We start from the raw sequence: 56,192 nt of genomic DNA, 5'->3' as shown, positions 1-56,192 counted from the left end.
AAGCGCCAATGGAGCCAGCCCCTGGGCTACGCGCACTCGCTGTTCGAAGTCGCCATCGACGTGCTGAAGCGCGCCAAGGACATCGATTCGCCCGAAGCCATACGCGACGCCATTCCCCAGACCAAGCTCGACACCATCATCGGCCATGTGCAATGGGGCAACGGACCTGTCAAGAACGTCGCCAAGACGCCGCTGGTGGGCGGCCAATGGGTCAAGGGCAAGAACCACCCCTATGACCTGCTCGTCGTCAACAACGAGACCGCGCCGGAGATTCCCGTGCAGGCCAAGATCAAGCCGCTGGCCTAAGGCCTGGCCGAAGACAGCACGGACGAACCCGCCAAACCGCACGGCAAAAGCATCCGCCCCGCATAGTGTGCAAAGAACCGGACAGCACACTATGCGGGGCGGATGCAAGGACACAACCATGACCACTCTTCTTTGCGTCGAGAACGTATCGAAATCGTTCGGCTCGTTCAAGGTTACGGACGACCTGAGCTTCCAGCTCGAACAGGGCGAAGCGCTGGGCGTCCTGGGGCCCAACGGCGCCGGCAAGACCACCATGTTCAACCTCGTCAGCGGCGATCTCAGGGCCGACACCGGCCGCATCACCCTGGAAGGCAGCGACATCACCCGGCTGCCGGCCCACCGCAGGTGCCGGCTGGGAATCGGGCGCTCGTACCAGATCGCCCAGCCCTTCGGCGGCATGACGGTGTTCGAGAACCTGCTCGTGGCCGCCACCTTCGGCGCGGGCGGCGCGGGGCATAAGGCCAACGACCTGTGCATGGACATCCTGGCCAGCACGGGCCTGCTCGATAAAGTGAACCGCCTTGCCGGCGCCTTGACGCTGCTCGACCGCAAAAGGCTGGAGCTGGCGCGCGCCCTGGCCACGCAGCCGAAAATCCTGCTGCTGGACGAGATCGCCGGCGGCCTGACCGAGCAGGAGGCCCTGCAACTGATCGACATGGTCAACGACATCCGCAAGCAAGGGGTTTCCATCATCTGGATCGAACACGTCGTGCATGCGCTCATGGCCGTCGCCACGCGCCTGCTGGTCATCAATTTCGGGCAAAAACTGGCCGAAGGCGATCCGCAAACCGTCATGAACAGTCCCGAGGTCAAGCGCGTCTACATGGGCATGGAGGTGCAGGCATGATCACCGTCCAGAATCTCGAAGCCTTCTACGGCGACTTCCAGGCCCTGTTCGGCATCGACTTTTCCATGCGCGAGGGCGAATCGGTCGCCATCATCGGCGCCAACGGCGCGGGCAAGTCCACATTCCTGAAATCGATCTGCGGCCAGATCAAGGTGGGACCCCAGGCCATTTCGTTCGCCGGCCGGCCCATCGGCGGCGTCCACCCCAGCGACATCGTCGCCATGGGCATCGCCATGGTTCCCGAAGGCCGCCGCCTGTTCCCCAGCCTGTCCGTCGAGGAAAACCTGCTGGTGGGCAGGATGTCGAAGCGCTCGGGGGCATGGAATCTGCAGCGTGTGTACGAGCTCTTTCCCGCCCTTGTGGAAAAGCGCAAGAACCCGGCGCTGACGCTTTCAGGCGGCCAGCAGCAGATGGTGGCCATCGGCCGCGCCCTCATGTCCAATCCCAAGCTGTTGATCTGCGACGAAATATCGCTGGGCCTGGCGCCGGTGGTCGTCAAGGACATCTACGCAGCCCTGCCCAAGATCACCGGCGACGGCACGGCGGCGTTGATCGTCGAGCAGGATATCGACATGGCCAAGCGCATGACCGACCGCCTGTATTGCTTCATGCACGGCAAGGTGGCCCTTGCCGGCAAGTCGGCCGAGCTCAGCAAGAAACAAATTTCGGATGCCTATTTCGGCATCTAGCCAGCGCAGCGAAACGAGGAGACACATATGTTCGAATGGGTAAACGCCATAGTGCAGGGCGCCCTGACCGGAGGCGTCTACGCGCTGTTCGCCATCGGCCTGTCCCTGGCCTACGGCGTCATGAAACTGGTCAACATCGCGCACGGCGACTTCATCGCCCTGGCCGCCTACATCGCCCTGGTCGTCATGTCGGCCAGCGGCCTGAACCCGTTCGCGGCGCTGCCCATCGTCGTCGTGATCATGTTCGGGCTGGGCTACGTGCTGCAGCGCGCGGTCCTGAACAAGGTGCTCGGCCAGGACATCCTGCCGCCCCTGCTCATCACCTTCGGCATGTCCATCATCATCCAGAACGGCCTGCTGGAAATCTTCTCGGCCGATGCGAAAGTACTGCCGATAGGCAGCCTGTCGACCGCCAGCTTCACGGTGTTCGGCCCGATAAGCCTCGGCGTGTTCCCCGTCATCACGCTGGCGGCCGCCCTGATCATCACCGCCGGCCTGTCGCGGCTGTTCAAGGGCACGTCCCTGGGCGTCACCCTGCGCGCCACCTCGGACGACCGGGACACCGCCCAGCTCATGGGCATCAAGGACCTGCACGTCTACGGCCTGGCCATGGGCATCGCCTTCGCCGTCATGGCCGTGGGCGGGGTGTTCATGGGCATGAAAAATTCCGTCACCCCCGGCGCCGGCCCCACCTTCCTCATCTACGCCTTCGAGGCGGTCGTCATCGGCGGCCTGGGATCGCTGTGGGGAACGTTCGCGGGCGCCCTGCTGCTTGGCGTGGCGCAAGGCCTGGGCTTCATGATAGGCCCGGCCTGGGGAATCATGACCGGCCACCTCGTCTTCCTGGCCGTCTTGCTGTTCAAGCCCAGCGGTTTGTTTTCAAGGACATAACACACTATGCACCCACCCATTCGCTATACGGTTCAGCGCAAGACCCGGGCCAGCCAGGCCGGTATAGCCGCCGCCGTGGTCTGCATCGCCTTGCTGGTGTCCCTGCCTTTCTGGGCCCAGCCCAGCCTCATGCGGCTGCTGGTCGAAGCCATGTGCTACCTGGTGCTGGCGCAAATGTGGAATCTGCTGGCCGGCTATGGCGGCCTGATCTCCATCGGCCAGCAGGCCTTCGTGGGCCTGGGCGCCTACGGACTGTTCCTTGCCGCCAACCACATGGGCATCAACCCCTTCGTGTCCATCCTGCTTGGCGGCGTCATCGCCGCCGTCATCGCCATTCCCACCGCCGCCGTCGTGTTTCGCCTGAAGGGCGGCTACTTCGCGGTGGGAACCTGGGTGGTCGCCGAGATCTACCGCCTGGCCATCTCGAACGCCCCGCTGCTAGGCGGCGGATCGGGACAAAGCCTGACCGCCATGCGCGGCATCCCCAAGGTATTCCGCGAATCCGCCACCTTCTGGATCGCGGTGGCCATCACCGTCGGCTTCATCGCCCTGATGTACTGGCTGCTGCGCTCGCGGTTCGGCATCGCGCTGACCGCCATCCGCGACAGCGAAGCGGCCTCCGAGAGCCAGGGCATCAACGTCAAGCGCGTCAAGTTCTGCGTATTCGTCCTGGCGGCATTCGGCACCGGCCTGGTCGGCGCCCTGTACTACCTGAACGCCCTGCGCATATCGCCCACCGCGGCGTTCGACCTGAACTGGGTGGTGTTTCCCATCTTCATCGTCGTAATCGGCGGCATCGGCACCATCGAGGGGCCCATCATCGGCACGCTGGTCTTCTTCGGCATGCGCAGCCTGCTGGCCGACTACGGCACCTGGTACTTGATGGTTCTGGGCCTGGTGGCCATTGTCGTCATGATGAAATGGCCCAAGGGAATCTGGGGCTCCATACAGCAGCGCTACGACCTGCGCTTCTTCCCGGTGCAGCGGCGTGTGCAGCTGCTGGGGAAAAGTCCAAAGTAGAGCCCCCGGCCGCCATTACATTACGGCTTGGCCTGGCCGCCGGATGCGGCCAGCACCCAATGCCCGTCGTGGATCCGCACGATGACGCGCGCGCGGTCGTCCAGGCCGACATGGTCGGTGGGCGTCATGTTGTAGACCCCTTGCGTGCCGCTGAAATCGCGGGTCGCCTCGAGGCTGTCCCGCAACGCCGCGCGAAACTCGGCCGTGCCCGGCTTGGCTTTCTTCAAGGCCGCGGGAAAGGCGTTCTTCAACAGCAGGAAGCTGTCGTAGGCATTCGAAATGAAGGTGGAGCGCGACCCGACCCCATATGCTTTTTCGTAGCGCGAGACCACATCCAGGGAGACCGGCTTGGAAGTCATGCTGTCGGGCAACTGTTCGGCAACCAGCAAGGGGCCTATGGGAAGGTAGGTGCCTTCGCAGTCCTTGCCGCACACGCGCAGGAAGTCGTTATTGGCCACGCCGTGCGTCTGGTAGATCCTGCCCGGGTAGCCGCGCTCTTTCAGCGCCTTTTGGGGCAGCGCGGCGGGCGTGCCCGAAGCGGCGATCAGGATGGCGTCCGGCTTGGCCGCGATGAGCTTCAACGCCTGCCCCGTGACGCTGGTGTCGGTGCGCTGGTAGCGCTCGTTCGCGACGATCTGCAGGCCGGCCTTGGCAGCCAGGGGAACCAGCGCATTCCAGTAGCCCTCGCCCGTGGCGTCCGAAAAGCCGATGTAGCCGATCTTCTTGGCGCCCGAGGCGGCCATGTGCTGGACGATGGCGGCCACCATCATGGCGTCGTTCTGCACGGCCTTGAACACCCATTTCTTCTTGTTGTCCATAGGCGCGATAATGGCGGCGCCCCCGCCCATGGCCAGCAGCGGCGTGCCGCTTTCGGCGGCCACCTCCGTCATGGCAAGGCAGTTCGGGGTGGTGGTGGAGCCGATGATCGCGTCCACATGGTCTTCGCTGACCAGCTTCCTGGCATTCCTGACGGCGGCCGTCGTGTCCGAAGCGTCGTCCAGAATGATGTATTTCACATCGACGCCATCCACCTTGGCCGGCAGCATCTGCAGGACGTTCTTCTCGACCTTGCCCAGCGAGGCGGCAGGCCCAGTTTCGGACACGCTGATCCCTATCTTTATCTGCGCACCGGCGCTTTGACTGATTGCCATGACGCCGAACGCCAGGGCCGTCGCTACGAGTCGTTTCATGTTTTGTCTCCGTTGTCGTTGTATTGCCAGTGTTGCGGCTTTTTCACCCGATTCCATGCTTCGGGGGCAAGGCTTGCGCCTTCGTCCCCGCTCAAGAAAGGGCTTCCTGCTGAATCAATCTTTCGAGAATCCGCTTGTAGCGCACCGGCCCCACGTCGATGGGCAGAAGAACCGGCTCCAGGGGCTCGGCGGCGCCATCGATCACGGCTTGCTGGGCCCGGATCATGGGCTCGTCCTGCTCGGCGAAGGCATAGCGGCGCAACTCGGTCAGGCGCCGGGCAATGCCCTGGGCCTCGTCGGGAGGGAAGGCGATGGGGTTCTGCCTGACCGCCGCAAAGTGATACAGGGTGGAACGCTCGGTTTGCGGCGTCAGAATATGAACGCCGAAAATGCCCGTGCCATTGCGCCGTTCGTCGCCCACCGCCTTGACGCCCGCATCGTTGAGCAGGCAGGCCGGAGCATTCCAGCGCATCGACGCCCACAAATCGACGCGCCGGCCGTCGCGGCGAAACAGCATGTCGAACAGCTCGGGAGGCGGCACGTCGGGCATGTAGCGGCTGACCGTTAACGTATCGCCGCGCTCGTCGGCCTGAATGTCGGCGCGTATGGTTTCCTTGTTGCCGAGAATGCCGTCGTGCAAGAAGGAAACATGGCTCAGGTCCAGGAGGTTATCGACGATGAGACGATAGTCGACGTCCATCTGCAGGCAATCGCGCGCGCTCGTGGTGCTTTGGTCCGCGGCATCCAGAAGCGAGTAATCGGGGATGGCGGCTTCGTCGGGCGCGCGATCGCCCATCCATACCCAGACCAGGCTGTGTTTTTCGACCGCCGCATAGCTTTTCACGGCCAGCGCCGGCGGGATGCGGCCTTCGCCGTGAGGATTCTCGACGCATTTGCCGTCGGGGCCGAACTCCAGGCCATGGTAGCCGCAACGCAAAGTACAGCCATCGGCGCCAAGCTTGCCCATGTGCAGCGGCGCGAATCGATGCGGACATCGGTTCTGCAGGGCGGCTATGGAACCATCCGCGCAGCGATACAGCACGATGTTCTCGCCAATGATCGTGCGCGGCTCCAGGGCCCCGGCCTTGAGATCCTGGGCCCACATGGCGACATACCAGCAATTGCGCAGCCAAGCCATCGTCGTTCTCCTTTGGCATTTTCTTTTTATCAATATAGTTAAGCTACTTCAATACTGTCAAGTAAAAATTTAGGTGATAATCATGGCTTCATCCAGGCAGACACCCATACCGCCATGACACCAGCCAAGCCCAAAACCACCGCGCCTCCCAAGCAAGCGGGCATCCAGTCCGTGGAGCTGGGGTTCAAGCTCATCTTCGCCCTGATGGACGCCGGCTCGGCGCTTTCGCTGACCGAGCTCTCGCGCCTGACCGGCATGTCGACCAGCAAGGCCCGCGGCTACCTGATCAGCTTCGTCCGGCTTGGGCTAATACAGCAAAAGGGGGACGGCGGCCACTACGATCTGGGGGCCACCTCGGTGCGCCTGGGGCTTTCTGCCATGAATCGCGTCTGCGCGCTCGAAATCGCCCGCGCCCACCTGGAATCGCTGCAGCTGGCTCTGCACGAAACGACCTGCCTGTGCGTCTGGGGAGACTTCGGCCCCGTGGTGGTGGACAAGCTGGACGGGGCCCGCAGCAGCCCCTTCGAATTGCGGCTGGGCATGACCGTGCCCTTGATCGGTACGGCCACGGGACGCACATTCATGGCGTACATGCCCCGCGAACGCTATGCGGAAATCCTGGCCCGCGAACTGGCCGAATACAAGCGCATGGGGGCCGCCAAGCCCGACGTGGAAAAAATATTGAAGGAAGTCCGCAGCAACGGCTGCGCATCGGTTCGCGAAAGCAAGCTGCCCGGATTCGGCTCGGTGGCCGTGCCGCTGCTCGACCATCGCGGGTCGCTGATCGCCTCGATCAACGTCATAGGCCCAAGCAACCAGCTCGACGTATCCGCCCAGGGCCAACCCGCCACCGAACTGCGCAAGTTTGCGCTACACGTCTCGCGGCAATGCGGGGCGGCCTGAACGGCAGCCATCACGGAGCAAATCAAGCAAGCGGCACACTTGCCGCCAGGGCCTTCAGCCTGGCCTCGCGCAGGGCTGCCTTGATTTGTTCGGGCCCGCCCTTGCAGGCCTTGGCAATCGCGCCGGCATCGATACCGCGCACAGCCTGCAAGCGCCGGCCCCAGGCTTGAACGTCCACGCCTTCCAGCACGCACAGCGCGGCATCGATCAGGCCAAGAAAGCGATCGGGCTTGCGCAAGCCATCGCAGCGCTCGATCAGATCCAGCCACCCCTGCGCCGGCGGCAAAGGCTTCGCGGCGTCCGCATCCGTCTCCGCCCGCAATGCCGCCACAACCTGCGGCAGCAGCCTTGCATAGTCGACGCAGCCGCTGGGCGCGCGCACATGCCGGCCTATCGGCTCCGGCTCGGCCGAAGCCATGCACAACAGCGCAAAGCGCGCCGCCAGGCTCAGGCCGCGCTGCACGGCGCATGCCAGGTATCGCGCGACCTCGTCGTTGAATACCAGGCCCGGCATGACGCGCGGCAAGGCGCCTGAATCCCGCAGCACCTCGAACATGCGGCCGGGCCGCGCAGCGTCCAGCCCCTTGGCCACTTCGCGCCAGACGCGCTCGGGCACCAGTGCGTCCACTTCCCCTTCTTCGACCAAACGGCGCGCCAGAGCCATGGTTTCGGGAGCGATGGAAAAGTCGTGAAAACGCGCCGCGAAACGGGCCAGGCGCAACAGGCGCACGGGATCTTCGACGAAGGCGTCGCCAACATGCCGCAATACCCTGGCGCGTACATCGGCCTGTCCGTCCAGAGGGTCGATCAGTCGTCCGTCGGGCGCGCGCGCAATGGCGTTGACGGTAAGGTCGCGCCGCGTCAGGTCTTGCTCCAGCGTGACGTCGGCGCCGGTGTAGAACGTGAACCCCTTGTAGCCGCGCCCGGACTTGCGTTCGGTACGGGCCAGGGCGTATTCCTCTTTGGTTTGCGGATGCAGGAAAACCGGGAAATCGCCGCCCACGGGAATGAAGCCGCGCGCGGCCATGGCCTCGGGCGTGGCGCCCACCACGACCCAATCGCGATCCCCCGCCGGCAGGCCCAGCAAGTCGTCGCGCACTGCCCCTCCTACCACATAGACGTCGAGACCAGCGGTGGCGGCGTCGGCAGCCGCTGCGGAGTTGTTCATGCAGCCTCCTTCGGCATGGGCGCCTTGCGTTCAGCCAGCTCCAGCGTCAACGCGATCTCCTTGACAGGTGCCGCAGGCCCTAAGGCAATGCAACGCGCGTCGCCGGCTCGGGAGAAATGGTGCCCAGCCGCGCCTTCAGCGACTGCGGCTTGCCGCTGAACAACATGGCGTAGTACACCGTGTTGGACAGCACGTGCTTGACGTAAAGCCGCGTTTCGGTAAACGGAATGGTCTCGGCGAAGATGGCGCCCTCGACGGGGCCGCCAAGCGTGGAGCGCCATTGAACGGGCCGCTTGGGTCCGGCGTTGTACCCCGCCGTGGCCAGCACCTGCGAGCCGTCCAGCTTGTTGAGCACCATGCTCAGGTAATTGGTGCCCAGTATGGTGTTGGTGTCGAAATCGTTGACCGACGAGGCGGAGAAATCTTTCATGCCTATTTTGCGCGCCACCCAGCGCGCGGTGGCGGGCATGAGCTGCATGAGGCCCGACGCGCCCACGTGGGACCGCGCATCGGTAATGAAACGCGACTCTTGCCGGATGAGGCCGTAGACCCAGGCGGGATCCAGGTCGATCTGGCGGGCCTTTGCGGCCACACGCCCCTCGAACGGCGCAATGAAGCGCTGGCTGAAATCGATTTCCGACGTGGTCTTCAGGGAAGTGTTGACGACCCGATCGTAGATTTGCTCTTGCCTGGCCATTTCGGCGGCCGCCAGCAGCTGGCGGTCGTTCATGCCACGCAGGCTGAAGTTCCATTCGGGCACGGCTTCGGGGCGCCATCCCAGGTCGAACAAGCGCACGGCGCGCTGCAAGCCCGGGTTGCTGCGGGCCTGGGCAAGCTCGGCCTTGGTGACCGGCTGTGGCGCGGGCGGAAGCGGAATATTGCGGCCCAGCTCTTCGTTGGCCAGTTGCCCGTAAAAACCGAATTCGCCGGCAATGGACTCGAAATGCTTTTTCGCGGCTTCGTGCAAGCCCCGGGCGGCCAGGGCCCGGCCGCGCCAATACACCCACACCGGCTCGGCCTGCTGCTCGACGGACATTTTTTCGATGGCCTTGGCAACCTGGCCCCAGTCTATCCTGGCCTGCCGCAACTCGGAGCGCACCTGCCAGGCGTGGTTATAGTCGGTCATGGGCACGGTGCCCGAGCGGCGATACCATTTGACGGCATCCGAATCGACATTCAAGGCAGCAACCAGCCCGAACTGCCCCCATACCCATTGCATATTGGACTTGGGCAAAACGCCCGCCCAGTTCTTTTCGATATAAGCGGCGGCCTCGTCGCGATCGTCGGAACGCGCCATCCGGGACAAGGCCAGCGTGACCAGCTCGGTCTGCGCGCGGGTTTTGGGTTCGCCCTGCCTGGCCAGCCACGACTTGGCGGACTTCATGAGCGACGCATAGGAAGTCATTTCGCCGGCGCTGAACATGAGCGCCGCAATGCGCTGGGCATTGCCCGTTTTGGAGGTTTCCAGCGTGGCCCGCAAAAGCGGTTCCAGGTTCTTCCAGCCCACCACGTTGCGATCGACCAGTTCGTTGAGCAGGCTCCAGCAGGCGCTGACCGGCTGGAAGGCCTCCATGGCCTGGTCGGCGCTGACCTTGCCGCCCGTCATGTGCCGGGCCATGAGGCGTGAACAGTCCACCTGGGCGTTGCTGTTGAGAACCGGGCCAAGCTGATTGACGGTGGCGTAGTCGCCCGCGCGCGCGGCGGCCACGATCCAGTCGGCCTTCATGCGGTCGGCCAGGTAGTCGTCGCGATTGTCCTGCATGAATTTCTGCAACTGGGCGGTAGGCACCGGCATGGTCGGGTCTTGAACCTGCTTGCGCAACAACCAGTATTCGGCATAAGAGCCCAGCAGAGGATCGGTCTTGGCCTGCGGCGCCAGGGCGGCCAGGCGATCCCATTGCTTTTTCTGCATGGCTTCGCGAGCGTCGGCCAGCGCTTGCAGCACTTGCGGCGAAGAGGGCGGATAAATGGCGGGAGGCAGCAGCGGAGCCGGCGCGACCACGGGGGCCGGCGCGGCAATGGGCACATTGGGCGCCGGGACTTTGGCCGGATCGGTGGCTACCAGCATGCTGGGCTCGGCGGCCTGGCTTGCATTGGCGCCAACCGGCGCTTCAGCGCCGGCGCAGCCAACCAGGCCCGCGGACAAGGTCAGCCACAGGCTGGCGTGGCGCACTACAGCCTTGCCAGAAAGATTCCGGGTTTTCTGATACCGTTGGCTCTGCTTTGATAACATCCCTGGATTCCGCAAAATATCGACCATGACCAACAGTATAGAGAATAACGCGGCGTCTTTACGCCTGCGTTTGAAAGAACTTCGTAACGCCCAGGCCCCTTCCGACACTCGCCGGGGCGCGCTGTTGATCCGGGGTCGCCTGTACACCTGGCTGGCCACGGCACGCTCCGAACTGCAAAATGCCGGCCGGCCGGCCCCGCGTCGTGTCGCCGCCTTTTGGTCTCTGCCTCGGGAACCCGAGCTGCAGCCTTTGCTGGCCCAGTGGGTGGAGGATGGCATCGAGGTCTCGCTGCCGGTTACAAGCGGCGACGACGCCCCCTTGCTGTTTCGCGCCTGGACTCCGGAAACGCCCATGCAGACAGGGGCCTACGGCATTGCCGAGCCCCAGGGGCCCGAGGCTCCCTTGCCCGACATCGTGCTGGTGCCCACGCTGGGCTACACCCGCCAGGGCGACCGCATCGGCTACGGGAAAGGCCACTACGACCGCACGCTGGCCGCGTTCAAAGAACGCGGGCATGCCTTTACCAGCATAGGCATCGCCTGGGCCTGCGGCGACCTGTCGGGGCAAGACTACACCCCGGCCCCGCACGATGAGCGACTGGACTCGATACTGACCGACAAGGGGTGGGCGGTAAAGGCCCCCACGCTGCACCGCTGACGCGGCTTGCTGCCCCCCGAGGGGGCGTCTTTCGCCTTGGGGCGGCCCGACGGCGAAAGGGCCCCCACACTGCGCCGCTGACGCGGCTTGCTCAATGAATCAGCGTGTCAGGGCGTTGACGATGGCGGTGGTGGTGTCGGCGTTGTTCAGGGTGTAGAAATGCAGGCCGGGGGCGCCCTGGTCCAGGAGGTTCTGGCACAGGCGCGTTACGACGTCGAGACCGAAGGCCTTGATGGAGGCCTTGTCGTCGCCGAATTCGGCCAGGCGCTGGCGGATCCAGCGCGGGATCTCCGCCCCGCACATGTCCGAAAAGCGCACCAGCTGCGAATGATTGGTAATGGGCATGATGCCTGGCACAATGGGCACCGTCACGCCCTTGGCGCGCGCCCGGCTCACGAAGTCGAAATAAGCATCCGCATTGAAGAAATACTGCGTGATCGCGCTATTGGCCCCCGCATTGACCTTACCCACGAAGTGCGTCAGGTCGGCGCGCGAACTTTGCGCCTGCGGATGCATCTCGGGGTAGGCCGCCACTTCTATGTGGAACCAGTCGCCGCTGTGCTCGCGGATGAAGCGCACCAGATCGCCGGCGTAATGCAGATCGCCGCGGTCGCCGCCCATGCCCGAGGGAATATCGCCGCGCAGCGCCACGATGCGGCGTATCTCCTGCTGGCGGTAGGTGTCCAGGATTTCGGACAGGTCGGCGCGCGAAGCCCCGATGCAGGACAGATGCGGCGCGGCATCGAAGCCCAGGTTCTGCATCATGCGCACGGTATCGACCGTGCCCGAACGCGTCGAGCCGCCCGCGCCGAACGTGACGCTGACATACTCGGGCCGCAGGGCCAGCAACTGCTTGGCCGTGCGAACCAGCTTCTCCTGCGCGGCAATGTCGCGCGGGGGAAAGAACTCGAGGCTGATGGGCTTTTTTGTAGTTATGGATGTCGAAGTCATTTAACGCTTGTTAACACATGCCAGGAAGCTGGCGTTGCAAACGGAACAGGCTGAACGCAAGCCGCCTACGCTATCAACCGGGACAGCAGGCCCGAAACAATACTGTAGATGATGGCGCCCAGCACCGCCCACCAAAAGCCGTTTACGTGGAAGCCCTTGAGGATGGAGCCAGCGAACCAGAACACCAGCGCATTGAGCACCAGCAGGAACAGGCCCAGGGTGACAATGGTGATGGGCAGCGTAAGCAGCACCAGAAGAGGCTTGACCAGCGTATTGAGCAGGCCCAGAACCAGGGCGGCGATAAGCGCCGACCAGAACGAGGCCACCGAAATTCCCGGCAGAATATACGCCACGATCAACAGGGCAACGGCGTTCAGAATCCAGATCAACAATAATTCCATGGTCTTGCTCTCCTTGTGGTTGCACAATCGCAAGGGCCGGTGGAAATGCCCGCCGGCCCTTGCCTTGCCCGGCTATCCGCGAACGGATGGATTAATCAATAACGGTAGTGGTCGGGCTTGTAGGGGCCAGCCACCGGCACATTGATGTACTCGGCTTGATCGGGGCGCAGCTCGCTGAGGCTGACGCCCAGTTTCTTCAGGTGCAGGCGGGCCACTTTTTCGTCCAGGTGCTTGGGCAGCACGTAGACCTTGCCCTTTTCGTAGGCTTCGCCGCGCGTGAACAGCTCGATCTGTGCAATGGTCTGGTTGGTGAACGACGCCGACATCACGAAAGAAGGATGGCCGGTGGCGCAGCCCAGGTTGACCAGGCGGCCCTTGGCCAGCAGGATGATGCGCTTGCCGTCGGGGAAGATGATGTGATCGACTTGCGGCTTGATCTCTTCCCATTGCAGGTCTTCGACCGAGGCGACGTCGATCTCGTTGTCGAAGTGGCCGATGTTGCAGACAATGGCCTGGTCCTTCATGGCGTACAGATGGTCGCGGGTGATCACATGGTAGTTGCCGGTGGCCGTCACGAAAATATCGGCCTTGTCGGCGGCTTCTTCCATGGTGACGACGCGGTAGCCTTCCATGGAGGCCTGCAGCGCGCAGATGGGGTCGACTTCGGTCACCCATACCTGGGCGCGCAATGCAACCAGCGCCTGGGCGCAGCCCTTGCCCACGTCGCCGAAGCCGCACACCACGGCGATCTTGCCGGCGACCATGACGTCGGTGGCGCGCTTGATGCCGTCGACCAGCGACTCGCGGCAGCCGTAAAGATTGTCGAACTTGGACTTGGTGACCGAGTCATTCACATTGATGCCGGGGAAGGCCAGCTCGCCCTTCTTGGACATTTGATACAGGCGGTGCACGCCCGTGGTGGTTTCTTCGGTAACGCCCTTGACCTGCGCCAGACGCACGGAATACCAGTTGGGATCACGCGCCAGCGTGGCCTTGATGGAAGCGAACAGCACGCGCTCTTCTTCGCTGCCGGGCTTGGCCAGCACCGAGATGTCTTTCTCGGCCTTGGCGCCCAGGTGCAGCAGCGTCGTGGCGTCGCCGCCATCGTCGAGAATCATGTTGGCATGGCGGTTGTCGGGCCATTCGAAGATTTTATGGGTGTAGTTCCAGTAGTCTTCCAGCGTTTCGCCCTTGATGGCGAACACCGGAGTGCCCGAAGCAGCGATCGCGGCGGCGGCGTGATCCTGGGTAGAGAAGATATTGCACGAAGCCCAGCGCACTTCGGCGCCCAGCGCAACCAGGGTTTCGATGAGCACCGCGGTCTGGATGGTCATGTGCAGGCTGCCAGCAATGCGGGCGCCCTTCAGGGGCTGGGTGGCGGCGTACTCTTCGCGCGTGGCCATGAGGCCCGGCATTTCGGTTTCGGCAATGGCGATTTCGCGGCGGCCCCAGCCAGCCAGGGCGATATCGGCGATTTTGTAGTCGGAGAAATTCGTGTCGGCAACAGTGTTCATGGTGATATCCCAATAAACCTGCGCGAGCGGAAGCGGCAACGATCTTGCCCACCCTCGCCTGCACGCAGGAGAATGATGAGCGCCGTTCAAACAAGTAACCGTCCTGAGCCTGGCGGGCGGCGGCGCCGGGAAACCTGCGGCAAGGTCGAGTACGACTTTGCCCGAAAGCTTCCCCAAGCCAGCCTGCATCCCGGTGCAGCGCTCCTCAGGAAGGGTAAATTGTAGCGTAGTTTGGTGGCGGGAGAGGGCTAGCGCCGCGGGTACCCCTGCGCCTTGATGCGGGCCCAGACGGCCAGCCTTTCTTCTTCGGAAAGAAACACCCAGTTGGCCACTTCCATGGCCGTGCGGCCGCAGCCCCGGCAGATTTCGTCGTACAGCGTCGAGCAAATGGCCACGCACGGCGAGTCGCTGGGCGCAAGGCTGCGGCTTTGATCGGCGGAAGACGAGTTCGAAGAAGATTCGGGCGTGTCGCTCATGGCTTTGAAAAATTTCTCGACAACAGACTTTAACACCCCCGCCACGGCATGGCGGGCATAACCATGCCGGCTTCATTCATTGCACGAACAAGAAAGAAGGGGCTGCCCGAACGGGCAGCCCCTTCTGAACCGTTGCAGAACAGGATCCGAACCGAAAAAACCGGTGTCCCGTCTTGCCTATGCCGGCTTACGCCGCTTTTTTCAGCACGGCGGCCTTGTCGGTGGCCTCCCAGCTGAATTCGGGCTCTGGACGCCCGAAGTGCCCGTAGGCCGCCGTCTTCGAGTAGATGGGGCGCAGCAGGTTCAGCATATTGATGATGCCTTTGGGACGCAGGTCGAAATGCTCGCGCACCAGCATGGCGATCTTGTCGTCGCCGATGACGCCCGTGCCGTCGGTGTTGACGGTGATGTTGATGGGCTCGGCCACGCCGATGGCATAGCTGATCTGCACCTGGCACTTGCTGGCCAGGCCCGCCGCAACGATGTTCTTGGCCACGTAGCGGGCGGCATAGGCCGCCGAGCGGTCGACCTTGGAGGGATCCTTGCCCGAGAATGCGCCGCCGCCGTGGGGGCATGCACCGCCGTACGTATCGACGATGATCTTGCGGCCGGTCAGACCGCAATCACCCTGCGGGCCGCCGATGACGAAGATGCCCGTGGGGTTGACCAGGAACTTGGTCTTGGGCGTGATCAGGCCGTCGGCGAAGCTGGGCTTGATGATGTGTTCGATGACGGCTTCGCGGATGTCGGCCTGGGAGATGTCGGGCGAATGCTGGGTGGACAGCACCACGGTGTCGACCTCGACCGGCTTGCCGTCGACATAGCGGAACGTGACCTGCGATTTGGCGTCGGGACGCAGCCAGGGCAGGCGGCCGTCTTTGCGCAGCTCGCTTTGGCGCTGCACCAGGCGGTGCGAATACCAGATGGGCGCGGGCATGAGGTCGGGGGTTTCGTCGCAGGCATAGCCGAACATCAGGCCCTGGTCGCCGGCGCCCTGGTCCATGTTCTGCTCGGGGTTGCGATCGACGCCCTGGGCGATGTCGGGCGACTGCTTGTCGTAGGCGACCAGCACCGCGCAGCCCTTGTAGTCGATACCGTAGTCGGTGTTGTCGTAGCCGATGCGCTTGATGGTGTCGCGCGCCACCTGGATGTAGTCCACGTTGGCCGTCGTGGTGATTTCGCCGGCCAGCACGACCAGGCCGGTGTTGCACAGGGTTTCGGCCGCGACGCGGGCATGCGGATCTTGCGTGAAGATGGCGTCGAGGATGGAATCGGAGATCTGGTCGGCGACCTTGTCGGGATGGCCTTCGGAGACAGATTCGGAAGTGAAGAGAAAATCGTTATTTACCACAGCGATACGTCCTTACAGCTGGATTTCCAGCTAACGAGGTTGAACGGAACGCGTTGCACCTCGGGACAGCAAATGGCATGAATGCGGGGCGCGACGCTTTAGCAGTTTTAGGCAACGCCGCGCGTTCGCGCAGGCATTGTCATCGCTCCGCAAGTTGTCGGTTAACTCAGCGATACTTTTCATTTTAAGCGAAAATGACCCTCATTGCTTTTCATTGCATAGACAGATAGATAATTAACAGATAATGCACCACTCATGCTATTGACTTTGTTTCGCCTGCTTGCCTGGCTGCCGCTGCCCATACTGCATTGGCTGGGGCGAATCGGCGGGCGCATCGCCTACGCCTGGCCGGGCCGGTACCGCCGGCGCTTGCGCGCCAATGCGGCCCAGGCCGGCTACCCCGACGCCGCCTTTGCCCGCCAAGCCGCCGCGCAGGCCGGCGCCATGATCCTGGAGTTGCCCAAGGTCTGGCTGCGCAACGAACAAAGCCTGGGCAAAACCGTCAGCGACGACAATGCCGTGGTCGAAGCGGCTTTGGCCGAAGGGCGCGGCATTCTGTATCTTACCCCCCACCTGGGCTGCTTCGAAATCACGGCGCGCTATGTAAGCCTGCGCAGCCCCATCACCGTCATGTTCCGCCCTCCGCGCAAAGCCATCCTGGCGCCCGTCATGGAAAGCGCGCGCAACACGTCGGCCCTGCGCGCCGTACCAGCCACCATGCAGGGCGTGCGCGAATTCGTGCGGGCGCTCAAGCGCGGCGAGTCCGTGGGCATGCTGCCCGACCAGGCCCCCGGCAAGGGCGATGGCGTCTGGGCGCCTTTTTTCGGACGCTCCGCCTACACCATGACCCTGCCGGGCAAGCTGGCCGCACAAACGGGGGTTGCCGTCATCCTGACCGCCGGCGAGCGCCTGCCCGCGGGCCGCGGCTGGCGCATCCATTACGTGCGCCTGCCCGAACCTCTGCCTACCGACCCGGTCGAACAGGCCACGCTCATCAACCAGACCATGGAAACCCTGATACGCCGCTTTCCCACGCAGTATCTATGGAGCTACAACCGCTACAAAACCCCGGCCGGGGCTCCGCCCCCGCCCTCCGCGGAACAACCGCATGGCAAGCGCAACTAAGGCCCGCGAAAACCCCGCCTCCCCAAATGCGGGCGGGGGCGGAGCCGCGAGACGTTTCTTCCTGTACCCGCATTCCAGCCCATGAGACTCGACAAACAGAAGCTTCTGACCTCGATCTTTTCGTATTTCGGCCGCTGTTCCGACGCCACCCGCCTGCGCTGGGGCCGCGCACTGGGCTGGCTGTCGTCCAGACTGCTGCGCTCGCGCGCCCATATCGTGCGCACCAACCTGGCGCTGTGCTTTCCCGGCCTTTCCGAACCGCAGCGCCAGGCCATGCTGGATCGCCACTTCCGCCTACTGGCCCAATCCATGATCGACCGCGGCCTCATCTGGTTCGGCTCGCCCGAACGCATCCAGGAAACCGTGCAGATCACCGGGCTTGAGCACCTCGACGCCCTGCTAAAGGCCAAGCGCCGCATCATTCTCCTGGCCCCGCACTTCATCGGCCTGGACGCCGCCGCCACCCGCCTTACCCTGTTCCTGAAGGAATCCGCCACCCTGTACACACCGCAAAGCAATGCCGACGTCGACACCATCGTGCGCGAAGGACGCGGCCGCTTCAACACGGTCCACCTCATCAGCCGCCGCGACGGCGTACGCGGCCTCATCCGTCAACTGCGGGCCGGCATACCCGTGTACTACCTGCCCGACATGGACTTCGGCCTCGACGGCGCCGCCTTCGTGCCCTTCTTCGGCATCCAGGCCGCCACCCTGCTCACCACCGCGCAGATCGCCAGAAACTGGGACGCCGCCGTCGTCCCCATCGTCAGCCGCCTGAACGCCGAAACCGGCCAATACCAGGTCGACGTCCTGCCGCCGCTGACAGACTTCCCCGGCGACCAGACCCTGGAGCAAGCCACCACCCGCCTCAACCAGCTCATCGAGTCCTGGGTGCGCCCCGATCCCGCCCAATACTACTGGGTGCACCGCCGCTTCAAGACCCGCCCCGAAGGCGAGCCAAGGCCTTATTGAGCCCCATAATGCGCTCACCCCTGTTAAGCTAACGAAGTTTCCTATATACATATTCAAGCCCAGCGGCAAGCCATGATCTGGAACTTCACCAAAATGCACGGCGCCGGCAACGACTTCGTCGTTCTCGACGGCGTGCGCCAAGCTATTGAAATCACGCCCGAACGCGCGCGCGCCCTGGCCGACCGCCATTTCGGCGTCGGCGCCGATCAAATCCTCCTGGTCGAAAATCCACTGCATCCGGAAGCCGACTTCCGCTACCGCGTCTTCAACGCCGATGGCGGCGAAGTCGAGCACTGCGGCAACGGCGCACGCTGCTTCGTACGTTTCGTGCACGAACAAGGCCTGTCCAAACGCAACCCCCTGCGGGCCGAAATCTGCACCGGCCTCATCGTACTCAGCGAATCCGAGTCCGGCGAAGTCGCCGTCGACATGGGGCAAACCCGTTTCGAGCCCGCCGACGTGCATTTCGATACGCAAGGCCTGCAATCGCGCGCCATGGCCAACGATACGCTCTGGACGCTGCCTCTTGCCGACGGCAGCGCGCCCGAGCTTTCGCTGGTGGCCATCTCCAACCCCCACGCCGTCCAGGTCGTGGGCGACGTCGACACCGCCCCCGTCGCCCAGACCGGGCCGCTCATCGAATCCAACCCGCGTTTCGCCCAGCGCGTCAACGCCGGCTTCATGCAGGTCGTCGACCGGCACACCATCAAGCTGCGCGTCTACGAACGCGGCGCGGGCGAAACCCTGGCCTGCGGCACAGGCGCGTGCGCCGCCGTCGTCGCGGGCATACGCCGCGGCCTGCTCGACAGCCCGGTTCTGGTTCACACGCGCGGCGGCCCACTCACCATCGAATGGAACGGCTCCAGCCTGCGCATGAGCGGCCCCGCGGCCACCGTCTTCTCGGGCCAGATCGATATCGACGCCCTTACCCAGTCACTCAAACTCAAGGATGCAAGCAAGCCATGAGCGCTGCCAACCTCACCGCCGACGACGTCGCCGTATTTCTTGCCGAAAACCCCGACTTCTTCCAGCAGCACGCCGACCTGTTCTCTTCGCTGCGCGTTCCGCACCCCAACGAAACCCGCGCCATATCGCTGGGCGAAAGGCAAATCCTCACGCTCAGAACCAAGGCCAAGGAACTGGAATGGAAGCTCTCGGGCCTTATCCATAACGCTTCGGGCAATGAAAAGATCAGCAAGACGCTGACCGCGTGGTGCAGCCGCATGCTGGCCGAGCCTGACCCGCAAAACCTGCCCGGCCATATCGTGCGCAGCCTCAGCGACCTCTTCGACCTGCCCGCCATCGCCCTGCGGCTGTGGGATCTTCCCGCCTTGGGCGACGACAACGAGTTCACCCAGGACGTCACCCCCGGCATCCTCCAGTACGCGCAAGAACTCCAGCAGCCGTACTGCGGGCCATTCAAGGAACAAGAAGCCGCATCGTGGCTGGGCACGCCGCCCGCCTCGCTGGCCATCGTGGCGCTCAAGCCCCGCAACCGGGCCCAGCCCTTCGGCCTGCTGGTCCTGGGCTCCAACGAAGCCGAACGCTTCACCCCCGACATGGGCACGGCCTTCCTGGACACCATCAACGAACTGGCCAGCGCCAGCCTGACCCGCCTCGAAAGCCCCGACCAGCCGTCCGGGGAAGCCTGACACGGGAATCGGCCATGCATGCGCTGCCTGCCCCGATGGAGCAATGGCTCGTCCATCTGCAAGCCGAACGGCGCTATTCCGGCCATACCCTGCAAGGCTATCGGCAGGATCTGCACCACTTGATGCAGATCCTGCCCGACACACCCCTGCCGGATTTCACCGAAAACCATATCCGCCAGGCGCTGGCCAGGCTGCATGCGCAAGGCCTGAAGCCGCGCAGCCTGGCGCGCGCCCTGGCCGCCTGGCGCGGCTTCTTCCAATGGTGGGCGCCCTCGGCCGGCCTGAGCCACAACCCCGCGGCGGGCGTGCGCGCCCCCAAGGTACCGCGCAGCCTGCCCAAGGCGCTGTCGGTCGAACAGGCTCAGTCCCTGCTCGACCGGCCTGGGCTGCCTTCCCCCAAAACTCCTGTGGAATGCCGCGACCAGGCCATGTTCGAAGTGCTTTACTCCAGCGGCCTGCGCCTGGCCGAACTGGTCAGCCTGGACTGGCGCTACACCCGTCAGGGCGGGTACGAATCGCAAAGCTGGATACAACTGGATGAAGCCGAAGCCACAGTTCGCGGCAAAGGCAATAAAACCCGCAGCGTGCCGTTGGGGGCCAAGGCCGTCCAGGCCGTCCGCCAGTGGCTGGACGAGCGCGCCAAGCTGGCCGAGTACGCCGGCCCGCCATCGCCCCCCGGCCTGGACTCGGAATCAGGCTCAACGGCCGGCGCCACGCCCGTCCCAAGCGCCGAGTCCAGCCTCGAGGCCATCGATGCCTCGGCCGCTCTGTTCCTCGGCGTGCGCGGCAAGCGCATTTCGCCGCGCGTCGTACAGGTGCAATTGAATAAACTGGCCACGCTTGCCGGCCTGCCCGTGCATGTGCATCCGCACAGCCTGCGCCACAGTTTTGCCAGCCATGTCCTGCAGTCGGCCCAGGATTTGCGCGCCGTCCAGGAAATGCTGGGCCACGCCAATATTTCCACCACGCAAATCTACACACGCCTGGACTTCCAGCACCTGGCCAAGGCCTACGATCAGGCCCACCCCCGTGCCAACCGCAAAAGCAAGGAAGGCTGATCCGCCCGCGCGCCCGCCTCCCCTGCCTTGTTAGCCGCGGGCATGAGCCAAGGACGCAACCCGGCCCCGAACCCGATCCAGGAGCATAAGAGAATACGGCGGGCAGCGCCCCAGGCACGCAATCGCCAGGTTCCTTATTTTTTCTTGGCTTCGCCCGGCTTGAGCGCGTAGATCAACTGGCCGGCGTTCCAGGAAAACATGCCCAGGTAGGTGCCGGCGGGTTCGTCGGGCTTGGCCAGGGCATCCGAATACAAGGTGCCGCCCACCTTGGCTCCGGTTTCACGCGCGATCTGCCGCACTAGTTTCGGGTTGGTCACGTTTTCCAGGAACACCGCCGGGCTGCGGGTTTTCCTGACCTGGCGCACCAGCTTGGCCAGCTCGGCCGCCGACGGCTCGGCGTCGCTGGATATGCCCAAGGCCGAAATGAACTTCACCCCGTAATCGCGGCCAAAATAGCCGAACGCGTCGTGCGACGTCACCACGCTGCGGCGCTCCGGCGGAATGCCTGCCAGGGCCTGGCGGATTTGGGCATCCAGCTTTTTCATTTCGGAAATGTAGAGCTCGGCACGGCTGCGGTAGTCGCCCGCATTGGCCGGATCGGCCTTGATGAGCGCATCGGCAATGTTCTTGACGTAGATGATGCCGTTGGCAAGGCTTTGCCAGGCATGCGGGTCGACCGCTCCCGGATGGGCGGGATCGTGGCCTTTGCCATGATCATGCGCAGCATGATGATCGGCGTAATCGGCCATTTCCTCGGCGCTCAGCATGCGCGGCGTCACGCCCCCGGAAGCCACCACCTCGACGCCTTTGAAGTTCGAAGCCTTGAGCAGCCTGGGCAGCCACCCCTCGAAACTCAGGCCGTTGACGACCAGGACCTGCGCTTCGGCCAGCGCCTTGGCGTCGCTGGGCCGGGGCTCGAACGAATGCGCGTCGGCATTGGGCCCCACGATGGTCGTCAGGGCAATGTGATCGCCCCCCACCTGGTGCACCATATCGCCCAGGATGGAAAAACTGGCCACGACCTTGAGCGGCGGCGCAAGCACCGTCGCGGCCCCCGCCGCAGCCTGCGCCGAGACGGCGACCATGACCAGCAACGCCGCGGCCGCCAGCCGGCAAACGTTACAACCTCGCACCATCGCTTTAACCATGGCTATGTACACCACAAATTTATAAGAACCACACACAAGCGTTGCAAATTTACAGGACGAACGCCGTTCGCGCCATAAGCCTACTGAACTAGGGCCCGAACACTAAACAGGCCCTAGGCTCCTAATTTCCCTCTGAAATCTTCGACAAGTGCCTGCGCCGGGCCTGCGCCTGCCTTGCCACCTGCAAAAGCCCGCCATACGGCCCAAGCACCACGGACAGCACATAGACCAGCCCAGCCGCCAGGATGATGGCCGGCGACGCCGGCACATCGGCCCGATACGAAACCAGCAGGCCGGCGTACGAGGACAAAGAGCCGATGGCCGCCGCCAGGATCATCTGCGGGCCGGCCGAACGCACCCAAAAGCGGGCCGCCGTGGCCGGCAGCATCATGATGCCCACCACCATGAGAGTGCCCAGCACCTGGAAGCCCGCCACCAGCGTCATGACCAGCAGCACCAGGAAAACCATATGGCTCAGGGAACCGGCCCCGCGCTCGGCGCGCAGGAAGCCCGGATCCAGGCACTCCACCACCAGCGGCCGGAAGATGAGCGCCATGACGACCAGCGTAATGCTCGAGCTGATGGTCACCAAAAGCAGCGAGGCGTCGTCCAGCCCCAGCACCGTGCCGAACAGCACGTGGATCAAGTCCATGTTGGAGCCGCGCAGCGAAACCAGCAGCACACCCAGCCCCAGGGAAATCAGGTAGAACGCCGCAAAACTGGCATCCTCGCGCAAAGGGGTGAGGCGCGCCACGAAGCCCGCCAGCACCGCCACCACCAGGCCGGTGACCATGCCCCCCACCGTCATGGCGCTTAGCGACAGGCCCGCGGTAAGAAATCCCACCGCAACGCCGGGCAGGATGGCGTGCGCCATGGCATCGCCCATGAGGCTCATGCGGCGCAGCACCAGGAACACGCCCAGCGGCCCGGCCGCAAACGACAGGGCCAGCGAGCCGGCCAGCGCGCGGCGCATGAAATCGAAATCCATGAACGGCCCGAACAGCCAGTCGACGAGCCAGCTCATAAGTAGTCTCCCGCGCACAAATGGCGCGCAAGATGCAGGTTCTCAGGCGTCAGCACCGATGGCGTGTCGCCCCACGCCACCACCTGCCCGGCCAGCAGCAGCGCCTCGGGGAATGCGGCGCGCACCATTTCCAGGTCGTGCAGCACCGCAATGACCGTGCGTCCTTCGCTGTTCCAGGTATGCAGCAGCTCCATGAGGTCGTCGGTCGTGGCGCGGTCCACCGCCGCGAACGGCTCGTCCAGCAGCAGGATATGCGCATCGTGCAGAAGCAGCCGCGCAAACAAGGCGCGCTGCAACTGCCCGCCCGACAAAGTGCCGATGATGCGCGCGCCGAAATCGGCCAGCCCCACGGTTTCCAGGGCGTGCAATACGCGTTCATGCTCTTGCTTGCTGAAGCGTCGCCAGGCGCCCACCCGGCGCCAGGCCCCCATGGCGACCAGGTCGTAGACGCTGATGGGAAAGGTTTTGTCCAGCTCGCCGGCCTGGGGCAGACAGGCCATTTCGGTGCGCGCCTCGCCGGCCAGCCGTATCTGGCCGCGCAGGGGGCTGAGCTGCCCCATGATGGCCTTGAGCAAGGTAGACTTGCCCGCCCCGTTGGGGCCGACGACCGCGGTCAGCGACCCGCGCGCAAACGTTCCCGTGACATCGCGCAGGGCAACGCGATCGCGCCAGCCCAGCGATACCTGATCGAATTCGATGACCGGTTGCGACATGATGCTTGCCTACCACCACCCCATGGCCCAGCCCGTCAGCGCCCACAGGAACGCCGAGGCCGCCAGGGCGCGGACAACACGCTCGGCGCCGGAGGCCAGCAACACCGACCCCCTGTACGGGGATTTACCGCGGGAAGACCTGAATGGACGGGGCATGGAAAACGAACTGTGCAGGTAAAGGCTTTGCCGGAAGGTGGAAAAGCAAAAGGGTTATGTTATAACATAACTACAGCCGCCCCAAGCCGCGGCCCCGTATTTCTGCTATAAAAAGCACGTTCACCGACCGCCAGCGCCGCACTCCATATGTCCGCCAGCCGCACTTCCTCCATTGCCGAACAACTCGACACCGCCGAGCAACTGTGCCTGCAGCGCGGCAAGCGCCTTACGCCCATACGGCGCAAAGTCCTGGAAATCCTGCTGCGGCAAAAACGCGGCGTCAAGGCCTACGAACTGCTCGATGAAATCCGCATCGTGCAGCCCGGCGCGGCGCCGCCCACGGTCTACCGCGCCCTGGATTTCCTTATCGAAGAAGGGCTCATCCATAGACTGGACGCCGTAAACGCCTGGTCGGCCTGCCTGGACGCCGGCGGCGAGCCCCACGATCTTCTGGTCATTTGCACGCAATGCGGCGCGGTGGCCGAGCTCAGCGACCCCGACCTCAGCCGCCGGCTTGCCAAAAAAGTGGCCGGCGCAGGCTTTGTGCTGGCCAGCCACGAAACCGAAGTGCGCGCGCTTTGCGGCAAATGCCACCAGCAGAGGGGCCATCCCGCTGCGCACTCCCATTAGGGCCTGTTAACCCATATCATTAGCGAGTCCCGGCCACGAAACCGGCCCGCCCCCGGGTTCCCCCTGCAAGCCAGCGATCAGTCAGTATTTTCCCTTAAAATACAAAGAGAAACGCTAAAGTTTGCTCTTAAGCGTATGCTGTGCTGTAATCGCACGTTATGTATTTTTTTACGCGGTAAGAATAAAGTAGTCGTCGCTAAAACAGCGCATTGCAATGTTCGTTCCGCGTTAAGCGAGTCCAACAATGAATGCCGCCCTTAGCCTCGAAAAAATGGTTCCCGTCACTGTATTAACCGGTTTTCTCGGTGCTGGTAAAACAACGCTGCTCAAACGTATTCTTACCGAATACCACGGCCAGCGCATCGCCGTCATCGAAAACGAATTCGGGCCCGAAAGCATCGACCACGAACTGCTGGTCCAGGAAGGCGAGGAACAAATCGTCGAACTGAGCAACGGCTGCGTTTGCTGCACCGTGCGCGGCGACCTGCAGCAGGCGCTCAACGACCTGCGCGCCCGGCGCGAAGCCGGCGACATCAAGTTCGAGCGCATCGTGCTCGAAACCACCGGAATGGCCAATCCAGGCCCCGTCTGCCAAACCTTCTTCATGGACGACGACATCGCCCAGTACTATCGCCTGGACTCCGTCATTACCGTGGTCGACGCCAAGCACGGCATGGAAACGCTGGACAAGCAAGAAGAAGCGCAAAAGCAGGTCGGGTTCGCCGACCGCATCCTGGTTTCCAAAAAAGACCTGGTCAACGAAGCCGACTACGCCGCCCTGCGTTCGCGCTTGGTGCACATCAACCCGCGCGCGCCCATCACGCCCGTGCATTTCGGCGAAACCGAGATCAAGTCGCTGCTGGACATCAGCGGCTTCAACCTGAACACCATCCTGGACATCGACCCGGAATTCCTGGCCGACGAACACCCCGATGCGGCGCACGACCACGACCATGGCCACGGGCACCACGATCACGGGCACGAACATCACGATCATGACCACGAGGGCGAATGCGGCCCCGGCTGCGACCACGATCATCACGATCACCACCACGCGCATCACAACGACGAAATCGGCGCCTTCGTGTTCCGCTCGAACAAGCCGTTCGACCCGGAACGCCTCGAAGACTTCCTGGGCGGCATCATCCAGGTCTACGGCCCCGATCTCCTGCGCTACAAAGGGATTCTGTACTTAAAAGGCATCAATCGTCGTATGCTCTTTCAGGGCGTGCACATGATGATGGGCGCCGAACCCGGCAAACCCTGGTTTGCCAATGAAAAACCCAATACCAAAATGGTATTTATTGGTCGCAAACTCCCCGAGGATATTTTTACTTCGGGCTTAGAACAGTGTCTGGCCTAAGGACTCAGCCAAGCTCTTAAATGGCTTGGCCGTCGACTCGGGACAAGAACCAGCACGACAGTTTATTGAAAGGGGTAACACCATGGCCACGAAATCAACCGCCATTAAAGCCGAAAGCCACTTACTGACGGAAAAAGAACTTTTGGCTATGCCGGAGTCCGACTACATGAACGAGGCGCAGTTGGCGTTCTTCCGCAACCGGCTCAAGCAGCTGGAGCAGGACATCCTGAACAACGCCGACACGACCACCGAGAACCTGCGCGAAACGCAATTCGTTCCCGACCCCGCCGACCGTGCCACCATCGAAGAAGAGCACGCGCTGGAACTGCGCACACGCGACCGCGAACGCAAGCTGCTCAAGAAAGTGCAGCAGTCCATCAACCTGATCGACTCCGGTGAATACGGCTGGTGCGAGGAAACCGGCGAGCCCATCGGGCTGCAGCGCCTGCTGGCCCGCCCCACAGCCACGCTTTCGCTCGAAGCCCAGGAACGCCGCGAAATGCGCCAGAAGCTGTACGGCGATTAAATCTTCTTTCCCGCGGGCCTCGCGCCCGGCCAGCCCGGAATGCTCCGCGCCGAGGCGCTTGCGCCGGTTTTCACGTAGCATGGGCTGCCTTCCGGCAGCCCATTGCACATAAGCCCGACAGAACGTCCGCCCCTTCTTGCCGGTAACAACTGGTTATACTCTTGCCGGCATCGCCAGCCATCCTCCTGCGCCCGCCTGCGCTATTCTTCCTCTTGAACTTTCGTGATCCGGCCCCACTTAAGCTCTTCAAAGGAAGATCTCATGGAACAATTTCACGCCACCACCATCATCAGCGTCCGCCGCGGCAACGAAGTCGCCATCGGCGGCGATGGCCAGGTCACCCTCGGCAACATCGTCTTCAAGGGCACGGCACGTAAAATCCGCCGCCTGTACCACGACAAGATCCTGGCGGGCTTCGCCGGCGCCACCGCCGACGCCTTCACCCTTCAAGAGCGCTTCGAGGCCAAGCTCGAAAAGCACCAGGGCCACCTCATGCGCGCCGCCGTCGAGCTCACCAAGGACTGGCGCACCGACCGCGTGCTGCGCCGCCTCGAAGCCATGCTCATCGTGGCCGACCGCGACCATTCCCTCATTCTCAGCGGCAACGGCGACGTGCTCGAGCCCGAGCACGGCATCGCCGCCATCGGCTCGGGCGGCGCCTATGCCCAATCCGCCGCCCTGGCGTTGCTGCACAACACCGACCTGCCTCCCGCCGACATCGTGAAGAAGTCGCTGGAAATCGCCGGCGACCTGTGCATCTACACCAACCAGAACCACATCGTCGAAACGCTGTAAACACACCGCACCAAGCCGCGCCATCCGCGCGGCGCACCCGGATACCACCATGTCTGCTACCAATATGACACCCGGAGAAATCGTCTCCGAACTCGACAAGAACATCGTCGGCCAGAACCGCGCCAAGCGTTCCGTGGCCGTGGCGCTGCGCAACCGCTGGCGCCGCCAGCAGGTGCCCCAGCCCCTGCGCAACGAAATCGTGCCCAAGAACATCCTCATGATCGGACCCACCGGCGTGGGCAAGACCGAGATCGCCCGGCGCCTGGCCAAGCTGGCCAACGCCCCGTTCATCAAGGTCGAAGCCACCAAGTTCACCGAGGTCGGCTACGTGGGCCGCGACGTCGACACCATCATCCGCGACCTGGTCGAAATCTCCATCAAGCAGACCCGCGAGGTCGAGATGCGCCGCGTGCGCGCCCAGGCCGAGGACGCCGCCGAAGACCGCATCCTGGACGTGCTGGTTTCCCCGGCGCGCAACGCCCAGGGCGAGCCCATCCGCGAAGAAAACTCCGCCCGGCAAACCTTTCGCAAGCGCCTGCGTGAAGGCCAGATCGATAACCTCGAAATCGACATCGAAGTCGCCCAACCGGTGCCGCAAATGGAAATCATGGCGCCTCCCGGCATGGAGGAAATGACCGAGCAACTCAAGGGCATGTTCGCCGGACTTGGCCGCGAAAAGAAAAAATCGCGCAAAATGACGGTAAAAGAAGCCCTCAAGCAACTTATCGAAGAAGAGGCATCGCGCCGCATCAACGAAGAAGACCTGCGCACCGTGGCGGTCACCAACGCTGAACAGAACGGCATCGTCTTCCTGGACGAAGTCGACAAAATCGCCACCCGCCAGGAACACTCCGGCGGCGACGTTTCGCGCCAGGGCGTGCAGCGCGACCTCCTGCCGCTGGTCGAAGGCACCACCGTCAACACCAAGTACGGCGTGGTCCGTACCGATCACATCCTGTTCATCGCCTCGGGCGCCTTCCACCTGTCGCGGCCTTCCGATCTCATTCCCGAACTGCAGGGGCGCTTTCCCATACGTGTCGAGCTCGATTCGCTTACCGCCGAAGATTTCGTGTGCATTCTTTGCGACACCGATTCCTCGCTGACCAAGCAATACCGCGCCCTCATGGCCACCGAAGACGTCACCCTGGACTTCACCGACGAAGGCGTGCAGCGCCTGGCCGAGCTGGCGTTCGAGGTCAATGAACGCACCGAGAACATCGGCGCGCGCAGGCTGTACACGGTCATGGAAAAGCTGCTGGAGGATCTCTCGTTCGAGGCCACCGCCAGCAGCGGCCAGACCATCGTCATCGACGCCGCCTACGTCAACGGCAAGCTCGAAGAAACCGCCGGCAGCGAAGATCTGGCAAGATATGTGCTTTAACCGCACGACGGCGGGCTCGTGCAAGAGCATGAACCCGCACTCAAGGAGCGAAGACAATGACCACGCCGCACGACGACAACGAAAAAGCGCTGAACCAGGCCGATGACGAACGCTGCAAGGCCATGCTGGCGGGCGACCTGGAAGCCCTGGATCGCCTGCTGGCCGACGAGCTTGTCTATACCCATTCTTCGGCCAGCGTCGACAACAAAAGCCAGTACATCGAGGCCTTGCGCAACCGCAAAGCCAAGTATGTGGCCATCGAGCGCAGCAACATCCGCAGCAGCTTTTACGGCGACATCGCACTCATGCACGGCCAGGCCCGCATCGAGGTGATCGTCAACGGCACGCACAAGAATCTCAACAACCTTTTCCAGACAGTCTGGATAAACCGCGACGGCCGCTGGCAGTTGCTGGCCTGGGCTTCGACGGTCATTCCCGCGTCCTGAAACAGGCCGTCGCCGAACTGGCGAGCCTGCTGGGACGCGACTATAAAAACGTACATGACGACATCGGCAAGCTGATCGAATGGCAAGTGGTGGAAAAAGAGCAAGGCGGCAGAGGGCAGGTCTTCGCCCCTTATTCGGAAATCCTTGTGGACGTGCGCTTGCCCGATCGCCAGGCGGCCTGATTCATACGTCCCCCCACGCTTCGTCGCTACGCGCCTCGCTGCCCCCAAGGGGGCGCTTTTCGCCTTGGGGCGGCCCGGCGGCGAAAAATACCCCCACGCTGCACTGCTTGCACGGCTAGAGCAATTTCAGCTTAAATATTTACACTGGTCGACAATGCCTAAGTTCGAAGAAGGGGTTTCGCCGCTAATCACTACCGCAAGGCCGGGGAGCGCCTGTGCCGGTAAGCGAAGTTGGAGCAAGCCGTAGCGGCGGCTGTTTTCGGGAGGCAAGCGAGCCGCTGTTCGAGGACGGCGTTGACGGCCAGCCGAGGGCTGGCCGTTCGTCCGAGTTCGGCGAGCGCCCGAAAACGGCTGTCGGCATGGGAAGCCCCGGCCAAATGGCCGGGGCCGCAGCGACCTGAGCGCGCCGGTGCAGGCGCTCCTCGGCCGTTCAAGAACCCAAAAACCACCCGCCCCGATAACAAGAATCCAGATTCAAGCCAGTGTAGACACCTGAAGCGAAAATGCTCTAGATGCCTCCCGAGTAAAAAAACGCGCCTTGCGGCGCGAATCCCTGACGGAAGAGAGTGCTGCGGTACTACTTGATCAACTTCCACTTGCCGTTTTCAATTTGCACCAAGACACTGGAACGGTCGTCCACGCCGGTGTGGTCGGTTTTGCTCATGTTGTAGACGGCGTGCGTGCCGACCACTTCCTTGCTGGCTTCCAGCGCATCGCGCAGTGCCGAACGGAACTCGGGGGTTCCCGGCTTGGCTTTCTTGACCGCGGCGGCCACGGCCTGGTCGGCCAGCAGGTAGGCGTCCCACGAATAGGCCGAGAACGCGTTGCGCGTGCCCGGGCCGTAGGCCTTTTCATACGCTTGCGTAAAGTCCATGGCCACCTTCTTGATGGGGTTGCTGTCGGGCAGCTGTTCGGCCACCATCACCGGGCCGGTCACGGCATAGGCGCCCTCGACGGACTTGCCGCCGACACGCAGGAAGTCGTTGTTGATAATGGCGGGGTTGTTGTAGATAGGCCCCTTGTAGCCGCGCTCGCGCAGCGTGGCGTGCGGCAGCGCGGCGGGCGTGCCAGAACCGCCCAGCAAAATGGCATCGGGCTTGGAGGCAATAAGCTTCAGCACCTGGCCGGCCACGCTGGTGTCGTTGCGCGCATAGCGTTCGTTGGCCACCACGGTAATGTCCGAGCCCTTGATATTGTGGTTGAAGCCCGACAGCACCAGGTCGCCCCACGAGTCCGAGAACCCCAGGTACGCCACCTTCTTGATGCCGTGCTTTTTCATGTTCTCGACAATGGGCTTCATGGCGATGTTCATGGGCTGCGGCACGGAATACATCCATGGGTTCTTGTCCGGCGTGATCGGCGAGGGCGACAAGGCGATCTGCGGCGTCTTCAATTCCTGCGCCACCTCGGCCACCGCAATGCAGGTCGGCACGCTGCTCGACCCGATGACCAGGTCCACCTTGTCCTGCTCGATCAGCTTGCGGGCCTGCTTGACCGCCTGGCTGGTGTCGGTGTGGTCGTCGACGATGATGTAGTGGACAGGCTCGCCGCCCAACGTCTTGGGCATGACGGAAAACGCATTCTTGTACGGAATGCCCAGCGAGGCTCCGGGCCCCGTCTCGCCCACGATGACCCCGACCTTTACGTCGGCCTGCGCCGCCAGCGGCAAGGCCATTGCCACGGCAAGCACCAGCAAATTCTTTTTCATTTTCAACATATATGTCTCCTGATTTTTATTCAACAACCCATCTACCAAGGAACTTCCGGGCTTTCGGCCCTGTTCACCGCTTCAAAACCCCAACTGGCGCGCCACGATCATGCGCATGATGTCGCTGGTGCCGCCGCCCACCAAGGGGAAAAAAGAATCGCGCAAGAACCGCTGCACCGGAAACTCGCTCATCAAACCGTAGCCGCCGAAAATCGACATGGCCATCTGGCAGACCTCGTGGCAGCTCTCGCCGGCCATCACCTTGGACAACGCCGCTTCGGTCGTAATCGGCAAGCCCTGGTCGGCCAGGGCCGCCGCATGATAGGTGTACAGCCTTGCCTGCTCCAGCTTGGCCAGCATGTCCACCAGCTTGAACTGCACGGCCTGGAACTTGCCGATGGGCTGGCCGAACTGGCTGCGCTCGCCGGCGTACTTCAGGGCCGCGCCGTAGGCGGCGCGCCCGTTGCCCAGAGCCAGCGCCGCCGTGAATATCCGATCCACCGTCAACGCCTTGTAGGCATTCAGGAAGCCGCCCGCGGCCCCATCGTTGAGGTGGCATTCGTCCGGCACGAACACGTTCTCGAACACCAGCTCCGCCGTATCCGAACTATGCGCGCAGAATTTTTCCAGGCGCCGGCCCACCGAAAAGCCCGGCGTGGCCGTATCCACCAGGAACAAGTCCAGGCCCTTCAAGCCTTTGGAGGGGTCCACCGTCGCCACGACGGTAATGAAATCGGCGACCGTGCCGTTGCTGGTGAATATCTTCGTGCCGTTCAGCACGTAGCCGCCATCCACCCGGGTTGCCTTGGTGCGCAGCGAGGCCACGTCGGAGCCCGAGTTCGGCTCGGTAATGGCGAACGCGCCCACCTTCTCGCCCCGCAACGCGGGTTTCAGATATTTTTCGTGCAGGGCCTCGCTGCCCCACTGGAATATGGTGTGCGTGGCCGTGGAGCCATGCATGCAGACCCCGGCGGCAAAGCCCAAAGAGCCTCGCGCCAGCTCGTCGCACAGCACGGTAAAGCAGGTGTAGGGGTACTTGAGCCCGCTGCCGCCAACGCTTTCCGGATACATGACGCCGTAATAACCCAGCTCGCCCAATTCCCTGAACAGCTCGTGGGAAAATTCGCCCCGCTCGTCATCGGCCTGCGCCTGGGGAATCAGCCGCTCGTCGACCCAGCGCGCCACATAGCCGCGAAACTCCTCGGCCTCGGCGCGCATTTCATCGGTGCTGAATGCGGCCCACAAGGTACTGGATGCGGAATCCGCCCCGCCCGCGTGCGTCGCATTACTTGCCCGCACAGCGGAATCGCCGGACAAGAGTGAAGGTGAACTCATGCTTTGCTCCCTGGTTCCATGGCGTTGCAGCCGCCCGCCACTGCTTGCGGCATATCGCACGCACCGGAGGCGGCACTTCCGTACTGCTTGCGCAGCTCTTTGCGCAGCACCTTGCCCGCCCCGCTTTTCGGCAGATCGTCGGTAAAGAAAATATTTTTCGGGCACTTGTATCCGGCCAGCCTGGCGCGAAGGCGCTGCATGAGCTCCCGCTCGTCAAGCCTCACGCCGGGGCGCAACACCACGGCGGCCACCACGCGCTCCACCCATTGCGGATCGGGCACGCCGAATACGGCCGCCTCCAGCACATCGGGGTCTTCATAGAAAAAGGCCTCGACCTCGGTGGGGTACACGTTTTCACCGCCCGTGACGACCATGTCGTTCTTGCGGTCCACCAAATACACATAGCCCTCGGCATCCATATATCCCAGGTCGCCGGTTTTAAGCCAGCCCTCGCGCAGCACCCGCGCCGTCGCCGCCGCGTCATGCCAGTAGCCGGCCATGGCACCCGGGCTGCGCGATTCGATTTCGCCGATCCGCCCATAAGGCAACACCGCGCCCGCATCGCCCGCGATACGCACCTCGCGCCTCGGCAAGGCCCGGCCGCAGGAGGACAGCAACTGCTCGCCCCCCGGCTGGCTGGCGCGCACATGATCGTCGGGCGACAACGCCGTCACCATGCCGGCTTCGGTCGAGCCATACCCCTGCACGAACCCGCACTGCCTGAAACATTGCATGGCCCGGCGCAGCAGCTCGGCGGGCATGGACGAAGCGGCATAGAACATCAAGCGCAAATGGCTCAGATCCACGGTTTGCGCAAGCGGGTGGTTCAACATGGCGTTGAGCATGGTCGGCACCACATGCACATTGGTGGCTTTGCGAGCCGCCAGCTCGCGCAGCAGGACGCCGGGGTCGAATTCCGGCAACAGCAGCGTGGTGGCGCCCGACGCGAAACACGGGAACAAGTGGTACCACATGCCGCCCACATGGAACATGGGCATTACCGCCACGGCGTAGTCGTCTTCGGTCAAAACCAGGGAATCCACCGCGCTGGCCCGGCAGTTGTCCATCAAGCCGCGATGCGTCAGCATGACGCCCTTGGGCGCCCCGGTGGTGCCGCTGGTATACACCAGACAAAGTACGTCGTCGGCCGATGCCTCGGCCCCAGGCTCTTGAGCCAGCGCATCGCCCGCCACGGATTCGCCCGAATCCCCGCCCGCCAAGGTCTCATACGAAATCCAGCCTTCCCGCCGCGTTCCCAGACTCACAAAATGCCTCAGGCCCGGCAACTGCGAACGCAGTCCGTCCACCAGATCCAGATACGCCTCGTCCACGATCAGGACTGCGGGCGCGCTATGCGCCAGCAGCTTGAGCAATTCCTGCTCGGCCAACCGCCAATTGAGCGGCACGACAATGTACCCGGCCTTGGAAACGCCGAAGGCCTCCATGTATTCCGGCCGATTGCGCGACAGCACGGCAACGCGCTCGCCCTTGCGCAAGCCCCATTCATGCAGCACCGAACACAGGCGGTTCACCCGGCGATTGAGCTGGCCGAACGACACTGTGCGGCCATCCAGCGTTTCGAATGCCGGCTTGCCGGGACGATGGCTGGCGTGAAAGCGCAGCACGTCGCCCATGGTGGCGCAAGAAACGGCGTTCATCACGCCCGCCTCACTTTGTCGGCCTTGCGTTCCAGGAAGTCGCGCAAACGCCGCTTGGCTTCTTCGTCGCCCTGCGCCACGCCCACCATGAGCATTTCGGTGAACAGGCCGGTTTGCGGGTCTTGCTCGATGATGCGCGGAATGGACTGGATGACCGCGAAATTCGCCAACGGAGCGTTGCGGGCAATCCGCTTGGCCAGGGCAATGCCCTTGGCCAGCCCTTCATCCGGCTCGACCAGGTACTGCGTAAGCCGCAGCAGCTCGTGCGCTTCCTGTGCCTCGTAGACGCGGCCCGACAGCATCATATCGATGACGGTGGCGGCGCCGATCAGGCGCGGCAGGCGCACCGAGCCGCCCGAACCCAGGAATATGCCGCGGGTGCCCTCGGGCAGCGCGTAATAGGCGGTTTTCTCGGCGATGCGGATGTGCGTGGCGGCGGCCAGCTCCAACCCTCCACCGATGACCGCGCCGTGCAGCACCGCAATGACCGGCACTTTGCAAAACTGTACGGTGTCGTTCAAACGCTGGCCGATCACCGAGGTTTCAAAGCTTTCCGCCGTGGTGGTTTCTTTCAGCTCGTTCAGATCCAGGCCGGCGCAGAAGTTATCGCCGGCGCCATGCACGACGACGCCCTGCACATGCGCGGGAATCGTCGAGAAAAACGCCTGCATGCCCAGCACCAGGTCGTCGCTGAGCGCATTGCGCTTTTCCGGCCGGTTCAGTGTGAGCACGGCAATGTTCTCGTCCATGGCCACGCTGACGCACGCAGGCAGCGCAACGGGCCAGGCATTGGCCGGCTTCTTGAGCCTGGAAGGCGCCGCCTTGGCGGCGCTGCGCGATTTGGCGGCTGTCTTTCCGGCCGCCGTTTTCTTTGTCCCTGCCATGAGCTGTCTCTCTTTGTTGTGTGCCGCTTCTTGCTTTCCGGCGGCTCTCGATCTGTATTCGTTACGCGGCCGCCGCCTTGTCCTGCGGCGGCGCGCCTCGCTCCGCATTCTTTTGCAGGCTCAATACATCGACCAGCGACTCATCGCGCCAATGCACCCAGTCCCGCACCGGCTGGCCGCCGGAGACTTCGCGCGCCGCCTCCACCAGGCGGCTTACGACCTGCGGCGTCAGGCTGACCTGCTCGGTCGGCGTCCACCATTCTTCCAGGGCCTTGCCCGTATGGTCGAGAATGCCCTGCATGCCGCCCTCGCCGCCGGCCATGTGCAAGGTCAGCAAGCTGCCCATCAACAGCCAGCGCGGCGCAAGACCATAGCGCAACGCCGCGTCGATATCCTCGGCGCTGGCCATGCCCTCGGTCAGGCACGCCACCGCTTCGCGCACCAGCGCGAACTGCAGGCGGTTGGTCATATGGCCCTTGGCTTCGGCGTTCAGGCGAATGGGCTTCTTGCCAAGCCGCCGCGCAAACGCCATGGCCCACTCCACGACCTCGGGACTCGTCTGCTTGCCACCCACCACTTCCACCAAAGGCATCAAATGCGAGGGATTGAAGGGGTGCAGCACCACCAGGCGCTCGGGATTCGCGCAGGAAGCCTGCATGACCGAAGGGGTGATCCCGCCTGTGCTGGAAAGAATGATTTTGTCGGGAGATGCCGCGGCATCGATTTCCGCCAGAACCTTGGCTTTGACCTCGAGCCTTTCAAGTACATTTTCCTGCACGACATCGGCTTCCCGCGCCGCCTCGGAGATCGTCGCGGCAAAACTCAGGCGCTCCATCGGCGGCTGCGGCGTGGCAGCCTGGCCCAGTTCGACCAGCGCGGGCCAGGCGTCGGCAATGAACTGCCGCGCCCGCGCCTCGGCGCCCGGCCCCGGGTCGTAGGCAACGACGTCCAGGCCATGCGCCAGGAACAGGGCGGCCCAGCTGGCCCCCACCGAGCCCGCGCCAATGACCGCCACACTGCGCACTTTGTCGGGACTGATATGAAAATGCGATTTGGAACTCATGCTACTCACTGTGCCTTTCTGTGTGTTTTCCCGTGGCCCGGTACTCAAGCCCTCGAACATTGCAACAAGTGTAGACAGCGTCCCATTATCTGAATAATGCTATTGATCTATAATTGTTAGCCATTTTGTGGATAATAGGCATCTATGGATTCACGATTGCTGGAATGCTATTTGCGGGTCGCCGAGCTGGGCAGCATCAACCGCGCCGCCGCCGATCTGGGGTTGTCGCAGCCCGCCTTGTCACGCCACATCGCCGCGCTCGAACACGAAATGAAGGCGCAGCTTTTCACCCGTTCGCAAGGCGGCGTGCGCCTGACCGATGCGGGCAAGCTGCTGGCCGACCGGGCGCGCCCCTTGCTGCGCCAGTTCGCCGTCCTCAAGGAACAAGTGGGCGAGCGCGCGGCGGGGCAATTGTCCATCGGCATTCCGCCCTCCTGGCATCATGTATTCACCCTGGCCTTCGTGGATACGCTACTGCGGGAATACCCCGGCATCATGCTGCGCATGTACGAAGGCGTCAGCAACCTGCTGCGCGAGCATCTGCTGGCCGGCCTGCTCGATTTATGCATCGTGCCCTTCGACCAGACCCCGCCCAGCGGCTACCGGCAAACCGCCTTGCTGCGCGAGCCTCTGGTGCTGGTGGGCCACGCGCAAACCAGCCTGGCTCCGGACGAGCCCGTGCCCATCACCCAGTTGAACGACCTGCAGCTGGTTCTTCCGGCGCGCCCCAACGTGCTGCGCACGCAAATCGAAAACGCGCTCAACCGCAAGTCCATGACCTTTCGCACCATAGTCGAAACCGATACACTGAGACTGTGCCTGGAACTGGCCAGCCGCCGCTTCGGCCATACTGTCGTGCCGGCCTGCGCGCTGCACGGCCATGGCCTGGGCAAGGCAATCCAATGGGCGCCCATCAAGGGCATGTACCTTACCTGGGCCCTGTACGAAAACGAAGCCCGTTCGCACTCCCAGGCCGCGCTCGAGGGGCGCAGGCTTCTGCTTTCCACCCTGGCGGCCAGCCTGGAGCCGGGCACGTGGTATGGCGCCGAAGCAATTGGAACGTCATTGGATCGTTGAAGAATACTCGTGCCCTGTTGGCCTGCCTGAACACGCAAACCAGCCAAACAGCATACTGCCCGCAGCAGGGCGTCCGGAGCCTGCAATGCAAATGATCGTAATGTCCACCGACATCCGTCCAGAACCGGACTCCAGAAGCTCCTGGCTGGATGCAATCTGCAAAATGATCCACAACGTGCGGGTCGACAATCTTTCGTCCCGCGATTTCGCCGCGAAGATCTCCGGGCGGCGCTATGGCGACCTGAGCTGCGCCTCGTTCTGGAGCAAGCCTCACGACGTTTACTGCGGCCGCGAACAGTTAAGCAATGCGGGCGGCGCGGGATACCTGCTTAGCTGGCAAATAGGCGGCGCCGCCCATATCGAACAAGGCAATGCCCAGATGCGGCTGCTGCCGGGCAGCATCGCGATCGTCGATGGGCGAAGGCCCATGCACGTGGCCTTCCCTTCCGAAGTGCGGCGGGTCGTCGCCAAGCTGCCCGCACGCTCGGTCGAAGAACGCCTGCCCGGCCTGATGCGCTCTTCCGCTCTGGCTTTCACACCGGCTGGCCCCCTTGCCGAGGTGCTGTTCTCGTACCTGACCGAACTTTCCAGCGAAAACTCCACGCTGGTTTCGTCCGATATGGAACTGCTTACCGAAAACATCTGCAACCTGCTCCAGATCACGGCGGGACACGCGGGCGCGGATCGCATCGACTCGCAAGACCTGCGCCGCCAGACGGTCGTGCGATACATCCGCAAGAAGCTCTGCGACCCCGATCTGACACTGGATTCGGTAGCCCTTGCCTTGAGCATGTCGCGCCGCCTGGTGCAGAAAATCATGCAGCAGATGGACAGCAGCTTTACGGACTTCATCACCGAAGAACGACTGGCTTCGGCAAGCAAGAAACTGGATTCATCCGCGCGGCTTCCCATTGCGAATATCGCCTACAGCTGCGGGTTCAACGACATCTCGCACTTCAACCATCTTTTCAAGCGCCGCTTCGGCGTGACCCCTTCCGCCTATCGCAGCCGCCAGCCGGAGTCCGTCAACAAGCACTAGAGCCTGTTAACCGCGTATCCCGTATTTGCCCGGGCTGATCACCCCGTTCGGATCCAGCGCCTTCTTGATTTCGCTGCAGGCCTTCTGCAAGGCGGGCATGGTCATTTCCATATGCAGGTCGTAGTAGTCGGCGGGCGCGCGGCCCACGCCCACGCCACGCTTGGCAAACTCCGCCGACAGCTCGCGATAGCAGGCGTCGGCCCGCGCGTTCTCGTCCTCGTCGTCCTTGTTCCAGACCAGGACATGCAGCCCCCGGGCAAACCTGGCCGAAGCCACGTGCATGATGATGTAGTCCATGCCGTGCTTGGCATAAATGCCGCGTCCCAGCCTGTCCAGTTCCAGCGCCTGCTTGCCGACCATGGGCGTTCCCGGCAGGAACCACGAATTGCCGCTGCCCGGCCGCCATTGCAGCATGCCCAATTCGCTTGGGCTGGGCCTGCCGCTCATGGCATCGATGGCGATATGCAGGGCGGGAATATTCAGCGCCTCGTCGTGGCCGATGTATTTCGCCTTTCCGCCGCGCTCGAAATGAGCCCTTACCCGCTGGATCAGCGGTTCGATCGCCGCGTCCGAAGCGCCATAGAACATGCCCGACACCTGCCAGGCCCCCAGGCCGTGCCTGGCCTGCAACGCCTTGCGCCCCTCGTCCGAGAAACCCGCCTTGCTGCCCGCCCGGTACTCGGGGTTCTGCTCGTCGGGCGCCATGGCGTATAAATCGTTGCTGATGCGGAACAGCGACGGCACGAAATTCGAGAGCTTCATGGGACGGCACAAATCGATGATCTGCTCGATGTCCTCGTCGTCGGGAAACACGAAATGGAAGGAGCGCGCCGCGGGCGGGCGCGGCATCAGCCAAATGCCCACCCGCGTCACGATGCCGTAGTTGGACTGGCAGAACAGGCCGTCCAGCGCGGGGCCGAACGAATACTTGGAAACATGCCAGTTGGTGAGCTGGTCGGTGTCCAGGCTGCCGTCGCCGGTGCGGATGATGTCGCCGTTGCCCAGCACGACCTCCATGCCGCAAAGCATGCCGAAGTGGTCGAAGTACGGACCGTAGCCGGCGCCGCGATCCATGGCGTTGCCGATGACGCCGCCGTGGGGCGGCCCCGAGGTGGCGGACAGCATCAGCTTGTCGCCGCGCCGGGCCAATTCGTCGTGCAGCATCTGAAAGCTCACGCCTGGCTCGAGCTCGGCCAGGCAGGTTTCTTCGTTGATGTCCAGGATGCGGTTCATCCGGTAGCCCAGGTCCACCACCACCTGGCCCGCGCCGGCCGGGGCGCGCGAACCCAGGCCGATATTGTTGCCCGTGCTGATCGGGTAAAGCTCGACGCCGTACCGATTGGCGGCCTTGACGATGCCCTGCACCTGCGCCGTCGAATCGGGAAACAGCACCGCCGCAGGCGGACGCGGCTTGTCCGGCAAGGTATGTTCCCCATAGCGGCTCAGGGTTTCGGGGCGCGTATCGACCCATTGCGCACCCATATCGTCCGACACGGCCTTCAAGAAGGCTTGCAGATTTTCGTTCATGTCTCTTCCTCGTTTTTCATTGATGCATACATTGATTACCAAATGCCGACGCTGCCATCGCCGGCGTCCTTGCCATTCAAGCTACCGCTCAATCCACCACTCGCTTCGCCGCCTGGCTTGCCGTTCGCAAAGCCGGCCTCCCTTGCTCCCAACGCTTCGGGCGCGGCTTCAGGCTCCAGCGGCGGCAGCACCACCCACCGCAACGCCGCGGGCAGCGGGCCGCCATGGGCCCAGTCCAGCAACTCCACCGTATGCACGATGGGAACGCCGCTGTAGAGGCCGATTTGGGTAATGCAGCCAATATTGCCCGCCGCCACGATCTGCGGTTCGGTGCGGGCAATGTTCGCGGCCTTGCGCTCGCCAAGCTGCGCGGCCATGGCCGGCTGCAGCAGGTTGTAGGTGCCGGCCGAGCCACAACAGAAGTGGGCTTCGGGAATATCCGCCACCTGGAAGCCCGCCTTGCGTAGCAAGGCTCGCGGCTGGGTGGTCACCTTCTGCGCGTTGCGCAGCGAACAGGCATCGTGATACGCCACGCGATGGCGCCGGGGCGCTGCCGGTTCGGGGATATCCATGCGGGCAAGCCATTCGCAGATATCCATGGCAAGCGCCGCCACCCGCGCGGCGGCTGGAGCCAGGTCCACGTCGTCGCCCAGCAAATGGCCGTAGTCCTTGACCGTGGTGCCGCAGCCCGAGGCATTGACCAGAATGGCGTCCAGGCCTTCGCCGTCCAGCTCCTCTTGCCAGGCCCGCACATTCCGGGCCGCAAATCCCTTTGCGGCGGCCTGCTTGCCCATATGCAAGGTCAGCGAGCCGCAACAGGCGCTTGCCGCGGGGATGACGACGTCGCAGCCAAAGCGGTTGAGCAGGCGTATGGTGGCGGCGTTGATGTGCGGCGACAGCACCGGCTGCACGCAACCCGGCAGCATGGCAACCCGCCATCGCCTGACGCCCCAGGCGGGGTATAGGTAAGCGGGCGTCGTGCCGCCAACGTCGATGTTGCCGCTACCGCCGGTGCTGGCATCAACGGCCACAACGGTATCGGCCGGCGGGTTCTTGGGCAAAAGCTTCAGGGCGTGCCGCATCGAACGCGGCACCAGGTATTCGACTCTTGCGGCCAGGCGTCCCAGGGCCAGAGCCGGCCGGAACAGCGCGGGGCGCGGCAGCACATAGGCTAATGCGTTTCGAGCCAGCCTCTCGCGGAACGGCCGCCGGTAATGCGCTTCGATATGCGCCCGGCCGGTATCGACCAGATGCATATAGTCCACATTGACGGCGCAGGTCGTCATGCACGACATGCACGAAAGGCAGCGGTCGATGTGTTCGACAGTCTTGGCCGAAGGTGGCTGGCCGCTTTCCAGCATTTCCTTGATGAGGTCGATGCGCCCGCGCGGGCCGTCGTTCTCATCATGCAGGATCACGTAGGTGGGACAGCCAGAGGTGCAAAAGCCGAAGTGCTGGCAGGTTTTAAGTATTTTGTCCGCTTCGGCGATATGCGGCTGCCCGAGCTGGGCCGCCGAGAAATTGGTTTTCATGAATAGGGTGTCCGGCCATTGACCACACGCCAAAGCGCAAGCCTCGGCCTTCAGGCCGAAGTCAAGCTAGGCAACGTCGATACGGCGCCCAAGGCGCCCCCGTATCGTGGCGGAGAAGCTCCGGCCCTTGGGCCGGAGCTCTTCACCATGGACCCATTGTCACGAAGACCATCCTGCTCATCCAGGGGAACTGCGCACAGGAGTTGGCCGAACGCGCAACGCCAGGCCGGAACGGCCTTTAGGGCCTGTTAACGTTTATCGAGGGGGATCCCGTTGAGGCGTGTAAGCCGCTCGCCGCAATGCGGGCGCAGCGTGAGGGCGGTTACGGCTCCACCCCTGCGCCCGTCCATTCACGCTTATTTGCTGATTTTGGTGACCACGTATTTATCGCCCTCGCGCTTTGCGCTGAAGCTGATCTTGTCGCCGGGCTTGATGTCTTTCAGCAGGGCCGGGTCGGCACGATAGACCAGCGTCATGGCCGGCAATTGCAAGTCGGCGATGGCGCCCTGTTTGATGGTGATTTTTCCGGCGGCAGGGTCCACCCGGCGCACTTCGCCCGAGCCCGAGGCTTCCTGCGCAACGGCCGCGGCCGAATACACCGAAGCCACGGCCAGCGCCGCCGCCAAGGCCTGCTGCAAATGACGATGGGAAAAAGACATACGCTACACTCCTTGATCGGCGTCCGTGTTCCGCAACCAGCATGCGGGCACCGCGACCGGACACTCAATTGTAAGCCCCAGCGGCATCCAAGGAAATCACCATGGCCACACGCTTGTCAGTCATTGCAACCCGCACCGGCGACCAGGGCACCACCGGCCTTGGCGACGGCAGCCGCGTCGACAAGGACGCGCCGCGCATCGCCGCCATGGGCGACGTGGACGAACTGAACACCGTCATAGGCATGCTGCGCGCGCAAATACAACACGACGGCGCCGACGAGCCAACGCAGGATGCACGCCCGCGTCCCGGCCTTGGCCATATCACGGGTGAAAATCGAATTCATGCTCGAAGCCAGGTCGATGCTCTCCTGTCCCGCATCCAGCATCACCTGTTCGACCTCGGCGCGGAGCTGTGCATTCCGGATCACACGGCTTTGACAGCCGAACACGTGGCCTTTCTGGATACCGCCCTGGCCGAACACAACGCCACGCTGACCCCGCTCAAGGAATTCATACTGCCCGGCGGCACGCAGGCGGCATCGCTGGCCCACCTGGCCCGCACCGTCTGCCGCCGCGCGGAAAGATCGGTCATCACGCTGCATCGCAGCGAACCGGTCAACGAACCGCCCCGCCAATACCTGAACCGCCTCTCGGACCTATGCTTCGTGCTGGCCCGCGTACTAAACAAAAACGCGGGCGGATCCGACGTGCTGTGGGAAAACCCCAAGAACTAGGACCCGGCCATGCCAAGACCCAGCTACGCCGCCGCAATCGCCTCGTAGCTGGCCACGAAATCGGGGTCGCGTTCGCGCAGGTCGTCGTGGCTGACGCGGCCGGTGCGGCGCATGTAGTCGTAGGCGAACGAAACGGGGTCCAGCCCCATCTTCTCGCCGATGTTCTCGTACCAGTCCAGGCTCTTGGCGGCGGCCTCCTGGAAATTGGACGAGGAGTCGCGGCGCTGGCCTTCGAAATCGGCGAAAGCCGCCTGCACGTTGCTGCCGTTGCGGGTAAAGGCTTCCTGCAACGCAATCGCATCCTGCATGGCCATGCGTGTGCCCGAGCCCAGCGAGAAATGCACGCTGCGCAGGGCGTCGCCCAGCAGCACGATGTTGCCGTGACTCCATTTGGCATTGCTGACCACGTTCGCGTTGAACCAGATGGAACGGTTCGACAACAGGCCATTGCTGCCCAGCTCGGGCGCAAACACGCTTTCGCAATAGCGGCGGCTTTCCTCGTCCGTCATGGTGTCCAGGCCGGCGCGGCGCCATGTTTCGGGGTCCACCTCGACCAGGAAGGTGCTTAGCTCCTTGCTGTACTGGTAGGAGTGGGCCATGAACACGCCATGCTCGGTTTCCCGGAAAATAAGCGACACGGGATGAAAGAGCTGGCGCGTGCCATACCAGGCGAACTTGTTGCGCCGCGTCTCGATGGTGGGCTGGAAGTGCTGGGCGAACTGGGTGCGAATGGCGCTGTTGCCGCCGTCCGCCGCCACAATGACGTCCGCGCCGTCCAGCTTGCCGGCATTGTCGATGCGGGTTCCGAATTCGAACTCCACACCCTGCGCCAGGCATTCCTCACGCAGTGTCTTCAGCAGATTGATGCGGGAAGCGCGTGAAAAATGATTGTTCTTCAACTGGACATGCACGCCCTTGTGCACGATTTCCATATAGTCGCAGCGCTCGTGCCCCGCAATGAACTTCTTGTAGAAGACGGGATCCGCCTTTTCCAGGAAGCTCAACGCCACGTCCGAGAAAACCACGCCCCATCCGTATGTCGCGTCCATGGGGTTCTGTTCGAATATGCGGATGCGATGACCAGGATCGTGCTTTTTCATCAGCATTGAAAAATACATTCCGGCCGGACCGCCGCCAACGACATCGATCTTCATGAGCACACCTTTTCCAATAAATTCATAAACCCACATAGCGCTGCGCCAGGCCGGCGTCGGCGAACAACGCCGCCGAATCGCCTTCCCACGCAATGCGCCCTTTTTCAATCATGTAATGGCGGTCGGCCAGCTTCGCCAGGGCGCGAACGTCCTTGTCGACCACCAGTATCGACTGGCCGGTGCTTTTGACGACGCCCAGTGTCCGCCAGATTTCCTGGCGTATCTTGGGCGACAAGCCTTCCGTCGCCTCGTCCAGGATCAGCAGGCTGGGATTCGTCATCAGCGCCCTGCCTATGGTCAGCATTTGCTGCTCGCCGCCCGAAAGCTGGGCGCCGCCGTTCCTGCGCCGCTCGTACAACCGCGGAAATAGCTCGTAGATGCGCTCCAGCGTCCATGGCTGCCCCGATACGGCCCGGCGCGATGCCGTGGCGACCAGGTTCTCTTCCACAGAAAGGCTGGGGAAAATGAACCGCCCCTCGGGCACCCAGCCCAGCCCAAGCGCGGCGACGCGATGCATGGCCAGGCCGTTGAGCCGCCGCTCGCCAAATTGAATGTTCCCGGCGCGAGGCGCCAGCATGCCCATGACCGTGCGGATGAGCGTGGTCTTGCCCATGCCGTTGCGCCCCATCAGGGAAACGACTTCGCCCTTGCGGATCGTCATGGAAACCTCGAACAGCACCTGGCCCAGGCCATAGCCGCTGCATACGCCGTCCAGCGCCAGCAGCACCCCGGAACCTTCCTGGGCAGGCAATACTCCGTCATGCTTCATCGTCGTCTCCCAGATACGCTTGGCGCACTTCGTCGCTGTTGCGCACGTCGTCCGCCGAACCGCTAAGCACCACGCGGCCGGCCACCAGAACGGAAATCCGGTCGGCCAGGGCGAACACGGCGTCCATATCGTGCTCGATCAGCAAAATGGCGCATTCATTCTTCAGCGAGGCAAGCAGCTCTACCATATGGCGGGCTTCCACCGGCCCCAGGCCCGCCATGGGCTCGTCCAGGACGAGTATTCTTGGCCTGGCGGCCAAGGCCAGCGCCAGTTCCAGCTGGCGCAGCTGCCCGTGGGCCAGTTCATTGCACGGCGCATCGCCGCAGTCGCCCAGCCCCACCTGTTCCAGCAAGTCCAGCGCCTGTTGACGCGCCTGGCCGTAGGCCGAAGCCGGCTTCCAGAAACCCCGGCTCTGCCCCAGGCTGGCCCGCACCGCCAGCGCCACATTTTCCTGGGCCGTCAGGCTGGAAAAAATACTGGTTATCTGGAACGAGCGGCCCACGCCACGCCGCGTTCGCTGCGGTGTGGGCAGCCTGGCAATGTCTTCGCTTTCCAGCAGGATGGAACCGGAATCGGGCATCAGCTGACCCGATATCTGGCTGACCAAGGTGGTCTTTCCCGCCCCGTTGGGGCCGATAAGCGCATGCAGCTCGTTGGCGTTCACGGTAAGCGACACGTTGTCGGTAACGGTCAACGAGCCGTATTTCTTCTTGAGGCCGCGAATTTCAAGCAAGGGCGTATTCATGCCTGCCCTCCCGTCCCGGCAGGCTCGGCGCGCCCGCTGCCGCTTGCCGGCGCGGAAACCGCCGGGCGGCGCAAAAGCAAACCGTATATGCCGTCCTTGAGCAACAGCACCCGCAACACCAGCAAGGGGCCGAACACCAGCATCCAGTGCTCGGTCCAGTCCGACAGAACATATTCGAAAGCGACGAACAGCGCGGCGCCCAGTATCGGCCCCACCAGCGTGCCGACCGAGCCCAGGATGACCATGACCAGCAGCTCGCCCGATACCAGCCACGACACATAGCCCGGCGAAATGAAGCCCGTAAGATTGGCCATGAGCGCGCCCGCCAAGGCCCCGATGGCGCCCGAAACCACGAACATCGCCAGCTTGTACGGATACGGCCTTACCCCCACGGCCTGCAGGCGCAATTCATTGTCGCGCACCGCCACGGCCACCCGCCCGAACGGCGACATGACCAGCCGCCGGCAAGCATACAAAACGACCAACAGCAATACCACCGACGCATAGAACAGCACCGTATGGTCCGAAGCATCCACGCCGGGCAGGATTGTGCTGGAAGCATCCAGCGAAAAGCCGTCGTCCCCGCCATACTGCCGCAGGCTTTGCGCCCCGTAATACACCATCTGCGAAAACGCCAGCGTAATGAAAATGAAGTACAGCCCATTGCATCGCAACGAGACCGCGCCGATGCACAAGGCCAGCACGGCCCCGGCCAGCATGGCCAGCGGCCAGACAACCCAGGCGCTGGCCAGGCCATGGCTGGCCAGTATTCCCACGGTATAGGCACCCACGCCCATGAAGGCCGCATGCCCGAAGCTGATCAGCCCGGCATAGCCCACCAGTAGATCCAGGCTAAGCGCCGCCAGCCCGAAAATGACCATGCGCGTCGCCAGCTTCACATAATAGGGTTCGCCCAGCAAAGGCAGCACCAGCAGCAGCGCCAGCAAGGCCCAAAGAATCCAGGCGCGCCGGAATGCAAAAGCGGGGTTTGTGTTTGGATTCATGCTTTTTTCCCCGTCAGCGTGAACAGGCCGGCGGGCTTGAAGAACAGCACCAGCGCCATGATGATGTACACCAGCATATTGGCCAGGGTATTGCCCATTGCGCCGAACCATTGCGGCGCGAATATCCGCCCGAAGGTGTCGAGCAGGCCGATCAGCAGCGAGGCCACCAGCGCGCCGCGCACCGAACCGAAGCCGCCAATGCAGACCACCGACAAGGTGAGAATGAGAATGGGATCGCCGACGGCCGGCTGCATGGAAATAAGCGGCCCCGACATCATTCCCGCCAGACCCGCCAGCACCGCGGCCAGGCTGAACACCAGCGTATACAGCAGCACCACGTTCACCCCCAGCCCGGCAACCATCGTGCGGTTGTCGGCGCCGGCCCGCACCAGCATGCCGAAGCGCGTGCGCGAAACCAGCCACATCAGGATCAGCCCCGTAAGCACGGCCACCCCGGTAATGACCAGCCGATAAACCGGATAAGGCACGCCCAGCAGCGATACCTGGCCGGTCAGCAAGGCGGGAACCGGCATGAATACAGGTTCGCGCCCCCATATGACCACCACCAGTTCGTTGAGCGTAAGCGTGACGCCGAACGTGGCCAGCAGTTGATCCAGGTGGCCGCGCTGGTACAGCGGCCGTATCACCAGGATTTCAAGCACGGCGCCCAGCACCGCCGAACCCACCAGCGCGCACGCTATGGCCACCCACACGGATCCCGAAGCCTGCAGTCCCGAGCTGGCCAGGTAGCCGCCCACCATGAACATGGAACCATGGGCAAGGTTGACCAGCCGCATGACCCCGAAGATCAGGGTCACGCCCATGGCCATCAGGAAAAGCAGCATCCCGTATTGCAGGCCGTTGAAGACCTGCTCGAATAAGTTCGACAGTGTCATGAGCTTGAACCTGCTGCTACTTCTTCATGGCGCAGTCCTGCGCATAGCGGTCGGCGGCGTTTTCCTGAGCCACGCCCAGCAGGCGCAGGGCCAGCTCACCGTTCTTGTCGCGCTCGACGCGCTGCACATAGATGTTCTGGATGGGCATGTGGTTCACGTTGAACTTGAACGCCCCGCGCACGCTGTCGAATTTCGTGGTCTCGAGGGCTGCGCGCAGCTTGGCCTTGTCGATCTTGTCGCCGCCGATGTCGCGCAAAGCATGGTCGATAAGCATTACGGCATCGTATTGCGAGGCGGCATAGCTGGAGGGATCGCGCTTGTATTTAGCCCGGAAGGCGGCCACGAACTTCTTGTTCGCCGCATTGTCCAGGTCGGCGCTGTAGTGGCTGGAGATCACCACGCCCACTGCGTTGTCGCCGAAAGAGGGAAGGAACAGCGTATCGACTAGGCCGGCATTCGAGTAAAGCGGAATCGTCTTGGAAAGCCCGGCCTGGGCGTACTGCTTCACGAACGCAATGGCCGCGCCGCCCGGGTAGAACGCGAACACGCCGTCCGGCTTCGCGGCCCGTATTTGCGCCAGTTCGGCCGAGAAGTCCAGCTGCGCCTGAGGCGTGAAGACCTTGGCAACGGTTTCACCCTTGAAGCTGCGCTGCGCGCCGCCCACGTGGTCCCAGCCCGCCTGGTAGTCCATGCCGATGAAGTAGGCGCGCTTGACGCCGTGGGCCGACATATAGGTGCCCATGCCCTCGCTCCATTGGTCGTTCTGGAAAGCCACGCTGTAATAGCCCGGATTGCATTCTTTGCCGGCCAGCGGCGACGGCCCGCCGTTCGACCCCACCAGGGTCAGTCCGGCCCTGGAAATGGGCTTGACCATGGCCAGGATCTCGTTCGACGCCGTAGCGCCGGTAATGACGTCCACCTCATCCTTCTCTATCAGCTTGGACGCCTCCTGCACGGCCGTGCCGGGCACCCCGCGCGAATCGGCGCTGAACAATTCCACAGGGTGGCCGCCCAGCTTGCCGCCCAACGCTTCCAGCGCCAGATCCAGGCCGCGCTTCTGCTCGGCCCCCAGTACGCCCAGCGGACCGCTTTGCGCGGCAATGAACCCCAGCTTGACGGGTTGCACCGCGCCGGCCTGGGCGGCGCACAGCAAGGACGCCAGCCCCAATGCGATTTTCAATTTCATCGACATGATTAGTCTCCTGTTTTTTGAGTAATGCTTTTTGATAATGTTTATGGATGATGCTTTCTAGCTTTGCTTCGTGTGATGCTCTTGGTCCAGCGCCTGACCGGCCTGGTATGCCTGCAGCGCCTCGCGCAGGACGAGCGGCATATCAATGGCGCGGCGCTCTCCGCGCGCCACGCAAATTGGTGTAAGCCGCGCGACGAATACCGTTTCGCCGGCCAAAGTGCGCCCATGCATGACCAGGGTGTAGGTGCGCGAGCGGATCTCGCCCACCGTGACCTCTACGTCGAACTGCTCGTCCGGGCGCAGCGAACGCTGGAAGTCGAAGGTCAGGCCCCGCGTCGGCGTTCCAAAGCCGTGCCTGTCCTTGGCATGCTGCGGCCCTTCGCCGAACAGATGCCGATAGAACAGCTCGGCCGCCGAGATCACGTACTCGCCGAACACCACGGTGTAGACCACGCCAGCGGGGTCGCAATCGCCCCACTTGACGGTCCGGCGTATGGTGAAGGGCTGCGTGCCGATTACATGCTCCGTGCTGACCATCATCGCTTGACCCCTTGCCCGGCCTGCTCGCCTTCTTCGGCCAGCCGCTCGGCCACCATCTTGCGCAGGGCCACCTTGTCCACCTTGCCCACCCGGGTCGTGGGAAACTCATCCACCACCTCGATGCGCTCGGGGCACTTGAACTTGGCCAGGCCCATTTCCGTCAGGAAGGCGATCATCTCGGGAATGGTGGGCGCCGTATGCCCCGGCCGCACGATGATGTAGGCGCATGCGCGCTCGCCATACACAGGGTCGGGCATGGCCACCAGCTTGGTGTCGGCGATGGCGGGGTGATGGCTGATGCAGCCCTCCACTTCCTCGCAGCCGATTTTTTCTCCGCCGCGATTGATGTTGTCGCGCAACCGGCCCTCGAAGGCGTACCAGGAACGGCCTTCCAGGCAGTGCTCGGTGACCAGGTCGCCACTGCGCACGAAGCCGTCGTCGGTCAGCGCCTCGCGCGTGGCCGCGGGGTCGCCGTAATAGCCCAGCAGACTGGAAGGCCCCCGGAAGCACATCTCGCCCGTCGAACCGGCAGGAAGAATGCGGTCCGTGCCCGGCTCGCGTATGGTGATCTCGTCGTCCGGGCAGCCGCTGGTTCCCTGGGTATGGTGCCGCACGAACGCCGGCTCGCCGGCCTGCGAGCCCAGCAACAGGCCTTCCGTAATGCCGTACAGATTGGAGCAGGGCACGCCCAGATGCTCCTCCAGGGTGTCGGACCGGCTCATGGTGGCGAACAGCTTCAGCGACGACAGGTCATACTTGCGGATGCCTTGGAACGCAATCAGCTGCGGGGCTATGGGGCCTATCGACAGGCCGTGCGTAACGCGATGCTCTTGAATCAGCTCCAGCATGCGCTGGATATCCACCTTGGGCATCAGCACCGTGGTAACGCCCAGCAGCACCATGGGCATCATGGCGTAGATCTGCCCGGCATTGTGCATCAACGGCAGCGACCAGATGACGCGGGACGATTCATCGATGGCATACCGCCTGGACCAGCCGGCGCTATGGCCCAGGTATTCGCCATGGAAACGCGGGATGATTTTCGGCAGGCCGGTGGAGCCGCCCGAAAGCTGGAAGGCCAGCACGTCGCGCGGTCCAACGGGCACGTCTTTCAGCCGCTCCCGCCCGCTTTCCGGCGTATGCCGTGCAATCAGGGCCTGCAAGCCATGGCCCGGCATCGACGGCGTGCCGCGCGCCACCACCAGGTGACGAACATGCTCGTTCTTGTCCATCATCTTCTGCGCAAACTCCACCAGGTCGAAGCTGCTGAAGTCGGCCTGCACGAAATACGCCGTGGCCTGCGACATCTGCATGAGCTTGCCGATTTCCATTTCGCGGTACTGCGGCACCGCGCACACCGGCACCACGCCCGCCTTGTAGCAGGCCAGCACGGCCAAGGCGGTTTGCAGCGTGCTGCCCATCTGGAAGATGGCACGGTCGCCCGGCTTCAAACCAAGGTCCAGCAGCGCCGCCGCCAGGCAATCGCTTTGTTCGTTCAATTGCCGATAGGTAAGCGTGCCCTCGTCGGTAATGTAGGCCGGCCGGTCCGGGTGGCGCGTGGCGCTCTTGCGCAAGGCCCCACCCACCGTGTCGTCGACCCAGGCTCCGCTGCCCAGATAGGCCCGCGCCTTTTCCTCGGTCTGGTACACAACCCCTTCCAGGGGGTTCAGTATGTCTTTCACTTGTCTCTCCTTTACGCCGCCGCGTCGTCTCGCCTAAGGCTCTATGCGAACGCGGTCGCGGTCGAACACCGTGATGCGTCCCTGCAGGCCGCCCGTGAACAGCCCATACCAGACGGCGGGCTTCACGCCCAGCTCTTTGCGGCTGAATTCCATGGGCGACTGCGACTCGATCACCGCATAGTCCTCCAGGCTGTCGTCCACCTTGCATTGCGGCGACCGCCGGGCCGCCTCGATCAACGCGGCGAACTCGGGCACTTTCAAAACCAGCACCCGCGCGGCACCCGGGCTTGCGTCGGACAAAAGCAGCCTGGACTTGCGGTTCCAGACGTCGTCGATGGCGCCAATGTCCTGCACCCCGCGGGCGGCCTCGTCCTCCAGCTCCATGGCCGCCTGCAGCGTCAGCTCCGCGTCGGTCGAATCGCGCTCCTGCAGCGGACGCAGCTTGCGCGTGATCTCCACGAAATAGCCGTTGGGATCGCGAAAATAAATGGATTCGATGATTTCGTGGCGGGTTTCGACGGAAACCTCCAACCCCTTTTCCTCCAGGCGCGTCTTCCAGGCCTTGAGCTCTTCTTCGGTATCCACCTGCCAGGCGGTATGGGTGGCGTCGAAGACATGATCCTCCGGCCAGGGCTTGGCGTGCTTCTCGCGGCCCAAGCCTGCGGGTTCCGACGAGCCCAGGTAGTAGAAAAACGCAATGGTGCTGCCCTTGCCGCTGTCGAAAAAGAAATGCAAAAAGTCTGGGTGCGTGGCCGGCCCCCAGCCTCGCGCGGAAATCGTGTGGATCAGCGGCAGGCCAAGCACGTCGCGATAAAACGTAATGGTTTCGCGCAGCCTCCAGGTGGGGCGGGCCGTGTGGTCCACCCCTTTCAACACCAGGCTGCTCGTCGAAGCAGATGACATGATTCGTTCCTTGAAAACATGGAAATGGAAAGCCCGGGCACGCCGGGCGCCCGGATCGGCTACCCGGGAAAATGCTGCCGCAGCCATTCCTGCACGATACGGCCCGCCACGTAGCGCCCCGGCTCTTCGCCCGCGGCCAGGGCGCGGCCGTGGTGATCGCCCCTTACGCGTTCGTGCCGCTTTTCGGAAGCACCGATGGCCGAGAATATGTCGCGAATGATGGACGGGAAGCAGGCCTGGTCGCCGGTGTATTCCACCAGCAGCGTAGGCTGGCGGATGGCTGGCGCCGACTTGGCCAGCAAGGCGTTGGAAGAGATTCCCGACCAGGTCGATAGCCAGCTTTCCGGCGAGCACAGCCGGGCAAAACCCACCGAACCGTAGTTGGAAGCGAACGGGTCGCCGCCCCACAAGGTGCCGTACTTGCGGTCCGAAGGGTCCAGCGACAGGTCGTAGCAGCGCAGATCGGCGTTGGTGCGCCATACCTGCATGATGGGGGTATGGGCGCCAAGCCGGCGGTCGGCGGCCGATCCGCCCTCTTTGGCGCGGCCGCGCGCCTGCATGCGCCGTTCGATCAGGGCATGCGCCATGGCGTCCAGGCGCTGCACGCGCTCGTGCTGCCCCTGGCGATAGCGCCGCACAAACTCGGCGCCGTAGCGCGCCCCGGTTTTGGCGTCGCCAAAGCCATTGGCCTCGTCGAAGGGGTCCAGCGAGGCATCCACGGAAAGCGGGTCAGACTCGTCGATGACCGAAGGATCGATGCATTGCATAAGCAGCGCGCCCTGGCCGGGATGCGGCGCCAGGAAAACCATGCCGTCGGGCTCAACCATGGCCAGTTGGTCCAGCTTGGTGGCCCGCCCGCCCGGAGTCTTCTTGATGCGGTCGGCGGGCGCCAGCGAGGCCTGCTGCGCATACAGGCTGTACAGCCCGCTGCCCCCCGAATTTCCCAGCAGGACAATGCGCTTGAAGCCGGCCTTGCGCAGGAACTCCATGCCGGCCGCCACGTCGTAAAGCGCGAACTCGTGTTCCAGGCGAAGGTCGTTGCCGACCGAGCGCGGCCACTGCGACCAGGCCGCATAGCCCGCTTCCACGATGTCCGGCACCAGGTAATGGCACGCCATGAATTCCCGGGGATGCATGATGCACACCACCGTATCGGTGGCGGTGGCCGGACGGTACAGCGCACCACCCGTGGCCGCACCGTCTTGCGTGCGCAGCACCACATTGCTGGTGGCGGCGCCTTCCGGCAGCCCGCGCGGATTCCAGTCGGTGTTCAGGAACCCGGCCGTGGCTTCCTGCGGCTTTGCCGCACCGGTGGCGGCGTCTTTGCTGGTCGGCGATTCACTCATGATTTCTGCCTCCTTTTTTATATTCTAAGACATTTTTGACACAAGTGTGAAATTATTGTCGATAAAGACAACTAGGTGTTTACACCGAGACGCGGGGATTTGACGCTCATGTCAAAAATGGCGCATAGTGCAGTCGGGCCTGCGCCCACCGCCGGCTTGCCTTATCATTGGCCGGAAAACCGCGGTTGCCGCGCAGCCCCCACGCACCGCTCCCCTTCGCAACCGACAAGAAAGCTGAACAACAATCGTGCCCAAGACTTCGCCCAAGAAATCCGCACCCGCCCCCAAGTCCTCGCGCCGCGAGCTGCTGCAGGAGTCCATACTGGAAGCCGCCTCCACCTTGTTCATACAGCGCGGATTCCAGGGCACCAGCATGGGCGATATCGCCGAGGCCATGGGCGTTACGCGCACCGCCATCTACTATTACTTCCGCAATAAAGAAGCCATACTGCGCGAGCTGACGACGGAAATAACCGGCATGGCCGGCAAGCAGGCGGCCCAGGTCGACGACAGCAATTCAGACCCCATGGAGGCACTGCGCCAGCTGGTGCTGAAGCATGCCCGGCTCATACTGGGGCATCCGCTGCAGTTCCGGGTCGTCGAGCGCAACGAAGAAAACCTCTCTCCCGCCCTGCGCAAAGAGGCCGAGGCATCGCGCCGGCTGGTGCTAAGCCGCTTCCAGGCGGTAATCGAAGCCGGCATGCAGGCCGGACAGTTCCGCATCGTCGACCCGAAAATCGCGGCCTTCGCCATTCTGGGCATGTGCAACTGGTCGGCGTGGTGGTTCAGCGCCAGCGGCAAGGTGCCGCTGGAAGACGTGGCGCAAATGCTCGCCACTTTCGCCCTGCAATCGGTGGTACGCGGCGAAGAACGCCGCTCGCGCGAGAACAGCGTGGACGAATCCCTGCGCCAGCTGCGCGAAGACCTGGCGCTGCTGGAGCGGCGGTTGCATAATCCCTAGCCAGCGCCCTTCAGCCAAAGACCTTCCAGCTGCGCAACTTGCCCTCGTCCTGGGGAACCACTTCGGTGGCAAGCACCGCCAGGCACTTTGGGCAGAATCGCTGCCTGAGAACGATTTCCCTATCGGTGAACAAGCCAGGGTCGGCCCGGATCCCGGGCCCTAGTTCAGAGGATTTCCGCTCCAGCCTGAGCGCATGCGCCAATGGGTCGCCATGCGCATCGCCAAGCGTTTCCGAACAATGGCTGCAAACGGTGGACACACCATCGTCGGCCAGCTTGATGTTGTCGTCGAAATTCACGATTATCTCCTGGTCAATGAAACGCTTCAGCGGCGCGCTTTTCACGCAATGCTTTCCTGGCCGCTTCCGTTGCGGGAACATCCACGGTTCCGTTCTCAGCCAAGGCAACGCCATAGACTTCGATGGCGGCGCGCCTGGACACTTTCTGCCTAACGACGTCGCGCGCAACCAGAATCGGGTTTCGCAATAGCGGATCGCCATAGCCACCGCCGCCTTGCCAATGGGTGAAGTACACATCGCCATCGTTCAGATGGGTTTCCAGATGCTGCTGCAACACCTCGGCAGTTCCCTGCAAATCGTCCAGAGCGCCCGGGATCCGGCCAGCCGCCAGCATCTGCCTGGCATTCGTGTCTCGCAACAGCACATCGTATTGCGTGCCCGCGGGATAGCCCCCGCTCAGCCCGGTTGCCTGCGGCAAGGCCTTGCCCGTCGCCGAAACGACCAGATGCACGCCGCCTATGGGAGAGTCGTACGGAATGAAGCAACTGGATCCACCCGCGCCGCCCCTGAACCGGCCCGCTCCGCCTGAGTCCATTTCCTCCCTGCGCCAAAGATAAAGCATCGGGAAACTGAACTCGTTGATTTCAACGTCGGCGACCCGGCCCATCGGAATACAATTGAGCCCGCCCGTATCGACGCCGTCCTGATCCACCCGCGCACCCATGCCGCCCGCCATCGAGTCGCAAATCATCGTCACGAACGGGTTGCCCCTTTGATCGAGGCCGGCCAGCAATGCCAAGTCCCAGGTTCCGCAGCACACGCACATCAGCGACTTGCGATGCTCGGGATGAATGGACAGCATGGTTCCGACCGTTTCGGAAACGACATTCTGCGTGGCCCAGGCCGATGCTACAGAAGCCTTGCCAATGCCCGCGGGAAAATTGCAATTATTGATGGTGCCGGGCTCGCTGATGATGTCGAAACACCGGTAAAGCCCGCCCGGAGCCCACGGAATGTCGCCGCAAAGCATGGTCAGCACTATCGGCATGATCCCTCCCCTCAACCCGGCGAGAGTGCAATTGGCGAATCCCTCGACCTCTTTGTCGGTGCCGGTGAAGTCGAACGTCAGGCGGTCTCCCTTTTTCGTCATCTTCAGGGTGATCTTGTATACGTTGCGGTCTCCGCTGCGGAACGAATCCTGATGCGCCACGCCCGACCACTCGCCATCGGGAAGCTCCAGCAACTTCGCCCTGAGACGGCTCTCGGCATCGTTCATCATGCGCTTCATCACCGCTTTGACGGTCTTGGCGCTGTACTTGGCAATCAACTGCGTCAAGCGTTCCTGCGCAATATTGTTGGCGCCGATCTTCGCGCGCAGATCGAGCGCGATCAGGCGCGGCACTCTCGAGCGCCGCAAATACATATCTTCGATATCACTACGGATTTCCCCCTCTTCCACGATCTTTACGGGCGGAACGGGCGTCGATTCCCAAAATACATCCCGGCCCTCGACCGACCAGCTCCCGGGAGACACGCCACCCAGATCCACTTGGTGGCAAACTGCCGCCGTCCAGCCGAATAGCTCGCCTTCGTGAAAAAGCGGCGCCATGATCGTGGCGTCGTTCTGATGCAGGCCGCCGCCTATCCATGGATCGTTGCAGAAAAACATATCGCCGGGCCGGATGCCCGGATTCACTCCCCGGTTCTCCAGCGTCCACTTGACCGCCATATCGACCGATGCGGCCAGCTGGGTGTTGTAAAGCCCAACAATCACCGAGTCGCCGCATTCGTCCAGAATAGTGGCTCCAAAATCGTTGCAATCCGTGACCACGACCGAGCCGGACATGCGCTTGAGCGCATCGCCCATTTCCCCGGCGATGGACGCCAGCCGGTGTCGAATCACCTCGTACGTCAGCGGATCTACCCCCGCCACATCGTCGTCGCTGACTGAATGCAGCGTGAGCCCACGCGCCAATTCCCTGGTTTGCGCGGAGGGTTTCAGCTGGTAGGCGAATCGCTCGGACCCCGCTATATTGATTAACGGCATGATGTCTCCTTGATAATTGAATTAAGCGGCGGCAAGCCGTAATACCAAGTTGCCCAGTCGATCGACCGTGCCACGGCTCCCTTCCGGTACGGCAATGGTGGTGGTGGGCGTCTCGACAACGGCTGGGCCGTCGACCTGGGCGCCCGTCTTCAGGGCGCGATAGTCATAGATCCTGGTTTCCTGCCAGCCCTTCCTGACATCCAGGAAGACCCGGCGCGTGCCGCTGCTTTGGGGAACGCCCGTGGCATTCTCGAAATCGGGAAGCGCTGTACGGATGGGTAGCGCGCCCACAGCGCGCACCCGATAGGTGATCACCTGCAGCCCGGCATCGGCGAACCCCGAGCCTTTGCCATAAAGCCGCTCGTACAAGGCCTCGAAGGTTCGGCCGACTCCCTCGATGGCCTTCGCATCCAGTACGCCGGAGGGAACGGGAGTGGTCACCTCCGCCATCTGCATCGTGTAGCGGATCTCGGCCTCGCGAACATAGTCGACTTTCTGGAAGTCCAGGCCTTGCTCTTGCATGCGGCTGCGAAGTTCCTGCTCCAGTTTCTCGTAGCGCTCGTTGATCGTCGCAGGCTCGACCGGCCAGTTC

57 protein-coding genes and 1 riboswitch (2 of these 58 cut by a window edge) are annotated in these 56,192 nt (G+C 63.2%); of the genes, 24 read left to right on the top strand and 33 right to left on the bottom strand.

Annotation, left to right across the window (positions count from 1 at the left end; translation table 11 throughout):
• The 5 genes from VNT00_RS08905 to VNT00_RS08885 form a co-directional block, all read left to right on the top strand.
• Positions 1-306, top strand: partial view of an ABC transporter substrate-binding protein gene (locus tag VNT00_RS08905; protein ID WP_325586578.1) — the 3' portion only. 990 nt of this gene lie to the left of the window's left edge; 306 of the gene's 1,296 nt are visible here — the last part of the coding sequence; its start codon lies beyond the left edge, outside the window; its stop codon occupies positions 304-306.
• Positions 307-424: 118 nt separating this feature from the next.
• On the top strand, positions 425-1,153 hold the full coding sequence (locus tag VNT00_RS08900; protein ID WP_325586576.1) for an ABC transporter ATP-binding protein: 729 nt from the start codon (positions 425-427) through the stop codon (positions 1,151-1,153).
• Entirely contained in the window at positions 1,150-1,842 is a 693-nt protein-coding gene (locus tag VNT00_RS08895; RefSeq protein ID WP_325586574.1) for an ABC transporter ATP-binding protein, read from the top strand. Before VNT00_RS08900 ends, VNT00_RS08895 begins: the two co-directional genes overlap by 4 nt.
• A gap of 27 nt (positions 1,843-1,869) precedes the next feature.
• Positions 1,870-2,733, top strand: coding sequence for a branched-chain amino acid ABC transporter permease (locus VNT00_RS08890; RefSeq protein ID WP_325586572.1), 864 nt, complete (start codon positions 1,870-1,872; stop codon positions 2,731-2,733).
• Between the two features lie 6 nt (positions 2,734-2,739).
• Positions 2,740-3,753: a branched-chain amino acid ABC transporter permease gene (locus VNT00_RS08885; RefSeq protein WP_325586570.1), complete on the top strand. Its 1,014-nt coding sequence runs from the start codon at positions 2,740-2,742 to the stop codon at positions 3,751-3,753.
• Positions 3,754-3,773: 20 nt separating this feature from the next.
• On the opposite strand, the gene VNT00_RS08880 is transcribed toward VNT00_RS08885, so the two are convergent.
• Entirely contained in the window at positions 3,774-4,943 is a 1,170-nt protein-coding gene (locus VNT00_RS08880; protein ID WP_325586568.1) for an ABC transporter substrate-binding protein, read from the bottom strand.
• Positions 4,944-5,034: 91 nt separating this feature from the next.
• The gene (locus VNT00_RS08875; protein WP_325586566.1) at positions 5,035-6,081 is read right to left on the bottom strand and encodes an aromatic ring-hydroxylating dioxygenase subunit alpha; all 1,047 of its coding nucleotides are present in this window, start codon (positions 6,079-6,081) and stop codon (positions 5,035-5,037) included.
• A 114-nt stretch (positions 6,082-6,195) separates the two neighbouring features.
• Here VNT00_RS08875 and VNT00_RS08870 point away from each other — a divergent pair, with 114 nt between their 5' ends.
• Positions 6,196-6,984, top strand: a complete 789-nt coding sequence (locus VNT00_RS08870) for an IclR family transcriptional regulator (RefSeq protein ID WP_325586564.1) — start codon at positions 6,196-6,198, stop codon at positions 6,982-6,984.
• A 22-nt stretch (positions 6,985-7,006) separates the two neighbouring features.
• Here VNT00_RS08870 and VNT00_RS08865 read toward each other — a convergent pair whose 3' ends face one another.
• A complete protein-coding gene (locus VNT00_RS08865; protein ID WP_325586562.1) occupies positions 7,007-8,152 on the bottom strand; it encodes a tRNA nucleotidyltransferase/poly(A) polymerase-related protein in 1,146 nt (381 codons plus the stop codon).
• A gap of 79 nt (positions 8,153-8,231) precedes the next feature.
• The gene (locus VNT00_RS08860) at positions 8,232-10,385 is read right to left on the bottom strand and encodes a lytic transglycosylase domain-containing protein (protein WP_325586560.1); all 2,154 of its coding nucleotides are present in this window, start codon (positions 10,383-10,385) and stop codon (positions 8,232-8,234) included.
• Positions 10,386-10,410: 25 nt separating this feature from the next.
• Here VNT00_RS08860 and VNT00_RS08855 point away from each other — a divergent pair, with 25 nt between their 5' ends.
• The gene (locus VNT00_RS08855) at positions 10,411-11,043 is read left to right on the top strand and encodes a 5-formyltetrahydrofolate cyclo-ligase (protein WP_325586558.1); all 633 of its coding nucleotides are present in this window, start codon (positions 10,411-10,413) and stop codon (positions 11,041-11,043) included.
• A gap of 99 nt (positions 11,044-11,142) precedes the next feature.
• On the opposite strand, the gene metF is transcribed toward VNT00_RS08855, so the two are convergent.
• From metF to metK, 5 genes are all read right to left on the bottom strand, one after another.
• Complete coding sequence (gene metF / locus VNT00_RS08850) at positions 11,143-11,994, bottom strand: methylenetetrahydrofolate reductase [NAD(P)H] (protein ID WP_325586556.1); 852 nt, start codon at positions 11,992-11,994, stop codon at positions 11,143-11,145.
• A 65-nt stretch (positions 11,995-12,059) separates the two neighbouring features.
• Positions 12,060-12,395 (bottom strand): phage holin family protein, encoded by a 336-nt coding sequence (locus tag VNT00_RS08845; protein ID WP_325586554.1) that lies wholly within the window; start codon positions 12,393-12,395, stop codon positions 12,060-12,062.
• A 95-nt stretch (positions 12,396-12,490) separates the two neighbouring features.
• Positions 12,491-13,909, bottom strand: coding sequence for an adenosylhomocysteinase (gene ahcY / locus VNT00_RS08840; protein WP_325586552.1), 1,419 nt, complete (start codon positions 13,907-13,909; stop codon positions 12,491-12,493).
• A 70-nt stretch (positions 13,910-13,979) separates the two neighbouring features.
• A riboswitch (S-adenosyl-L-homocysteine riboswitch) is annotated at positions 13,980-14,122 on the bottom strand.
• 35 nt (positions 14,123-14,157) lie between these two features.
• The gene (locus tag VNT00_RS08835; RefSeq protein WP_325586550.1) at positions 14,158-14,385 is read right to left on the bottom strand and encodes a DUF1289 domain-containing protein; all 228 of its coding nucleotides are present in this window, start codon (positions 14,383-14,385) and stop codon (positions 14,158-14,160) included.
• 187 nt (positions 14,386-14,572) lie between these two features.
• A complete protein-coding gene (gene metK, locus VNT00_RS08830) occupies positions 14,573-15,736 on the bottom strand; it encodes a methionine adenosyltransferase (protein ID WP_325586548.1) in 1,164 nt (387 codons plus the stop codon).
• A 255-nt stretch (positions 15,737-15,991) separates the two neighbouring features.
• Here metK and VNT00_RS08825 point away from each other — a divergent pair, with 255 nt between their 5' ends.
• The 5 genes from VNT00_RS08825 (at position 15,992) to VNT00_RS08805 (ending at position 20,543) form a co-directional block, all read left to right on the top strand.
• The gene (locus VNT00_RS08825; protein ID WP_325586546.1) at positions 15,992-16,861 is read left to right on the top strand and encodes a lysophospholipid acyltransferase family protein; all 870 of its coding nucleotides are present in this window, start codon (positions 15,992-15,994) and stop codon (positions 16,859-16,861) included.
• 81 nt (positions 16,862-16,942) lie between these two features.
• Positions 16,943-17,833: a lysophospholipid acyltransferase family protein gene (locus VNT00_RS08820; protein ID WP_325586544.1), complete on the top strand. Its 891-nt coding sequence runs from the start codon at positions 16,943-16,945 to the stop codon at positions 17,831-17,833.
• Positions 17,834-17,905: 72 nt separating this feature from the next.
• Complete coding sequence (gene dapF, locus VNT00_RS08815) at positions 17,906-18,799, top strand: diaminopimelate epimerase (protein ID WP_325586542.1); 894 nt, start codon at positions 17,906-17,908, stop codon at positions 18,797-18,799.
• Positions 18,796-19,485 carry a DUF484 family protein gene (locus VNT00_RS08810; RefSeq protein ID WP_325586540.1) on the top strand — a complete coding sequence of 230 codons (690 nt, stop codon included), beginning with the start codon at positions 18,796-18,798 and terminating at the stop codon, positions 19,483-19,485. Before dapF ends, VNT00_RS08810 begins: the two co-directional genes overlap by 4 nt.
• Complete coding sequence (locus VNT00_RS08805) at positions 19,482-20,543, top strand: tyrosine recombinase XerC (protein WP_414650912.1); 1,062 nt, start codon at positions 19,482-19,484, stop codon at positions 20,541-20,543. Before VNT00_RS08810 ends, VNT00_RS08805 begins: the two co-directional genes overlap by 4 nt.
• A 134-nt stretch (positions 20,544-20,677) precedes the next feature.
• On the opposite strand, the gene VNT00_RS08800 is transcribed toward VNT00_RS08805, so the two are convergent.
• From VNT00_RS08800 to VNT00_RS08790, 3 genes are all read right to left on the bottom strand, one after another.
• Complete coding sequence (locus VNT00_RS08800) at positions 20,678-21,679, bottom strand: metal ABC transporter substrate-binding protein (RefSeq protein ID WP_325586536.1); 1,002 nt, start codon at positions 21,677-21,679, stop codon at positions 20,678-20,680.
• A 133-nt stretch (positions 21,680-21,812) separates the two neighbouring features.
• Positions 21,813-22,715 (bottom strand): metal ABC transporter permease, encoded by a 903-nt coding sequence (locus tag VNT00_RS08795; RefSeq protein WP_325586534.1) that lies wholly within the window; start codon positions 22,713-22,715, stop codon positions 21,813-21,815.
• Positions 22,712-23,428, bottom strand: a complete 717-nt coding sequence (locus VNT00_RS08790; RefSeq protein ID WP_325586532.1) for a metal ABC transporter ATP-binding protein — start codon at positions 23,426-23,428, stop codon at positions 22,712-22,714. The genes VNT00_RS08795 and VNT00_RS08790 overlap by 4 nt, the downstream gene beginning before the upstream one ends.
• Here VNT00_RS08790 and VNT00_RS08785 point away from each other — a divergent pair.
• The 8 genes from VNT00_RS08785 (at position 23,427) to VNT00_RS17915 (ending at position 28,907) form a co-directional block, all read left to right on the top strand.
• Complete coding sequence (locus VNT00_RS08785; RefSeq protein WP_325586530.1) at positions 23,427-23,606, top strand: hypothetical protein; 180 nt, start codon at positions 23,427-23,429, stop codon at positions 23,604-23,606. The genes VNT00_RS08790 and VNT00_RS08785 overlap by 2 nt on opposite strands.
• 125 nt (positions 23,607-23,731) lie before the next feature.
• Complete coding sequence (locus VNT00_RS08780; protein ID WP_325586528.1) at positions 23,732-24,214, top strand: Fur family transcriptional regulator; 483 nt, start codon at positions 23,732-23,734, stop codon at positions 24,212-24,214.
• A gap of 244 nt (positions 24,215-24,458) precedes the next feature.
• Entirely contained in the window at positions 24,459-25,577 is a 1,119-nt protein-coding gene (locus VNT00_RS08775) for a CobW family GTP-binding protein (protein WP_325586526.1), read from the top strand.
• 82 nt (positions 25,578-25,659) lie between these two features.
• The gene (gene dksA / locus VNT00_RS08770) at positions 25,660-26,103 is read left to right on the top strand and encodes an RNA polymerase-binding protein DksA (RefSeq protein ID WP_325586524.1); all 444 of its coding nucleotides are present in this window, start codon (positions 25,660-25,662) and stop codon (positions 26,101-26,103) included.
• 261 nt (positions 26,104-26,364) lie between these two features.
• Positions 26,365-26,898 carry an ATP-dependent protease subunit HslV gene (hslV, locus tag VNT00_RS08765; RefSeq protein ID WP_325586522.1) on the top strand — a complete coding sequence of 178 codons (534 nt, stop codon included), beginning with the start codon at positions 26,365-26,367 and terminating at the stop codon, positions 26,896-26,898.
• 49 nt (positions 26,899-26,947) lie between these two features.
• Positions 26,948-28,279 carry an ATP-dependent protease ATPase subunit HslU gene (gene hslU, locus VNT00_RS08760; RefSeq protein ID WP_325586520.1) on the top strand — a complete coding sequence of 444 codons (1,332 nt, stop codon included), beginning with the start codon at positions 26,948-26,950 and terminating at the stop codon, positions 28,277-28,279.
• A 56-nt stretch (positions 28,280-28,335) separates the two neighbouring features.
• Complete coding sequence (locus tag VNT00_RS08755; protein WP_325586518.1) at positions 28,336-28,725, top strand: nuclear transport factor 2 family protein; 390 nt, start codon at positions 28,336-28,338, stop codon at positions 28,723-28,725.
• Complete coding sequence (locus tag VNT00_RS17915; RefSeq protein WP_491700828.1) at positions 28,659-28,907, top strand: HVO_A0114 family putative DNA-binding protein; 249 nt, start codon at positions 28,659-28,661, stop codon at positions 28,905-28,907. The genes VNT00_RS08755 and VNT00_RS17915 overlap by 67 nt, the downstream gene beginning before the upstream one ends.
• A gap of 577 nt (positions 28,908-29,484) precedes the next feature.
• Here VNT00_RS17915 and VNT00_RS08750 read toward each other — a convergent pair.
• From VNT00_RS08750 to VNT00_RS08730, 5 genes are all read right to left on the bottom strand, one after another.
• Positions 29,485-30,624 (bottom strand): ABC transporter substrate-binding protein, encoded by a 1,140-nt coding sequence (locus tag VNT00_RS08750; RefSeq protein ID WP_325586516.1) that lies wholly within the window; start codon positions 30,622-30,624, stop codon positions 29,485-29,487.
• A 72-nt stretch (positions 30,625-30,696) separates the two neighbouring features.
• Positions 30,697-31,950 carry an acyl-CoA dehydrogenase family protein gene (locus VNT00_RS08745; RefSeq protein ID WP_325586514.1) on the bottom strand — a complete coding sequence of 418 codons (1,254 nt, stop codon included), beginning with the start codon at positions 31,948-31,950 and terminating at the stop codon, positions 30,697-30,699.
• Positions 31,947-33,608: a class I adenylate-forming enzyme family protein gene (locus VNT00_RS08740; protein ID WP_325586512.1), complete on the bottom strand. Its 1,662-nt coding sequence runs from the start codon at positions 33,606-33,608 to the stop codon at positions 31,947-31,949. Before VNT00_RS08740 ends, VNT00_RS08745 begins: the two co-directional genes overlap by 4 nt.
• Entirely contained in the window at positions 33,608-34,492 is an 885-nt protein-coding gene (locus tag VNT00_RS08735) for a crotonase/enoyl-CoA hydratase family protein (protein ID WP_325586510.1), read from the bottom strand. The genes VNT00_RS08740 and VNT00_RS08735 overlap by 1 nt, the downstream gene beginning before the upstream one ends.
• 61 nt (positions 34,493-34,553) lie before the next feature.
• The gene (locus VNT00_RS08730) at positions 34,554-35,555 is read right to left on the bottom strand and encodes a 3-hydroxyacyl-CoA dehydrogenase NAD-binding domain-containing protein (RefSeq protein ID WP_325586508.1); all 1,002 of its coding nucleotides are present in this window, start codon (positions 35,553-35,555) and stop codon (positions 34,554-34,556) included.
• 144 nt (positions 35,556-35,699) lie between these two features.
• Between VNT00_RS08730 and VNT00_RS08725 the strand changes: the two genes are divergently transcribed.
• Positions 35,700-36,632 (top strand): LysR family transcriptional regulator, encoded by a 933-nt coding sequence (locus tag VNT00_RS08725; RefSeq protein ID WP_325586506.1) that lies wholly within the window; start codon positions 35,700-35,702, stop codon positions 36,630-36,632.
• An 85-nt stretch (positions 36,633-36,717) separates the two neighbouring features.
• Positions 36,718-37,671: a helix-turn-helix domain-containing protein gene (locus tag VNT00_RS08720; RefSeq protein WP_325586504.1), complete on the top strand. Its 954-nt coding sequence runs from the start codon at positions 36,718-36,720 to the stop codon at positions 37,669-37,671.
• Positions 37,672-37,677: 6 nt separating this feature from the next.
• On the opposite strand, the gene VNT00_RS08715 is transcribed toward VNT00_RS08720, so the two are convergent.
• From VNT00_RS08715 to VNT00_RS08705, 3 genes are all read right to left on the bottom strand, one after another.
• Positions 37,678-39,198, bottom strand: coding sequence for an FAD-binding oxidoreductase (locus tag VNT00_RS08715; RefSeq protein ID WP_325586502.1), 1,521 nt, complete (start codon positions 39,196-39,198; stop codon positions 37,678-37,680).
• 35 nt (positions 39,199-39,233) lie between these two features.
• A complete protein-coding gene (locus tag VNT00_RS08710; protein ID WP_325586500.1) occupies positions 39,234-40,730 on the bottom strand; it encodes a heterodisulfide reductase-related iron-sulfur binding cluster in 1,497 nt (498 codons plus the stop codon).
• A gap of 356 nt (positions 40,731-41,086) precedes the next feature.
• Positions 41,087-41,389, bottom strand: coding sequence for a copper-binding protein (locus VNT00_RS08705; RefSeq protein WP_325586498.1), 303 nt, complete (start codon positions 41,387-41,389; stop codon positions 41,087-41,089).
• Positions 41,390-41,490: 101 nt separating this feature from the next.
• On the opposite strand from VNT00_RS08705, the gene VNT00_RS08700 reads away from it, so the two are divergent.
• The gene (locus tag VNT00_RS08700) at positions 41,491-42,123 is read left to right on the top strand and encodes a cob(I)yrinic acid a,c-diamide adenosyltransferase (RefSeq protein WP_325586496.1); all 633 of its coding nucleotides are present in this window, start codon (positions 41,491-41,493) and stop codon (positions 42,121-42,123) included.
• A gap of 23 nt (positions 42,124-42,146) precedes the next feature.
• Here VNT00_RS08700 and VNT00_RS08695 read toward each other — a convergent pair whose 3' ends face one another.
• From VNT00_RS08695 to VNT00_RS08650, 10 genes are read right to left on the bottom strand one after another with little or no spacing between them, the layout of a single operon-like run.
• A complete protein-coding gene (locus tag VNT00_RS08695; RefSeq protein WP_325586494.1) occupies positions 42,147-43,277 on the bottom strand; it encodes an FAD-dependent monooxygenase in 1,131 nt (376 codons plus the stop codon).
• 22 nt (positions 43,278-43,299) lie between these two features.
• Positions 43,300-44,001, bottom strand: a complete 702-nt coding sequence (locus VNT00_RS08690; RefSeq protein ID WP_325586618.1) for an ABC transporter ATP-binding protein — start codon at positions 43,999-44,001, stop codon at positions 43,300-43,302.
• Between the two features lie 34 nt (positions 44,002-44,035).
• Entirely contained in the window at positions 44,036-44,791 is a 756-nt protein-coding gene (locus VNT00_RS08685) for an ABC transporter ATP-binding protein (protein ID WP_325586492.1), read from the bottom strand.
• A complete protein-coding gene (locus VNT00_RS08680; protein ID WP_325586490.1) occupies positions 44,788-45,795 on the bottom strand; it encodes a branched-chain amino acid ABC transporter permease in 1,008 nt (335 codons plus the stop codon). The genes VNT00_RS08685 and VNT00_RS08680 overlap by 4 nt, the downstream gene beginning before the upstream one ends.
• On the bottom strand, positions 45,792-46,691 hold the full coding sequence (locus VNT00_RS08675) for a branched-chain amino acid ABC transporter permease (RefSeq protein ID WP_325586488.1): 900 nt from the start codon (positions 46,689-46,691) through the stop codon (positions 45,792-45,794). The genes VNT00_RS08680 and VNT00_RS08675 overlap by 4 nt, the downstream gene beginning before the upstream one ends.
• A 16-nt stretch (positions 46,692-46,707) precedes the next feature.
• Entirely contained in the window at positions 46,708-47,883 is a 1,176-nt protein-coding gene (locus tag VNT00_RS08670) for an ABC transporter substrate-binding protein (RefSeq protein ID WP_325586486.1), read from the bottom strand.
• A 57-nt stretch (positions 47,884-47,940) separates the two neighbouring features.
• Positions 47,941-48,420 (bottom strand): acyl-CoA thioesterase, encoded by a 480-nt coding sequence (locus VNT00_RS08665; protein ID WP_325586616.1) that lies wholly within the window; start codon positions 48,418-48,420, stop codon positions 47,941-47,943.
• Entirely contained in the window at positions 48,420-50,105 is a 1,686-nt protein-coding gene (locus VNT00_RS08660; RefSeq protein WP_325586485.1) for an AMP-binding protein, read from the bottom strand. Before VNT00_RS08660 ends, VNT00_RS08665 begins: the two co-directional genes overlap by 1 nt.
• Before the next feature lie 33 nt (positions 50,106-50,138).
• The gene (locus VNT00_RS08655) at positions 50,139-51,008 is read right to left on the bottom strand and encodes a VOC family protein (RefSeq protein WP_325586483.1); all 870 of its coding nucleotides are present in this window, start codon (positions 51,006-51,008) and stop codon (positions 50,139-50,141) included.
• 59 nt (positions 51,009-51,067) lie between these two features.
• Positions 51,068-52,354 carry an alpha/beta fold hydrolase gene (locus VNT00_RS08650; RefSeq protein ID WP_325586481.1) on the bottom strand — a complete coding sequence of 429 codons (1,287 nt, stop codon included), beginning with the start codon at positions 52,352-52,354 and terminating at the stop codon, positions 51,068-51,070.
• A 247-nt stretch (positions 52,355-52,601) separates the two neighbouring features.
• Between VNT00_RS08650 and VNT00_RS08645 the strand changes: the two genes are divergently transcribed.
• Positions 52,602-53,315, top strand: a complete 714-nt coding sequence (locus VNT00_RS08645; RefSeq protein ID WP_325586479.1) for a TetR/AcrR family transcriptional regulator — start codon at positions 52,602-52,604, stop codon at positions 53,313-53,315.
• A gap of 10 nt (positions 53,316-53,325) precedes the next feature.
• Here VNT00_RS08645 and VNT00_RS08640 read toward each other — a convergent pair whose 3' ends face one another.
• The 3 genes in view from VNT00_RS08640 to VNT00_RS08630 are tightly spaced (at most 21 nt apart) and all read right to left on the bottom strand, a layout consistent with a single transcriptional unit that may run on beyond the window.
• The gene (locus VNT00_RS08640; protein WP_325586477.1) at positions 53,326-53,613 is read right to left on the bottom strand and encodes a hypothetical protein; all 288 of its coding nucleotides are present in this window, start codon (positions 53,611-53,613) and stop codon (positions 53,326-53,328) included.
• Between the two features lie 13 nt (positions 53,614-53,626).
• A complete protein-coding gene (locus VNT00_RS08635) occupies positions 53,627-55,600 on the bottom strand; it encodes a hydantoinase B/oxoprolinase family protein (protein WP_325586475.1) in 1,974 nt (657 codons plus the stop codon).
• Between the two features lie 21 nt (positions 55,601-55,621).
• Positions 55,622-56,192, bottom strand: the 3' end of a protein-coding gene (locus VNT00_RS08630; protein WP_325586473.1) for a hydantoinase/oxoprolinase family protein. Its footprint extends 1,529 nt past the window's final position; only the last 571 of its 2,100 coding nucleotides appear in the window; its start codon lies beyond the right edge, outside the window; the stop codon is at positions 55,622-55,624.

It is taken from the genome of Eoetvoesiella sp. (assembly GCF_035555955.1).
GTDB lineage: Bacteria > Pseudomonadota > Gammaproteobacteria > Burkholderiales > Burkholderiaceae_B > Eoetvoesia.
This window is presented reverse-complemented; position numbering and strand designations above follow the sequence as displayed.

Coding starts and splice junctions, on each gene's coding strand:
- VNT00_RS08900 (WP_325586576.1), top strand. CDS start 425: ATGACCACTCTTCTTTGCGTCGAGAACGTATCGAAATCGTTCGGCTCG.
- VNT00_RS08895 (WP_325586574.1), top strand. CDS start 1,150: ATGATCACCGTCCAGAATCTCGAAGCCTTCTACGGCGACTTCCAGGCC.
- VNT00_RS08890 (WP_325586572.1), top strand. CDS start 1,870: ATGTTCGAATGGGTAAACGCCATAGTGCAGGGCGCCCTGACCGGAGGC.
- VNT00_RS08885 (WP_325586570.1), top strand. CDS start 2,740: ATGCACCCACCCATTCGCTATACGGTTCAGCGCAAGACCCGGGCCAGC.
- VNT00_RS08880 (WP_325586568.1), bottom strand. CDS start 4,943: ATGAAACGACTCGTAGCGACGGCCCTGGCGTTCGGCGTCATGGCAATC.
- VNT00_RS08875 (WP_325586566.1), bottom strand. CDS start 6,081: ATGGCTTGGCTGCGCAATTGCTGGTATGTCGCCATGTGGGCCCAGGAT.
- VNT00_RS08870 (WP_325586564.1), top strand. CDS start 6,196: ATGACACCAGCCAAGCCCAAAACCACCGCGCCTCCCAAGCAAGCGGGC.
- VNT00_RS08865 (WP_325586562.1), bottom strand. CDS start 8,152: ATGAACAACTCCGCAGCGGCTGCCGACGCCGCCACCGCTGGTCTCGAC.
- VNT00_RS08860 (WP_325586560.1), bottom strand. CDS start 10,385: ATGTTATCAAAGCAGAGCCAACGGTATCAGAAAACCCGGAATCTTTCT.
- VNT00_RS08855 (WP_325586558.1), top strand. CDS start 10,411: ATGACCAACAGTATAGAGAATAACGCGGCGTCTTTACGCCTGCGTTTG.
- metF (WP_325586556.1), bottom strand. CDS start 11,994: ATGACTTCGACATCCATAACTACAAAAAAGCCCATCAGCCTCGAGTTC.
- VNT00_RS08845 (WP_325586554.1), bottom strand. CDS start 12,395: ATGGAATTATTGTTGATCTGGATTCTGAACGCCGTTGCCCTGTTGATC.
- ahcY (WP_325586552.1), bottom strand. CDS start 13,909: ATGAACACTGTTGCCGACACGAATTTCTCCGACTACAAAATCGCCGAT.
- VNT00_RS08835 (WP_325586550.1), bottom strand. CDS start 14,385: ATGAGCGACACGCCCGAATCTTCTTCGAACTCGTCTTCCGCCGATCAA.
- VNT00_RS08825 (WP_325586546.1), top strand. CDS start 15,992: ATGCTATTGACTTTGTTTCGCCTGCTTGCCTGGCTGCCGCTGCCCATA.
- VNT00_RS08820 (WP_325586544.1), top strand. CDS start 16,943: ATGAGACTCGACAAACAGAAGCTTCTGACCTCGATCTTTTCGTATTTC.
- dapF (WP_325586542.1), top strand. CDS start 17,906: ATGATCTGGAACTTCACCAAAATGCACGGCGCCGGCAACGACTTCGTC.
- VNT00_RS08810 (WP_325586540.1), top strand. CDS start 18,796: ATGAGCGCTGCCAACCTCACCGCCGACGACGTCGCCGTATTTCTTGCC.
- VNT00_RS08800 (WP_325586536.1), bottom strand. CDS start 21,679: ATGGTGCGAGGTTGTAACGTTTGCCGGCTGGCGGCCGCGGCGTTGCTG.
- VNT00_RS08795 (WP_325586534.1), bottom strand. CDS start 22,715: ATGAGCTGGCTCGTCGACTGGCTGTTCGGGCCGTTCATGGATTTCGAT.
- VNT00_RS08785 (WP_325586530.1), top strand. CDS start 23,427: ATGATGCTTGCCTACCACCACCCCATGGCCCAGCCCGTCAGCGCCCAC.
- VNT00_RS08790 (WP_325586532.1), bottom strand. CDS start 23,428: ATGTCGCAACCGGTCATCGAATTCGATCAGGTATCGCTGGGCTGGCGC.
- VNT00_RS08780 (WP_325586528.1), top strand. CDS start 23,732: ATGTCCGCCAGCCGCACTTCCTCCATTGCCGAACAACTCGACACCGCC.
- VNT00_RS08775 (WP_325586526.1), top strand. CDS start 24,459: ATGAATGCCGCCCTTAGCCTCGAAAAAATGGTTCCCGTCACTGTATTA.
- dksA (WP_325586524.1), top strand. CDS start 25,660: ATGGCCACGAAATCAACCGCCATTAAAGCCGAAAGCCACTTACTGACG.
- hslV (WP_325586522.1), top strand. CDS start 26,365: ATGGAACAATTTCACGCCACCACCATCATCAGCGTCCGCCGCGGCAAC.
- hslU (WP_325586520.1), top strand. CDS start 26,948: ATGTCTGCTACCAATATGACACCCGGAGAAATCGTCTCCGAACTCGAC.
- VNT00_RS08755 (WP_325586518.1), top strand. CDS start 28,336: ATGACCACGCCGCACGACGACAACGAAAAAGCGCTGAACCAGGCCGAT.
- VNT00_RS08750 (WP_325586516.1), bottom strand. CDS start 30,624: ATGTTGAAAATGAAAAAGAATTTGCTGGTGCTTGCCGTGGCAATGGCC.
- VNT00_RS08745 (WP_325586514.1), bottom strand. CDS start 31,950: ATGAGTTCACCTTCACTCTTGTCCGGCGATTCCGCTGTGCGGGCAAGT.
- VNT00_RS08740 (WP_325586512.1), bottom strand. CDS start 33,608: ATGAACGCCGTTTCTTGCGCCACCATGGGCGACGTGCTGCGCTTTCAC.
- VNT00_RS08735 (WP_325586510.1), bottom strand. CDS start 34,492: ATGGCAGGGACAAAGAAAACGGCGGCCGGAAAGACAGCCGCCAAATCG.
- VNT00_RS08730 (WP_325586508.1), bottom strand. CDS start 35,555: ATGAGTTCCAAATCGCATTTTCATATCAGTCCCGACAAAGTGCGCAGT.
- VNT00_RS08725 (WP_325586506.1), top strand. CDS start 35,700: ATGGATTCACGATTGCTGGAATGCTATTTGCGGGTCGCCGAGCTGGGC.
- VNT00_RS08720 (WP_325586504.1), top strand. CDS start 36,718: ATGCAAATGATCGTAATGTCCACCGACATCCGTCCAGAACCGGACTCC.
- VNT00_RS08715 (WP_325586502.1), bottom strand. CDS start 39,198: ATGAACGAAAATCTGCAAGCCTTCTTGAAGGCCGTGTCGGACGATATG.
- VNT00_RS08710 (WP_325586500.1), bottom strand. CDS start 40,730: ATGAAAACCAATTTCTCGGCGGCCCAGCTCGGGCAGCCGCATATCGCC.
- VNT00_RS08705 (WP_325586498.1), bottom strand. CDS start 41,389: ATGTCTTTTTCCCATCGTCATTTGCAGCAGGCCTTGGCGGCGGCGCTG.
- VNT00_RS08700 (WP_325586496.1), top strand. CDS start 41,491: ATGGCCACACGCTTGTCAGTCATTGCAACCCGCACCGGCGACCAGGGC.
- VNT00_RS08695 (WP_325586494.1), bottom strand. CDS start 43,277: ATGAAGATCGATGTCGTTGGCGGCGGTCCGGCCGGAATGTATTTTTCA.
- VNT00_RS08685 (WP_325586492.1), bottom strand. CDS start 44,791: ATGAATACGCCCTTGCTTGAAATTCGCGGCCTCAAGAAGAAATACGGC.
- VNT00_RS08680 (WP_325586490.1), bottom strand. CDS start 45,795: ATGAATCCAAACACAAACCCCGCTTTTGCATTCCGGCGCGCCTGGATT.
- VNT00_RS08675 (WP_325586488.1), bottom strand. CDS start 46,691: ATGACACTGTCGAACTTATTCGAGCAGGTCTTCAACGGCCTGCAATAC.
- VNT00_RS08670 (WP_325586486.1), bottom strand. CDS start 47,883: ATGTCGATGAAATTGAAAATCGCATTGGGGCTGGCGTCCTTGCTGTGC.
- VNT00_RS08665 (WP_325586616.1), bottom strand. CDS start 48,420: ATGGTCAGCACGGAGCATGTAATCGGCACGCAGCCCTTCACCATACGC.
- VNT00_RS08655 (WP_325586483.1), bottom strand. CDS start 51,008: ATGTCATCTGCTTCGACGAGCAGCCTGGTGTTGAAAGGGGTGGACCAC.
- VNT00_RS08650 (WP_325586481.1), bottom strand. CDS start 52,354: ATGAGTGAATCGCCGACCAGCAAAGACGCCGCCACCGGTGCGGCAAAG.
- VNT00_RS08635 (WP_325586475.1), bottom strand. CDS start 55,600: ATGCCGTTAATCAATATAGCGGGGTCCGAGCGATTCGCCTACCAGCTG.